Here is a 55112-nt window from a genome sequence, read left to right on the forward strand (position 1 = left end):
CGTGCCGCGAAGGGCTCAGGTCGCCGCTCCGACGACTGGACGCATTGATTTGAGACGGATCGACATTCAGAGTTGGGTTCCTTCCTTCCAACCCGCCGTCATGCTGATGACAATCAGCATCCATTCAGCGCTTCTTTCGAGCCATTGCTCCGAATGGATCCTGACTTTCGTCAGGATGACGAAATAAGGCAGGCGAAACCGGTTCGATTTATGGGTTCCTGGCTCACGGAGTCTTTGATTTAGTTCAGGTCGCCGTTCCGCCGACGGTCAGGCCTTCCATCAGCAGGGTGGGCTGGCCGACGCCGGCCGGCACGCTCTGTCCCCCCTTGCCGCACATGCCGATGCCTTCGTCGAGCGCCCAGTCATTGCCGATGCCGACCACCTTGGTCAGCGCGGTCGGGCCGTCGCCGATCAGGGTCGCGCCCTTGATGGGATCGCCCAGCTTGCCATTCTCGACCTTATAGGCCTCCGTGCAGGAGAAGACGAACTTGCCCGACACGATGTCGACCTGGCCGCCGCCGAAGCTCTTGGCGAAGATGCCCGACTTCATGCGGCTGAGCAATTCTTCGGGATCGTCCTGCCCGCCCTTGATGAAGGTGTTGGTCATGCGCGGCATCGGCGCATGGGCATAGCTTTCGCGGCGGCCATTGCCGGTGGGGGCGACGCCCATCAGCCGGGCGTTGAGTCGATCCTGCATATAGCCCCTGAGGATGCCGTCCTCGATCAGGATATTTTCCTGTGTCGGCGTGCCTTCATCGTCGATCGAGAGCGAGCCGCGACGATCCATGATGCCGCCATCGTCGGCGACGGTAACGCCGGGCGCGGCGACGCGCTGGCCGATGCGGCCGGAAAAGGCGCTGGTGCCCTTGCGGTTGAAATCGCCTTCCAGGCCATGGCCGATCGCTTCATGCACCAGCACGCCCGGCCAGCCGGGGCCGAGCAGCACGGTCATCTCACCGGCGGGCGCGGCGATCGAACGCATGTTGACGCGCGCCTGGGCCAGCGCCTCGTCGATGGCGCGATTCCAGACGCCCTTATCCATCACCTGATCGTAGAGATAGCGGCCGCCTATGCCGAATGTGCCGGTTTCCCGGCGGCCATTTTCCTCCAGGATGATGGAAACGTTAAGCCGCACAAGTGGGCGGATGTCGGTCGCGGTGAAGCCGTCGGCGCGGACGATCTCGACCACCGACCAGCTTCCTGCCAGGCTGACCGACACCTGTGCGACGCGCGCGTCGCGGGCGCGGGCCGCGGCGTCGATCTCGGCGCAGAGCGCCACCTTCTCGGCGAAGGGAACGATTTCCAGAGGATTGGCGTCGGTATAGAGATGGCGGTTGGTGCGCTGCGGAGGCGGGGCGGGCTGCCCTTTGGCCGGATCGAGCAGGGCCAGCGTCTCCGCCGCCTTGGCGATCGCGGCCTCGCGGATGTCGTTGGCGTGGGCGAAGCCGGTCATCTCGCCCGACACGCCGCGCAAACCGAAGCCGGCGTCGGTCGAATAGTCGGCGGTCTTCAACCGGCCGTCGTCGAAGCCGAAGCTCTCGCTCGCCCGATATTGCAGGTAAAGCTCGCCATCGTCGCAATTGGCCAGCGCCTGCGCGGTCAGACGGCGCGCGCCGTCGGGATCAAGCAGGCCGGGACGATAGAGAAGGCCACGGGCGTCAGTGAACAGGGGAGCGAGTTCGGTCATGCCGTCCGATATAGGGGCGGCGCGACCCAAGCCCAATGGAAATTTTAGCGACGCCCGTTATACCATCGTGCTCGGTCTTCGACCGATCACAAGCGGGTTTCGCCCAAGCGCCGCGCGGGCTTGACCAAGGTTTGATGAGTCAGTCTCATCGAACCTTGCTATTAGAGGCTGGCGCCCGAAGCGATGTCGGGTTTCACCACGATGTCGGCATTGTCCGCCGCGCCGCCGATCAGCACGAAACGGCGATCGCAATAGCCGCAGTCGACATAGCCATGCTCGTCAATCTCCAGGAAGACGCGCGGATGGCCAAGGGCGGCGGGAATGTCCCCCGACCCGTCGCAGGAGACGCGGGACTTGGAGACTCGGATGATTTCGGGCGGCTGGATCATGGAAAGCGGCGTTAGCAGCGGCAAGGGTGCGCTGCAATATGTGCCATCGCCTTACATGAGCGGCCAGCGGGGCGGCAGGCAGGGCGCTTTTTCGCCCTTCACTGCCCGGACGGCCGGTTTCCACTCGGTGCAGTCGCTCGCCGCCATCACCGCGAGCGGTGAAAGCATCAACAGCACCGGGGCGAAGCCGCCGCCAAGGAAGACTGCGAATGGCATGTAGTAATAGTGGCGTGTCCATGCTTGCTGCAGCATGAACGTTACGGACGCGCACCGGATGAAATGAGAGATGGTGGGCGATGACGGGCTCGAACCGCCGACATTCTCGGTGTAAACGAGACGCTCTACCAACTGAGCTAATCGCCCCCGTGGGGAAGCGCCTATCTAGGCGAAAAAGCGCGGCGGTCAAGCGGGTGGTTCATGTGCCGAGGAAACGGCGGCTGGCGCCGAACCAGCGCATCAGCGATTCGGCGGTTTCCTGCGCCAGGGCAATGAAGACGCGGCGCCCGTCATGCGGATCGGCCTGCCGTTCGACCAGCCCCTTGTCGGTCAGGGTGCGGATCCAGCGCAGCGCCGTGGTCGGCGGCACGGCGGCCGCGATGCAGAGGCTGGAGACCGAAACGCGCTCCTGCTCCAGCCGGGCGGCGAGCAGGTCGAGCAGCATGTCCCAGGCCGGATCGGCGAACAGGTCGCCGGGGAGAAAGTCGGCGCGGATACGCCGCGCGCGAAGCAGGTCGCGGACTTGCTGCGGCGACACGGCGGGCATCTCCGCCGGCCGGGCCGGGGGGCTGATCGACGCCAGCACGGGCATACCGATATAGTCGCTGGCCCGGTCGGAGATGCGCGGCCCCGGATCGAAGGATGGCGCGGCGCCGAGCCGGCTGCGCCGGGTCAGCGCGTCGATGGTGCGGGCAAGGCGACCGACCTCTTCGCTCAGTTGCTGGAGCCGTGCGCTTTCATGATCCATTTCATGGACGCGCCCGATGACGGGACGATGCTCGCCCGCCGCCACGAGGGCAGCGGCCAGCTCGGTCCGGTCGGGATCACAAAGCAACTGGGTATGAGGGCTGCGGACGCAGGCGAAGGCGAGTTCGACCGTCTCCCAACCGGCGACCAGGATCACCGCCATGCCGGTCTGGATCGCCTGGGTTTCGATCTGGACCAGCAGTCGTTCCAGCGTTGGCGCGGGCGTCGGGCAGAAGAGCAGGAGCGTGTCGCACTGGCTCTGCTGATCGAGCCGGGCGGACGCTTCGGACAGGTCGATGGCGCCGAGCAGCCGAAGGCCGGCCGCGTCCGCCACCGGCGCCAGTTCGTCCCGGTCGATCCAGTCGGCAACGACCAGCAGGCCGGCGCGCTCGTCATGGGGCGCGACCGGATCGGCATGGCCCTGGATAGGCGCGGCGTAGGAAAAATCTTCCATCATGGTCCGAATCCTGTTCTAGCTTCGTTCTGGAGAATAAAGCAAGAACGGACTGGTTCAGCCCGATCCTTCGCCGTTACGGACAGAAGGTGGATGAAGGCACGTAATGGCGGCGATTGGCCATGAGGGTTTCGGTCCGATTTTCCTCCGGCTTGGCGCCAGAACGGGGGCAGGCCGAAGGAATTTTCCTGTTCCTTTAACAAGGGTGAAGTTTCCTCCATATTGGAGTCAATCCTCACACGCCCGTGGCGCGGGCGAAGGCAATATAGAGATCGCGCAGCCGCGTCGCGACCGGGCCGGGCGCGCCGTCGCCCACCGGATGCCCGTTGATCCGCACCACCGACAGGCACAGCGTCGAGGCGCTGGTGATGAAGGCTTCCTTCGCGGTCAATGCTTCTTCGACGGTGAAGGCGCGGCGAACGACCGCCAGACCGCTTTCCTCCGCCAGCGCCGTCAGTGCCGCGCCGGTGCAGCCGGCCAGCACCGCCTGGCTGTAGGGCCGGGTGATGATGCCTTCGTCGGTGACGATGAAGGCGGTGGAGGAGGCGCCTTCGGTGACGAAGCCGTCCTCGACCATCCAGGCTTCCTGCGCGCCGGCCTCCCTGGCGGCCTGTTTGGCCATGGCCTGGGCGAGCAGGCCCACGCTCTTGATGTCGCGCCGCGCCCAGCGCTGGTCGGGCATCGTGGCGACGGCGATGCCCGTCTTCACCGCCGGGGCGTCGAGAAATTGCCTGTCCTGGACGAACATGAACAGGGTCGGTTGCAGGTCGGCAGGCGCGATGAAGTCGCGGGTCGTGTCGGCGCCGCGCGTGATCTGGAGATAGACGAGTCCCTCGGTCAGGGCGTTGCGGGCGACCAGCTGCTTCTGCGCCGCCTCGATCTCCGCCAGCGTCAGCGGCAGAGCGATGCCGATCGCAGCGGTGGAGCGTTCCAGCCGGGCGAGATGGTTGGCGCTGTCGACAAGCTTGCCGTCGATCACGGCGGCGACTTCATAGATGCCGTCGGCGAAGAGGAAGCCGCGATCGAGCGGGGAGATGCGCACTTCGTCCAGCGGCAGATAGAGGCCGTTCATATAGGCGACGGACATGGGCAGGGGCGATCCTTATGGGTTGGGCCTCGGCTGCTTTTGCCGCTTGGGCCGATGGGGTCAAGCGGTGTGCGGGGCGCCGGGGCGCGCAATGTCTGGAACAGGGTATCGGTGACGCGCCGCATCGAAGTTCACATCATCCCAGACATGATTTTGGGTCGATTCGCAGCATAAAGCGTCCGCGAGGCGACAGCGACGCGCCCGCGAAGCGCCCCCTACGCGCCACATGGGTCACAACGGCGCGCCGCCAGCGCGCCTGCTGGGGCACGGACGTTGGGATGCGGCACGAAGCGAGGGGCTGTTTCATCCCCCAGCATAGATCAGAGAAAATCCAACATTGAAAGCATGACCTGCGCCTCACGCCCTGGAGCGAAGGCGGATGAAGTCTGGTAGCGGCCATTCCAGGACATTCCTTCTCCCTTGAGGGAGAAGGATACGGAGCCTTGCCGCAAAGCGGCTAGGCGGAGTTGGATGAGGGGGATTGGCGGTAGGTCGGCGCGATTGCGCAAAGTGGCATCCCCCTCACCCAGCTACGACTAGGCAGCAAGCTGCCAAGTCTTCACATCCCTCTCCCTCAAGGGAGAGGGAAAGAATATCCGCTCCCCACCCCTGCCGGTCAGATGCTGCGCCGGTCCAGCATTGTCGCGGGCGGAGCGAAGCGGTCTAGATAGGCCTGCTCGCGGCTCGGCATGGCGAGGTGATAGCCCTGGAACAGGGAGCAGCCGATCACTCGCAGCACGTCCATCTGCGCTTCGCTCTCAATCCCCTCGACCACCACTTCCATGCCCAGCCCCTGGATCAGGCCGACGACCGCCGAGCAGATGGTGCGGGCTTCGGCCGAGGTCGCGATGTCGCGGACCAGGCTGCGGTCGATCTTCACCCGGTCGACCGGCAGTTCCTTAAGGCGCGCCAGGTTGGAATAGCCGGTGCCGAAATCGTCGATCGCGATCCGCACGCCATCCTCCCGCAGCGCGTGCAGTTGCGTCAGGATGCGCGGTTCCATGTCCATGGCGAGCGATTCGGTGATTTCCAGCTCCAGCATGGCGGGCGGCGTTCCGTGCGTCGCCATGGCGTGGCGCAGGCGCAGGAAGAAGTCCGCCTGGGCCAGTTCGCGCGTGCTGATGTTGATGGCGATGCGCTGGTCGATCCCGGCCCGCGCCCACTGCGCGGCGGTTTCGCACACGCGGCTCATGACCCAGTCGCCCAGCGCGACGATGGCGCCGCTTTCTTCCGCCACGGGCACGAAGGCGCCCGGCATCACCAGGTCGCGTTCGGGATGCGCCCAGCGCACCAGCGCTTCGGCCGCCACGGCGCGGCCGCTGCCGATGTCGATCTGGGGCTGGAATTCCAGCAGAAACTCCTCGCGTTGCAAGGCGATCAACAGTTCGCGCTCCAGTTCCGCGCGGTCGGCCGCCTCCAGCGCCAGCTGCGCGGTGTAGATTTCCGCGCGCCCGCGCCCTTCATGCTTGGCGTGATACATGGCGATGTCGGCGGCGCGCAGCAGCGCTGAAAGCGTGTCGCCATGGTCGGGATAGCAGGCGATGCCGATCGACGCGCCCAGCTCGACATGCTGGCTGCCAAGGTCGAACCGCTCGCTGAGCGCGAACTGGATCGCGCGTGCGATTCGGGACGCGGCGCTGCGGCCGGGCAGGGTGGGGAAGAAAAGGGTGAATTCGTCGCCCGCCAGACGGCCGATCACGGCGTCGCCGGTGCCGTTGCTGACCTGCGCCATCACCACTTCGCGCAGGCGGCCGGCGACGCGCGCCAGCAACTGGTCGCCCGCGGCATGGCCCAGCGTGTCGTTGACGCCCTTGAACCCATCTAGGTCGATGAAGAAGAGGGCGGCCATGCCGGCGTCGGTCCGCTCGGCCAGATGACGTTCGACCTGGCGGCAGAAGCTGGTGCGGTTGGCGAGGCCCGTGACCTGATCGAACAAAGCGAGCGTCTGCACATGGTCCAGATTGGTGCGCACCTGGCTGAACAGGCTTTCCATCGCGACCGACAGTTCGGGCAGCTCGGCGCCGATGGCCTGGGGCACGGGCGATTGCAGGTCGCCATGGGCGGCGGACGCCAGCCTTTCGGTAGCGGTGTCGATCGCGGCGGCGGTGGCGGCCATGGACCGGCTGGCCGCGGCCCAGCTCATCGTCCCGCACAGGATGGCGACGATGAGCGCGCGGCCGATCTGCAGCAGATCGTCCTCTCGACCCGCCGTATAACCCAGCACCAGCGACAGGATGAACACCAGCGCCCCTGCGGCGCAGGCGAAGGCGGTGGCGCGGCTTTTCAACGTCACCCCCTGCATTCGCCTCCCGCCCAATTGCCGCTCCAGAACGGAGCCCGATCCATCGGATATGAAGGAGAGTGGTTAAGAAAATATCAGCGGGCCGCCCGCCAGCCATTATTTTTTGCGGCGCAAAATCAGGTAGATCGCACCGTCGCCGCCGTGGCGCGGATGGGCGATGCGGACGCTGGCGATACGGTCGGCATAGGGGCTTGTCTCCAGCCAGTGCCCGATTTCGCCGCGAATCGCGCCGCGCCGGGACGCACCGGCGCGTTCGGCGCTTTTTGGCGGTTTGCCGGTCACGACCAGCAGGATGCGGGCGTCCTGCGCCAGCGCCTGGGCCAGGGCCTGGTTAAGCCTGTTGTGCGCTGCAGCCAGGCTGTGGCCATGCAGATCGATGCTCATGTCCGGCATCAGATTGCCGTTACGGATTCGTCGTTCCCAGCTGGAATCGAGCATGGCGGCGGGGGCGGGAGCGGGCTTGAGCGGCGGGGGCGGATTAACCCGAGGCGTTAACCCTGTTTTGGCTGGCAGCGTCGGTGCAGGGGTGGTCGACAGGGGGCGGCGCTGGCCGGGACGCAGCGGCCGCACCGATCGCGTCAGCGCATCCCAGAGCGCCTCTTCCTCATGCGTGAGACGGCGCCGGACCATGGCCCGGCCGTCAGGGTCGCGCGAGCCGCGCCGCCGATCCGATCGGCAGCAGGATGAGGGCGCTGCCGCGCGCGGACATGCCTCCCGCGATGCCCCGCGCCCGCGCGCCCGCGCCCCAGAAGCTGTCAAACCGGTTGGCGCCCTTGATCGCGCCGCCCGTATCCTGCGCGATCCAGATGCCATTGGGTTCGGCCCGGTCGAGCGAGAGCAGCACCGGCGCGCCCAGGGGGACGAATTTGGGGTCGGCCGCAACGGTCGCTTCGGGCGTTACCGGCGCGCCCAGCGCGCCCAGCGGGCCGGCGCCGGTCAGTTCGCGAAAGAAGACGAAGCTCTTATTCTCGTTCATGATCGCCGCGCCCTCGGCCGGGTTGGCGCGCAGATACTGCATGATGTCCTGCATCGACCCGGCCTGGATCAGGCCGCGATCCTTCATCAGCTTGCCGATGCCGGTATAGTCGCGGCCATTCTGCCCGTCATAGCCGATGCGCATCACGCCGCCGTCGGGCAGCAGCAGCCGGCCGCTGCCCTGCACCTGGAGGAAGAAAAATTCCACCGGATCGGCCGCCCAGGCCAGTTCCAGCCCGCGCCCGGAAAGCGACCCCGCGACGATCCGGCTGCGATCGTCATAGGGGACGAATTTGGTGCCGCTCACCTTGCCGCGGATCGACTTGCCCTTCAGGCTGTCGCTGAACTGACCGAGATCGACGTCGATCAGGTCGTTCGGGCGGCGGTAGATCGGCACCTCATAGCCCGGCTGGCGGGTGCGCGATCCGCTGATTTCCGGCTCATAATAGCCGGTGACGAAGGTCGTGCCGTCGCCCACCTGCACCGCCTCGAAATAACGGGAGAAAAATTCACTCGCCGATGCCTCGGGCCAGCTCGACGCCGCGGCGCAGCTGCTATTCCAGTCCGATCCCCTGGTCAGGCCGCTCTGGTCGGTGCGGCGCATCAATGTCGGACAGGACAGGCGGAAGGCCTGGAGCGCGGCGCGCGCCCGCTCGCCCGATGGGATCAGGCTGGCGATGTCCGGCCCGCGCGTGACGCCAAGGCCCGCCGCCGTGCTCTGGTCCAGCACCGGTTCGGTCGGCACCTCCACCGGCACGGTGGGACGGGGCGTGGCGGGGGTGGGACGGGTCGCACTCTCGCCCGACGGCGCGGGGCGCGTCGGTGCGGGACCACCAGTGGATGGCGGGATCACGCCGCCCGCGCAGGCGGACAGCAGCAGCGCCGCAAGCAGCGCACCCCCCGATTTGCGACGCATCATGCTTCGTCGGTTTCGCTGAGCTTCCAGTTCGGGTCCGCGCTGCGAATGTCGCGGGTGAAGGTCCAGATATCCTTAGTGCCGATCGCGTCGGTCAGCGACCCGGCAACGACATTGCCGTCCTTGTCGCGGGTGACGGCGGCGATGTCGGCCTCGAAGCGCAGCGCCACCTCGGCAACGCGGTCCTTGACTGACGCTTCGACGATCTGCGCCTTTTCGATGCGGACCAGACGGTTGTCGAGGACATGGCCCTCCGCCTCGCGCGCGGCGATCGCCTCCTCGAAGGAGGCGAGCACATCGGCGTCGCACAGCCAGGCCAGTTCGTTCCGGTCGCCGCGCCAGAAGGCTTCCAGCACCATCTTATAGGCGCTCTTGGCGCCGTCCACGAACTGGGGCACGTCGAAGCTGCGATCGGCGGCGATCAGCGCGCGCATCCCGGTTTCCGCGCCCGGCGTGATCAGCCCTTCGGCCAGCCGGACCGAATCGCCGCCATTCTGCGCGACCGGACCGGGTTGCAGCACCGTCACCTTGGCGCGCTCATCGGCGGGGCGCAGCGCAGGCTCCTGCTCGTGCCCGGTACGCTTGCCCAGCACGGAATAGAGCCGCAGCGCCAGAAAACCGGCGATCATGGCGAGGATGACGATCACATACACGGAAAGCTATACCCTTTGCGCGGGACAATGTTCCTGCCAACATAGGCATGTTTGTCGTCAACTTCAAATAGCGCGCGTGGGGGAGCCGCCATTGCCCTGCCTGTGCGCCCCTGCTAAGCGCGCGGGTCAACAATGCCGGCGGCTTCCTGCCGCGGGCCAACAGCGAAAGCCAAGGTAGAGAACATGGCCGACGAAGCCGACACCATCACCACCACCGTCAACACCGGCAACGGCGCCGACTCCGCTCCGCAGATCGCGCTGATCAGCCAATATGTGAAGGATCTGTCGTTCGAGAATCCGAACGCGCCCGCCGTCTACCAGTGGCAGGACCAGCCGCAGATCGACGTCCAGTTCAACATCGGCGCCGACAAGGTCGGGGACGAAGTGCTGGAAGTGTCGCTGAAGATCGAGGTCAAGGCGGTCGCACCGCAGGGCACTGCCTTCGCCGTCGAACTGGTCTATGCCGCACTGTTCGGTATGCGCAACGTGCCCGACGATCAGGTTCAGCCCTTCATGCTGGCCGAAGCGCCGCGTCTCATCTTCCCCTTCGCCCGCCGCGTGCTGGCCGACGCGATCCGCGACGGCGGCTTCCCGCCGCTGCTGCTCGATCCGATCGACTTCGGCGCGCTCTATCTCCAGCAGGCGCAGCAGATGGAAGTGACCTCGGGCGAGCCGGCCGGCCACGCCTGATTATAGGATGCCCTTGATCTCCGTTCGCCCTGTTCGAGCGAGCCTCTTGTCTCGCTCGAATGTCGAAGGGCCGTCCTTTCTTGAAGAAAAGGACAGGGCTTCGACAGGCTCAGCCCGAACGGAGGAGGGGATCATCATATGAAACTGGTCAAGGCCCTCGGCTCGGTCGGCGGGCTGACGCTCGTCAGCCGGGTGCTGGCGCTGGTGCGCGATTCGCTCGCGGCGCGCTATGTCGGCGCGGGCTTCGCGTCGGACGCCTTCAACGGCGTCGCCTTCCGCCTGCCCAACATGTTCCGCGCCCTCTTTGCCGAGGGCGCCTTTTCCGCCGCCTTCGTGCCCCTCTTCAACAAGAAGGCGGCGGGCGAAGGCGGGCTTCCCGCCGGCTATGATTTCGCCGAGCGCGCGCTCGCGATGCTGCTGCCGGTCCTGATCCTCTTCACGGCCGTCCTGATCGCCGCCGCCTGGCCGATCACCTGGGCGCTGTCGGGCGGTTTCGCGCACCAGAACCCGACGCCGGAGCAATTCGCCTTCGCCGTCACCCTGTCACGCATCACCATCCCCTATCTGGCTCTGATCAGCCTCGCCTCGCTGCTGGGCGGCATCCTCAATTCGCTCGACAAATTCTGGGTCAACGCCGCCGCCCCCATTCTGCTCAACGTCGCTATGATCGCGGGGCTGTGGTTCTTCCACGGCGCCGACGAATATGAGACGGCGCGGGTGCAGGCCATGTCGGTGACGATCGGCGGCGCGCTGCAACTGCTCTGGCTGATCTGGGCATGCAGGCGCGCGGGCGTGTCGATGACGCTGAAACGCCCGCGCCTCGACAAGGATGTGCGCGAACTGCTGCGCCTCATCGTCCCCGCCGCCGCCGGGGCGGGCGCGTCGCAGATCAACCTGCTCATCTCGACCGCCCTGTCGGGCTGGCTGCTGGCGTCGGGGTCCATCACCTATATCTATTATGCCGACCGGCTGAACCAGTTGCCGCTGGGCCTGATCGGCATCGGCCTTGGCACCATCCTGCTCCCCACCATCTCGCGAATGCTCTCGAAAGGGCAGGAGGCGGAAGCCATGGAGACGCAGAATCGCGGCATTGAACTCGCCCTGTTTCTGACCCTGCCCGCCACCGTCGCCTTCCTGACCGTGGCGGAGCCTATCGTGCGCGGCCTGTTCCAATATGGCCGCTTCACGCCGGAGGATGCGATGCGCTGCGGCTGGGCGCTGTCGGCCTTCTCGATCGGCCTGCCAAGCTACGTCCTCGTGAAGGTGCTGACGCCCGGCTATTATGCGCGCGGCGACACGAAGACGCCGGTGCGCTATGCGATGCTCTCGATCGTCATCAACATTATCGGCAATCTGGCGATGATCCCGACCTTGGGCCATATCGGCCCGCCGCTCGCCACCGCGCTGTCCTCGACCGTCAATGTCGCGATGCTCTACACGACTTTGGTCAGGCGCGGCCATTTCGCCGCCGATGCGGGGCTGCGCCGCCGTATCCCGCGCCTCGCCATCGCCGCGCTGATCATGGGCGGCGCGCTCTGGGCGGGCGAGGGGCTGCTCGACCCCTGGCTGACCGGGGCGATGCTCCAGCGCTATGTCGCGCTGGCCCTGCTCGTCGGCGCGGGCGTGGCGCTTTACGGGCTGGCGTCCTTCGTCACGGGCGCCTATCGGCTGTCCGACCTCAAGGCGCTGATGCGCCGACGAGGCGCAACCGCAACCAATCAAGAGAATGGATAGAAGAATGCGTGTCCTCTCCGGCATCCAGCCCACCGGCAATCTGCACCTTGGCAATTATCTGGGCGCGATTCGCAACTGGGTGCGGATGCAGGACGAAATGACCGGCGATGCGCAATGCTTCTTCTTCCTCGCCGACATGCACTCGATCACCGTGCATGAAGGGCGGGAGCAGCGCATCCGCAATGTCCGCGACATGGCCGCCGCGCTGGTCGCCGCCGGGATCGACCCGGACCGTTCGGTCCTGTTCAACCAGGCGCGTGTCCCCGCCCATGCCGAACTCTGCTGGCTGCTGAACGGCACCGCGCGCATCGGCTGGCTCAATCGCATGACCCAGTTCAAGGACAAGGTGGGCAAGGACCGCGAGGGCGCCTCGATCGGCCTGTTCGTCTATCCGGTGCTCCAGGCGGCCGACATCCTGATCTACAACGCCACCCATGTGCCGGTGGGCGAGGACCAGAAGCAGCATCTGGAGCTGGCGCGCGACATCGCGACTAAGTTCAACACCGATTTCGGCGTCGATCTGTTCACCCTGCCCGATCCGATCATCCCCAGGGAATCGGCGCGCATCATGTCGCTGCGCGACGGCACGGCAAAAATGTCCAAGTCCGACCCCAGCGACATGAGCCGCATCAACCTGACCGATGACGACGACGCCATCATGCAGAAGGTGAAGAAGGCCAAGACCGATCCCGAACCGCTGCCCGAAACGGCCGAAGGGCTGGCGGGCCGCCCGGAGGCGAGCAACCTGATCGGCATCTACGCCACCCTGTCGGGCAAGACGCCCGATATGGTCTGCGCCGAATTCGCCGGCAGGGGCTTCGGCGCGTTCAAGCCGGCGCTGGGCGAACTGCTCGTGGCGACGCTCCGCCCGATTCGCGAACGCTTCCTGGAACTGCGCACCGACGATGCCGCGCTCGACGCGATCCTCGACAAGGGCGCGGCCAAGGCGGCGGCGGCGGCCGAACCGACGCTGCGCGCGGCCTATGACGCGATGGGTTTGATGCGCTGACGCGCAGGGGGCTTGATGCGCTGACGGCGACTGATGCAGCAAAGTCACAGGGCTGGCCCGAAAGGGTCGGCCCTTTTCTTTTGGCTACGGAATAGCCATCTCCACAGCGTCGTAGACAGGAGAACATGGTTTGCGCCCGTTCGAAGGGTTCGCGCGTTCAAACGATGTTCAGTTGCGTTTTGCTATGACAGCGCGCAAAGATGATCGCAGGCGCTTCGCCTGATACAGGACGTAAAAACATGGCTCGTTTCAACAAGATCGGTCTGTTCGCGGCGCCGGCACTGGCGCTGTTGGCGTTGTCGGGCTGCGCCACGCCGTTCAAGGCCGATGTCGCCCGTTTCCAGCAATTGCCCGCCCCCGCGGGGCAGAGCTACACCGTCGTCGCCGACGATCCCCGGCTCGCCGGCGGGCTGGAGTTCGCCCATTATGCCGACCTGGTCGGGCAGCGTCTGACCCAGACCGGCTATGTCGCCGCCAGCGACCCGGCGCGCGCCGACCTGATCGTCCGCGTCGCCTATGATGTCGACAATGGCCGGGAAAAGGTGCGCTCGACCGGCTTTGGCGGCGATCCGTTCATGTATGGCGGCGGCTGGGGCTGGCGCGGTCGCTGGGGTCGCCCCTGGGGCTATGGCTTCTATGATCCCTGGCTGTTTGGCGGCGCCGGCTATAATGACGTGTCGAGCTACACCGTCTATACCAGCGACCTCAGCCTCAAAATCGACCGTGCGGCCGACAATCGCCGTCTGTTCGAGGGCAAGGCGCAGGCCCAGTCGCTTTCCAACAAGCTGACCTATCTGGTCCCGAACCTGATCGACGCGATGTTCACCAATTTCCCCGGCCAGAATGGGGAAAGCGTGAAGATCACCCTGCCACCCGAAAAGAAGGGCTGACAGGATAAGCGGAAAAGGGCGGCTCCCAGCCAAGACCCTGTCTGACCCGGCGCTCAGGCAAGCGCCGGGTTTTCTTTTGGATCACGCTGTCCATCATGTGCCCGAAGCGGATGAATGGCCGATTGGGGTGGGAACATGACATTCCCCTCCCGTAAACGGGAGGGGCAGCGAGACTTATTCGCGGAGCGAATTAGTCGCAGCGGGGTGGGCTATAGCACCAAGGTCGCGTAAGCCCACCCCCTAACCCCCTCCCGCAAGCGGGAGGGGGAACTATGTCCGCTCCTGGCCGCTTCCAGACCGGCTGAATTTCCCCATAGTCTGGAAACTTGCACGCTTCTCCGGGCAAGGCTCGCCGAGCGCGCCCGCGAGAATCAAGGCTTCACGCCGGTCTTGTCGTTCCAGGCCTGATGGCAGACGGGCTGGAGCACGCCCTTCTTCCAGCATTTGGGATCGAAGGAGGGCAGGGCGACTACATAGTCATAGCCCGGCGTGCCGTAAAATTGCTCGCCCGCCAGCACCAGCGACTTCTTGATCGACGGAAGGCCCCGGCGGCCCACCTCGTTCAGCGTGCCGCGATCGGCGAAGATGGCCTGCCTGCCGACTTCGGCGGCCGCCTGGCAGAAGCCCTTCTGCGCCTGCACCGTCGAATAGCCCGAATAGATGCGGGTATTATACATGTCCGACGCCGACTGGCCGGCCCGCCCCTTGCCGGCCGTGCGCTGGAAATAGCCGAGAATAGTGGCCTGCGCCGCATCCAGTTCCGCGTCATGATGGGCGATCATGGCGTTATAGTTGCCAACGGTCAGCAGGGTCGGCTCGAACTGGCATTGCAGCGCCGCCACGTTGAGCGCGGCGCGCATGTTCCAGGCAAGGCCCGCCTTGATCTCCGCCGCGGTCGCGCCGGGCAGGCCGAGCGCGGCGGCGGCCGCCTCGTCGGTCAGCGCCGGGGCGCTCATGTCGGGCGGCGACCAGTAGAATTGCGCGGCAGCGGGCTGGGCCGCGATCGGCGCAATGATGGCGATCGCCAGGCTGAACAGCGCGCGGCGCGACGGCAAACGGACCTTCATCGATAAAACCCCTCAGGCAGGATGCGCCTATGGGCGCATCCGATATCATTGCTGGCGGCGACTGTATCGCCGCTGAACCGGCCTGCCTCTGCTAGCGGAGGTTCTTATTGATCGGCAAGAACTTCGTCATCCTGCGCCGGCGCCTTTTCGGCGGGCTGGGCCGGTTTCGCTGCCTCGCTGCTGTTGGACGCCGCGCCGGCGTTCGGCAGGGCGACGGCGGTGCCTTCGCTCTGCACCCCGTCCAGGTCGGTCATGGCGTCGGTGGCGGTGCCGTCCACCACTTCCATATCCTTCATCTGCACGCTGTTGCCGCCCTTGTCACCGCCCCCGCAGGCGGCAAGAGGCAGCAAGGCAGCGATACAGATGGTCCTTGCAGTCAGGCGCATCCGGGTCTCCTTGAAAGTCCAATCCAGTGCCCGGCAGCCCCCCGCCCGGCGAAAGCGCGGACCCTAGCCGCCTGTCCCGCATTGCTCAACCCCCGCGCCGCAGCGCGCCAAGCGGCTGAGAAAGGCAGGGAAATGCGCCCTGAGCGCGCTATCCAGCGCCGCCATCGACGCATTTCCGCCCAACGCCGCGATGCTGGTGACGGGATATTCGCTGATCCCGCACGGCACGATGCCGCCAAAATGGGACAGGTCGGGATCGACGTTGATCGAAAAGCCGTGGAGCGTGACCCAGCGCCGCACCCTTATGCCCAGCGCGCCGATCTTCGCTTCGCGTCCCTGCGGGTCGTCGGTCCAGATGCCGATCCTTCCCTCCACGCGCCGGGCCGCGATGCCGAGATCGCCCAGCGCCGCGATCATCCAGCCTTCCAGATGATGGACGAAGTTGCGGACATCCTTGCCCCGCTCGCGCAGGTCGATGTTGAGATAGCCGATCCGCTGGCCCGGCCCATGATAGGTGTAGCGCCCGCCCCGCCCCGCATCATGCACCGGAAAGCGCGGGTCGAGCAGTTCGGCGGGGTCCGCGCTGGTGCCGGCGGTGTAGAGCGGCGGATGCTCCAGCAGCCATATCCGTTCCTGCGCTTCGCCCGCAAAGATCGCGGCGGCGCGCGCCTCCATGTCGGCCAGCGCCGGCGGATAGTCCACCGGCGCCGCCGCGACGCGCCATTCGACGCCGGCGGGGAAGGGAAGCGGCGTGTTGGAAACGGGATCGGACATGGGGCGCTTCCTTGACTTGGGGCGGGCGAGCGATCAAGTCTCGCGCCGGAATTTCCGAAAAATACAGGCAGGCACATAGATATGACGACGATGTCGATCGGCAAGGCGTGGGAAGAAGCGGTCGCCTTCGTCGCGCGGGAAGCGTCGCTGCTCTTTCCCGTGGCGTTGCTGTTCGTGGCGCTTCCCGGCCTTATCCTTCAGGAAATGACGCCGCCCGAATTGCAGGCCTGGTTCGCCCAGCCCAAGGCGGATGCGATTCCGGCCATGCCGCCGGGCTTCGGCCTGGCGATGCTGATCACGATCATCCTCATCTGGTTCGGATCGCTGGCCCTGTTCGCCCTCGCGCTGCGTCCCGGCATCAGCGTGGGCGAAGCCCTGCGGCTCAGCTTCGCGCGCCTGCCGGTGCTGATCGGCACCGCGCTGGTGGTGCTGGGCGTGATCGCGGGCATATTTACCGTCGCCCTGCTCGTGGGCGTGCTTGTCTCGCTCGCGTCCAAGCAACTGGCCGCCGCGGTCGGCCTGTTGCTCGGCATCATCGCTGTCGGGCTGGTCTTCTATGCCAGCATCCGGCTGGTGCTGCTCAACCCGGTGGTCATCGACAGCCAGGCGGGGGTGACGGACTCGCTGCGCCGCGCCTGGGCCTTGACGCGCGGCCATTTCCTGCGGCTTTTCGCCTTTCTCTTGATCGTGATGATCCTCTCCACCATCGTCGCATCGGTGGCGCAGGTAGTGGTCGGCCTGCTCGGCGGCCTGATCGCCGGAACGGAAGGCGCGCGGGTCGCGGGCAGCATTGCCGGGGCGGCGGTGTCGAGCATCATCCAGGTCTATATGCTGGTGATGCTCGCGCGCCTCTATCGTCAGGCGGTTGCGGTCTGATCCAGCAGGGGCACATGCGGCGCGGCATCGCGCGGCAGCACGCCCGCCAATCGCGGATCGGCGAAAGTCTCGATCTCGCGCCCATAGGGCACAAAGCCTGACCGGATGTAGAATCCCAGCGCCGCCGGGCTGTCGAGCGTGCAGGTATGGACCCAGAAACGCTCCACCCCCTTGCGCCAGGCGAGCGATTTGGCCTGCGCCATCAGCCAGCGGCCCAGCCCCTTGCCATTGAGTTCCGGCACCAGTCCGAAAAAGCCCAGTTCGCAATCGGGCAATGACCGGAAATCCAGTTCCAGCAGCCCGACTTCGGCGCCGCGCGGATCGGTGACGGCATAGACCTCGACCGCCGGGTCATGGAGGATTGCGGCCAGATCCGAATCGGACATGACCAGCCGCGAGAACCAGAGCCACGGCGCGCCCACGCGGCGAAAAAGCGTGCGATAGGCGGTGAGATCGGGCGTCTTCCACCGCACCAGCCGCAACCGCGCGGGCGGGACCGGCGCGGGCCTTGGCCGCTCGCACATTTCCAGATGGGTGACGATCGTCGCCACCATGCCCGGCTCGACCGGCGTCAGCGCCACGATCTCAGCTCCAGCTCGCCATGGGGGGCAGGCTCATCAGGATCGCGTCGATATTACCGCCGGTCTTGAGTCCGAACAACGTCCCGCGATCATGCACCAGGTTGAATTCGGCATAGCGGCCGCGCCATTCCAGCATGGTGCGATATTCTTCTTCCGTCCACGCCTCGCCCATGCGCCGCCGCACGATCGGCGGGAAGGCGGCGAGGAAGGCGTCGCCGACATCGCGGGTGAAGGCGAAATGCGTGTCGAAGGCGGCATCGTCCGGGCATTCGAGATGGTCGTAGAAAATGCCGCCGACGCCGCGATGGACACCGCGATGGGGGATGAAGAAATACTCGTCCGCCCATTTCCTGAAGCGCGGATAATGGTCCGCGTCGTGCGCGTCGCAGGCCGCTTTCATCACCGCATGGAAATGGGTCGTATCCTCTTCGCGCGGCAAGGGCGGGTTCAGGTCCGCGCCGCCGCCAAACCAGCTCTTGGTCGTCACCAGATAGCGGGTGTTCATATGGACGGCCGGGACATGCGGGTTGGCCATATGCGCGACCAGGCTGATGCCGGTGGCGAAAAAGGCGGGATCGTCGGCCGCGCCATGGATGGTCTGGGCGAATCCGGGGGCGAAGGCGCCGCCCACGGTGGAGACGTTGACGCCGACCTTCTCGAACACCTTGCCCTTCATCACGCCGCGCACGCCCCCCCCGCCTTCATTGGCCCCACCTTCATTGGCCCCACCGTCGCCGGGCGCCTGGCCCTCGGCCTCGCGGTCCCAGGCGGTGAAGTCGAAGCGGGCGTCGCTGGCCGCTTCGCGCTCGATCGCCTCGAACGCGGCGCAGATGCGGTCGCGCAGCGATTCGAACCAGCCGCGCGCGGCCTGCTGCCGGGCATCCAGCGCGAAGGGGACGTTAGGAATAGGGTTGGTCATGCGGGGAACTTTCCGGTCTGGCGAAGGGCTTCGGCGACGGCGATGCCCGTGGAAACGGCGATGTTCAAGGACCGGAAACCCGGCGCCATGGGAATGCGCACGCGGATGTCGGCCAGGTCGCGCACCGCGTCGGGCACGCCCGCGCTCTCCGATCCCATCAGCAGCACGTCATTTTCCTGGAATTCCACCTCCGGCAATCGTTGCGAGGCATGGGCGCTCATCAGCAGCAGGCGGCGCCCTTCGGCCCGACGCACCGCGTCGAAGGCGGCGAAATTCACATGGCGCACCACCTCGGCGGCCTCGCCATAGTCCATCGCGGCCCGTTTCAGACGCGCGTCGGAAAAGGCGAATCCGGTCGGCATGATGATGTCGACGGGCACCGAGAAACAGGCGGCAAGGCGCAGGATCGCGCCGACATTTCCGGCAATTTCGGGTTGGTAAAGGGCGATACGCATGGGGCGTTGCCATAGTGCATCCGCAGCATTTGCAATAGGCTAGGCAATATTGCGACTGGCAATGCGGGCGCAGTCCGGTTATCACGCCCTGCGAACACGCCGGGGGGAAGGCGGGATCGGCTATAGCCGATAACCCAAATCCCTTGATAATCAGGGCCTTTAAGGGGCGCCCGGGGTGAGCAGGGAAGTCTTGCAAGGGTAGAGGTGCATGGCGAGCGTAGAGCATTCTGACGGCCAAGGACTATCCGGCGGAGAAGGGGTGCGCCGCCGCGATTTCATCAACATCGCTGCGGTGAGCTTCGCAGGAGTCGGCGCTGTCGCCGTCGTCCTGCCGCTGATCGACCAGATGAACCCCAGCGCCGACGTGCTGGCGCTCGCGTCGACGGAAGTGGACCTCTCGGCGATCCAGCCGGGTCAGGCGATCAAGACCACCTTCCGGTCGCAGCCGCTGTTCGTGCGGCACCTGACCCCCAAGGAAATCGCCGAAGCCGACAAGGTCGATCCGTCCACGCTGCGCGACCCGCAGACGCTGGAGGAACGCACCGTCGACGGCAAGAAACAGTGGCTCATCACCATGGGCGTCTGCACGCATCTGGGCTGCGTGCCGCTCGGCGCGGGCGAGGGTGAGAATAAGGGCGAATTCGGCGGTTATTTCTGCCCCTGCCACGGCTCGTCCTACGACACGGCCGCGCGCATCCGTAAGGGGCCTGCCCCCAAGAATCTGGAAGTGCCGAAGTTCAGCTTCACTTCCGACACCGCCATTCTCGTGGGTTAAGGGGGGTAAAAAACATGAGCTTTCCATGGGCCGAACATTATACCCCCAAGCATCCGCTGATGCAGTGGGTCGACGAGAAGCTGCCGCTGCCGCGCCTCGTCTACAACGCCATCGGCGCGGGCTATCCGGTGCCGCGCAACCTCAACTATTTCTGGAATTTCGGCGTGCTCGCCGGGCTGGCGCTGGTGATCCAGATCGTCACCGGCGTCGTCATGGCGATGCATTATGGCGCCAATGACCTGGTCGCCTTCGGCACCGTCGAGCACACGATGCGCGACGTGAATGCCGGCTGGCTGATGCGCTATGCGCACGCCAACGGCGCCAGCTTCTTCTTCATCGTCGTCTATCTGCACATCTTCCGCGGCCTTTATTTCGGTTCCTACAAGGCGCCCCGCGAAATGGTGTGGCTGCTGGGCCTCGTCATCTTCCTGCTCATGATGGCGACCGCCTTCATGGGCTATGTGCTGCCCTGGGGGCAGATGAGCTATTGGGGGGCGAAGGTCATCACCGGCCTGTTCGGCGCCATCCCGGTGGTGGGCGAGCCGGTCCAGACCTGGCTGCTGGGCGGCTTCGCTCCCGGCAATGCGTCGCTCAACCGCTTCTTCTCGCTGCACTTCCTGCTGCCCTTCGTGATCGCGGCCGTCATCATCCTGCACATCTGGGCGCTGCATATTCCGGGTTCGTCCAACCCGACCGGCGTGGAAGTGAAGGGACCGCAGGACACCGTCCCGTTCCACCCCTATTATACGGCGAAGGACGGCTTCGGCGTTGGCGTGTTCCTGGTCCTGTTCGCGATCATGCTGTTCTTCGCGCCCAATTATCTGGGCCACCCGGACAATTATATCGAAGCGAACCCGCTCTCGACCCCCGCGCATATCGTGCCCGAATGGTATTTCTGGCCCTTTTACGCGATCCTGCGCGCCTTCACCGTCGACTTTTTCTTCATCCCGGCCAAGCTGCTGGGCGTGCTGGCGATGTTCGCGTCGATCCTGCTGCTCTTCTTCCTGCCCTGGCTCGACACGTCGCCGGTCCGCTCGGGCAGCTATCGCCCGACCTTCAAGATGTTCTTCTGGATTCTCGTCATCGACGTGCTGATCCTGGGCTTTTGTGGCGGCGCGCCGGCGGAGGAGCCCTATGTGATGATCTCGCAGGTCGCCGCGGCCTATTATTTCGCGCATTTCCTGATCATCCTGCCGCTGATCGCGCGCTTCGAAAAGCCGCTGCCACTGCCCAATTCGATCACCGATGCGGTGCTGGCCAAATATGCCAAGGCTGACGGCGAACCCGCCGCGGTCCCGGCCGAATAAGGGGGGTAGACAGTCATGGTTCGCATCGGCGCATTTCTCGTCGGCCTCTTCTTCGCCGGCTGGCTGCTGGTTTCCTTCCTCGTGGGCGCCTATGCCTATGTGACGGAGCCGCCGGCCAAGACGGTGGAGCATGAGTTCCACCTGCCCCCCAAGCATGTGTCCTTCTCCTTCGACGGGCCTTTCGGCAAATATGACCAGCAGCAGCTCCAGCGCGGCTTCCAGGTGTTCAAGGAAGTCTGCTCGGCCTGCCACAGCCTGAAGTTCGTCGCTTTCCGCGACCTGGAAGCGCTCGGCTATAACGAAGCCGAAGTGAAGGCGATCGCCAAGCAGTGGGCGATCAAGACCCCGGACGTCGACCCCGCCACCGGCGAGGCATCGACCCGCGACCCGGTCCCGGCCGATCATTTCCCCAAGCCCTTCGCGAACAATGTCGCGGCCGCGGCGGCGAACAACAATGCGATCCCGCCGGACCTGTCGCTGATGACCAAGGCGCGCCACCATGGTCCCGCCTATGTCTATTCGCTGCTGACGGGCTTCCAGCAACAGCCGGCCGAACTGCTTAAGCAGTTCCCGGACGCCAAGACGCCTGAGGGGCTGCATTATAACCCCTATTTCGCCAACCTGAACCTCGCCATGGCGCCGCCGCTGACGGCCGATGGGCAGGTCACTTATGGCGACGGCACCAAGCCGACGGTGGACCAGATGGCGCGGGACGTGTCGGCCTTCCTCGCCTGGACCGCCGAACCCAAGCTGGAAAACCGCCACCGCGCGGGTCTGGCGACGGTCATTTTCCTGCTGATCGCGACGGCGCTCGCCTATATGTCCTATCAGAATATCTGGGCGGACAAGAAAAAGGCCGTCGCCTGACGGTCTGACGACCCGGGACAAAAAGGAGGGGCGCGGTTCCTTGAGGGGACCGCGCCCTTTCTCTATGGAGGCCCCCATGAGCATCGACAGCCTGACCGCCCTGATCCGCACCATCCCCGATTTCCCCAAGCCCGGCATCATGTTTCGCGACGTGACGACCTTGCTGGCGGACGGTCCCGGCTTTGCCGAACTGGTGGAACGGCTCGCCACCGTCGCCCGGCCGCTCGACCCGGACCTGATCGTCGGGATCGAGGCGCGCGGCTTCATTCTGGGCGCGGCGCTCGCCGTGGCGCTGGGCAAAGGCTTCGTGCCCGTGCGCAAGAAGGGCAAGCTGCCCGGCAAGACCGTCGGCATCGACTATGTGCTGGAATATGGCACCGACCGCCTCGAGCTGCATGAAGGGCAGGTGCCGCAGGGCGCGCGCGTCATCCTGATCGACGATCTGATCGCCACCGGCGGCACCGCGCTCGCCGCCGCGCAACTGCTGCGCGAACAGGGGGCGAGCGTGCTGATGGCGCTGTTCGCGGTCGACTTGCCCGATCTGGGCGGCAAGGCCGCGCTGGAGGCCGATGGCATCGCCGCGCAGGCGCTGATCGCGTTCGAGGGCGAATAGGCGCGTCGCTCCCATACAGGCATAGGGCGAGGGCATATGGCGGCACAGGCGAACGGAAATATCTTGCGCGTCCGGCTTGCGGCCCTTTCGCTCGTCCTGTTGGCGTCGGGTTGCGCCACGCCCTTGCCGCTGCGGTCCATGGCCTGCGGGACCGCGCTGCCGCCGGCGATCGACCCGGCGTCGGACGGGCAAACCAACTCCACCACCCTCTCGGTGCTGACCTATAATATCGAGGGACTGGGCTGGCCCGCCCGATCCGGCCGCGCGCCGTCGTTGCGCGCCATCGGCGATCGGCTGGCGGCCCTGCGCGTGGAAGGCAAGGCGCCCGATATCATCCTGTTCCAGGAAATGTTCAGCGGCCCCGCCAAGCAGGCGGTCGCCGCCACCTCCTATCCCGCCATCGTCACCGGCCCGCGCCGCACCACCCGTGCGCGCGGCGTGACGAGGGATTCTCTCCCCGGCCGATCCCATATCAAGCGCGGCGAGGTCGGCCTGCACCTGACCGGCAGCGGCCTGGCCATCGCCTCGCGCTATCCGATCGTCCATGTCGACATGCACGCCTATGGTCGCCGTTCCTGCGCGGGGATCGACTGCCTCGCCAACAAGGGCATCATGCTGGCGCGCATCGCCATCCCCGGCGTGCCGACGCCGGTCGACATATATGACACGCATATGAACAGCCGCGGCGCGTCCCGCGCGCCCGCCCCGCGCAATCTGGCCGCGCATGACCGCCAGTCGCTCGAAGCCTCGGCCTTCATCGACCGCAGCCATGACGATCTCTATCCCGTGATCCTCGGCGGCGACTTCAACATGCGCCATTCCGAACCGCGCTGGGAGAATTTCTCCCGCTACCAGTCGCTCAACCTGGTGCATCGCGTCTGCGCCGATCCGGCGTCGGGCTGCGACGTGCGCATGTCCTGGGATGGCGACGCACCTTGGATGGATACACAGGATCTGCAATTTTTCTGGCCCGGCGACCGCGTATCGGTCCGCCCCATCCGGGTTGAGGCGATGTTCGACGGCGGTCCCAGCGGTCCCGAACTCTCGGACCATGACGGCTTCCTCGTCACTTACCGGCTGTCCTGGTCCTCAACCGCGCATCCGCAGGGCGGCTGCTGATCTCAGAGTCTGTTTGGGAAATGTGCGAAAGAGCGCATTTTCAATGCCGCACCGGCCCACACCCCCACCCGACCACCCAGATATGATACCCTGATGGGCGGTCGGGTGGGTGTGTGGGCCGGTGCGGATGCGCCAAAGGCGCATTTCCAAACGGACTCTCAGGCGGCCGCGCGCGTCAGAGCGTCCGGCAGCAGGTCGATCGCCGCCGCCAGCCGCTCGTCAAGCAGGCCCAGCAATTCCATCCAGCTGTTGATATGGTCCAGTTCGCCCGGCCCGTCCGACACGCCGCGCAATCCCATCAGCGGCACGTCGAATCGCGCGCAGGCCCGCGCCACGGCGAAGGTTTCCATGTCGACCATGTCGGCGTCGATCGCGTCATATTCGTCGCCCCCGACGACATTGGCCCCCGTCGACAGCCGCGCCAGCGGAAGCGCGAGGGGCGTCACCAGCGGCAGGTCCACCGGATGGTCGATCAACGGCGTCACCCCCTTGGTGAAGCCCAGGCGCGAGGCATCCATGTCCCGCCAGGATACGCTGGCGATCTGGAAAATCTCGCCCAGCGGGCAGATGCGCGAACCCGCCGAGCCCAGCGATACCACCAGATCGGGCAGGGCGTTCTGCCGGGCGAGGTCGTGAAGCGCCATGCCGGCGGCGAGCGCGGCCTCCACAGGCCCGACCCCGGTCATCAGCGGCGTGAAGCGCGCGCGTAGATGCGTGCCATATTCGGCCTCCACCGCCATCACGAAAAGGACGCGCCTGTTTCCGATCGGTTCGCACCCTGCCGTCATCGTCGTCTCCCGTGGCATTGCCTGTCCGTAATGTTGGAGCCATGTCCCTGACATTCCGCCACGCTATAGTCGAGCGCCCGTTTATCTTGCGAGTTCGATCATGCGTGCCCCAGCCCTCAATCCCGTCCACGTCGATCCTGCCGATGACGAGGTCATCACCGCCGCCGATATCGAAGCCTGGGTCAGGGTGGAACGCGCCCTGACGGTCAGGCGCATGGCCTGCCGCACCGCGCGCGCCGCCGTCGGACGTATGACGAAAGGATAGGCGGACCCGCCTGACAGCCAAAAAAAGAGAAAGCCCGCCGCCTCGAAAGAAGCGACGGGCTTTGTCATGGTGGGCGTGGCAAGGATTGAACTTGCGACCCCTGCGATGTCAACACAGTGCTCTACCACTGAGCTACACGCCCGCCGTGGAGGGGGCCAATAGCGGGGGGCGGCGCGGCGTGCAAGCGGGAAATTGCATGGTCCCAACATTCTTCTGGACAGGGGTGGGGTCGCCCATATGCTGCGATGCAAACAGGGGGACGCCAAGATCATGCTGCCATCGCCATCCTCGCCGTTGCAGACGACGCCCCGGCTGCCCTTCTACCGTCAGCTTTATGTCCAGGTGTTGGTGGCGATCGCACTGGGCGTGCTGATCGGCCATGTCTGGCCCGATGCGGGCAAGCAGCTCAAGCCGCTCGGCGAAGCCTTCATCAAGCTGGTGAAGATGGTCATCGCCCCGGTCATCTTCCTGACCATCGTCACCGGCATAGCGGGGATGAAGGAACTGGGCGCGATCGGCCGGGTCGCGGCCAAGGCGTTCGGCTATTTCCTGACCTTCTCGACCCTGGCCCTGATCGTCGGGCTGATCGTCGCCAATGTGGTGCAGCCGGGCGCCGGCCTCAACATCGATCCCGCGACGCTCGATGCGGGCAAGGTCGCCGACTATGCGCATCAGGCGCATGAACGCACGCTCACCGGCTTCCTGATGAGCATCATCCCCTCGACCATGGTGTCGGCGGTGGCGGACGGCAATATCCTTCAGGTGCTGTTCGTGGCGATCCTGTTCGGCATCGCGCTCACCATGATCGGGGACAGGGCGCAGCCGCTGATGACCGTGCTCGAATCGGCCAGCCATGCCGTGTTCAAGCTGGTCGCCCTGCTGATGAAGGCGGCGCCGCTTGGCGCCTTCGGGGCGATGGCCTTCACCATCGGCGAATATGGGGTCGGCGCGCTCGCCAATCTCGCTGGGCTGGTCGCGACCTTCTACCTGACCTCGCTGCTGTTCGTGCTGGTGGTGCTGGGCGGGGTTGGATGGCTGGTGGGCTTCAACATCCTCCACCTCATCCGCTATCTGAAGGCGGAACTGCTGCTCGTGCTCGGCACTTCCTCGTCGGAAGCGGCGCTGCCCAGCCTGATCGAGAAGATGGAGCGCGCCGGTTGCCGCAAGTCGGTGGTCGGGCTGGTCGTGCCGACCGGCTACAGCTTCAACCTCGACGGCACCAACATCTACATGACGCTGGCGGCGCTGTTCATCGCCCAGGCGTGCAACGTCCATATCAGCCTGGAACAGCAGATATTGCTGCTGCTGGTCGCGATGATCTCGTCCAAGGGCGCGGCGGGCGTCACCGGCGCGGGCTTCATCACCCTGGCGGCGACGCTGTCGATCGTGCCGACGGTGCCGGTCGCGGGCATGACGCTGATCCTGGGGGTCGACCGCTTCATGAGCGAATGCCGCAGCCTCACCAACTTCATCGGCAATGCCGTGGCGACGGTGGCGGTGTCGGTGTGGGAGAAGGGGCTGGACCGTGAGCGCTTTAGCGCCGCGATGGCGGGCATCCCCCTCGACCCCACGCCCGATATGGAGGAAGTGGTGCCCGATTAGGGCCGGATTTCGGGCGACGCGCTCTCGCTGTCGAACATGCGCTCGACCTCCAGCACCAGATCGCGCAGGTGGAAGGGCTTGGACAGCACCTTGGCCTGCGGCACGGCCTTTCCGGCCCTCAGCGTGACGGCGGCGAATCCGGTGATGAACATGATCCGCATGTCAGGCGCGACCTGCGCGGCATGTTGGGCCAGTTCGATCCCGTCCATCTCCGGCATCACGATGTCGGTCAGCAGCAGGTCGAACCGGTCCGAATTGATATGCGGCAACGCCTCCAGCCCGGTGGCGACCGGCACTACCTCATAACCCGATTTTTCGAGCGCGCGGGCGAGATAGGTCCGCATACTGTCGTCATCTTCAGCCAATAATATGCGAATCATCGCCCCGTTTTCGTCCTGTTGCATGGTCGCGCAAGTCCTGCCCTATGGCTGGCGCGAGGCCCTTTTATATGCGACAAGGTGTAAATATTATCTACCCGACTAACCAAATTTGGCGCGCCGGCGAAAGGAAGTGAATTGGACGACCGCGCGGCCCGATCGCTTGTTTCGACATCTGCTCCCTTCGACCTGCACGGACCGGCGACGCCCGATCGTCCCGTCATCCTTTCGGTGCCCCATGCCGGACGCGACTATCCGCCGGCGTTGCTGGCGCAGGCGCGGGTCCGGCCGGAGATGCTGCGGCGGCTGGAGGATCGCTGGGCCGATCTGCTCGTCCAGCCGCTGATCGCGCGGGGCTTCACCCTGCTGATCGCGCGCGCGCCGCGGGCGATGATCGACCTCAACCGGCATGAACGGGAAGTGGACCCGACGATGGTGCGCGATCTCCCGCACGGCGTCGCGCTCCAAGGCAGCGCCAAGTTGCGCGGCGGCCTCGGCCTGTTGCCGCGCCGCCTGCCGGGGGCGCAGGATCTGTGGCGCGGCCCCTTGCCCTGGGCTGAGGTGCAGCGGCGGATCGACCAGGTGCATCGCCCCTATCATGCGATGCTGGCGCAACTGATGCAGGCGGCGCAGCGGGCGCATGGCCATGCCATTTTGATCGACCTGCACAGTATGCCGCCCTTGCCGCCATCGATGCCGGGCCGCCGCGCGCCGGGCATGGTGCTGGGCGACCGCTTCGGCCGCAGCGCGTCGAGCCGACTGATGGCGCTCGTCGCCGACATTGCCGAGGCGCATGACGTGGCGACGGCGCAGAACCATCCCTATGCCGGCGATCATCTGCTGGACCGGCATGGGCGGCCGGGCCGGGGCCTGCACGCGATTCAGCTGGAAATCGACCGGAGCCTCTATCTCGACGCGACGCTCGACCGGCCGGGGCCGGGGGTGGAGCGGATGCGCGCGCTGGTGACGGACATTGCCGAGGCGCTGGCGCGCGAATTGCCGCGCGCGGATTATGCCCTTGCGGCGGAATAGAGCATCGCGCGCAAAAGCCTGTCCTGAGCCTGCCGAAGGATGGGCTTTTGCGCAACAAGCGATGCGACAACAAAGAATCAAGACCTAACGCTTGCCCCCGATTACGAGCCGCGCGCCCGCGACGCTCAGATGATGGCTGTCGAAATAGAGCGGCTTGCCGTCCCGCTCGATCGCGCAATGGGACGCGTCGCACAGCGTCGCGATCGAATCGATATAGGTGACGCCCCGCGCCTGCCACGCCGCGAACAGCGCGCGCAGGTGGCGCGTGCGCCCCTCGATCGCCGCGCGTTCGACCCCGGTCGCGCCCGCCAGCTTCCCCACGCGGGCGAGGTGCGCCAGTCGCCGCGGCACGTCGAAGGGCTGGGGCGGCGCCGGCCCGATGATCGTCACGGCCCGGCCTTCCGCCCGCAGCGCCGCAACGGTGCGGTCGAGCCGGGCGACAAAGGCGGGATCGTCGAAATCGCCATTGCCCCAGAAGGCGGCGAGATAGACGCGGCGGATATGCGGATCGGCGCGGATCGCGGCGAAGGCGGCGCGGTTGGCGGCGGCGCAGCGAGCGTCCTTCGCCTCATAGCCCAGCACCGGCGGACAACTCGACGCGGTGCGCTGGATCAGCGACCGGCCCTCCGCGCGCGCCTCTTCCCCCAGCGCATAGGCCAGTTCCACCCCATGGCTGTCGCCCCAGAGCAGCGCGTCGGGGGCCGTCCTCGCGCCCAGCGCGCAGGGCTGCACGCCGCGCACGAAGCTGTCATGGCACCGCCCGCGCTCCGGGCTGACATCGTCGCGTCCGGCGATCTGCGCCAGCACCGCGGGGGCGAAACGCGAAGGCCATGGCCCGGCGGCGAGCAAGGCCAGCGACAGGCCGCACAGGAGAGCCATGGCGGCCGCCGCAAAGCCGAAGATCGCACGCGCCGATACGCGGCGGGGATCGCGGAAGGGCCGCTCGACGAAGCGCCACGACAGATAGGCGGCGAGCAAGGCGCCGCCGATCACCGCGATCCGCGTCCAGCCCTCCACCGGCATGTCGGTCGCATATTCGGTGAAGACGATCAGCGGCCAGTGCCAGAGATAGAGCGAATAGGAGAGAAGGCCCACGCCCACCAGCGGCGGCAGGGCGAGCAGCCGTCCCATGCTGGTGCCAGGCGCGCCATGGAGCAGTGCGGCCGCGCCCGCCACCGGCAGCAGCGCCGCCATGCCGGGAAAGAGCGTAGTGCGGTCATAAAGGACGACCGCAACCGCGATCGCGACAAAGCCCGCCCAGGCGATCGCCTCGCGCAGCCAGCGCGCCCGCACCGCCGGCACGGCCCCCAGCGCCAGCAGCGCGCCGGCGAACAATTCCCAGGCGCGGGCGGGCAGCAGGTAGAAGGCGAAACCCGTCGCATCGCGCTGCATCGCGATGCACAGCGCCAGCGACCCCGCCGCCACCATCGCCACCACCGCGGTCCGCCAGCGCGGCGCGAAACGGGCCAGCAGCATCAGCAGGATCGGAAAGCCGATATAATATTGCTCCTCCACCGCCAGCGACCAGGTGTGGAGCAGCGGCTTCACGTCCGCCCCGCCGGCGAAATAGCCGGTGTCGGCGAAGAACCAGAGGTTGGAGGCGAAAAAGGTCGCGGCCAGCGCCGATCGGGGCACGCCCTCCAGGTCGCCCGGCAGGTAGAGCCAGGCCGCAGCGCCCAGCACCGCGACCATCATCAGCGTCAGCGCGGGCAGGATGCGGCGAAAGCGTCGCTCGTAAAAGCGGGCGAGCGAAAAATGTCGCTCATCCACCTCGCGCGCGATGATGCCGGTGATCAGATAGCCGGAGATGACGAAGAAGATGTCGACGCCGACATAGCCGCCCGAAAAGCCTGGCACATGGGCATGGAACAGCAGCACCGGCAGGATGGCGAAGGCGCGCAGCCCGTCAATGTCGCGGCGATAGCGAATCGCGGCCTGTGTCTGTTCCTGTCTATGGGCCTGGGTCGATGACGGCGCGTGCATCAGGCGGCCTTAGGTCCAAAGCCCTGACAATCTCTTTACCCGACTCGCATCGCTTCCCCGTCGCCACTCGCAATCGCGGACCGATCGATATTTCCGTAACGTCATCGGCGATCGTTCCACATGCGATTGCATTTCGTGCAACTGCTTCTTTTTCCTTCGCATTTGCGAAGCTTCCGGTCGGTTGGCAGAGGGGGTGTGCCTTTCAGGCATCCTCTCCTAAAAACTTTCAGGCTGGCCTTCGGGCCGGCCTTTTTTTTGTCTCACTGCCGCGCTACAAGATTTTAGCTGATGCCGCGCCCATAATAGTTTCTTGGGAGAGGATGCCGCCGGCAAAACCGGCAGGGCGCGACATGGTTGGGGGATGAGCGCGCCTTCGCGATCTCCCCCATTTTTTTCCGCTCCCTTTTCATCCATCCGCAAAACCGAAGGGCGCGCGCGTCCGGCGATAATCGTCGGGCAGCATCTCGCGCCCGATCGGCGGGGCGGATCGCGCCATGCACTGGGTGCGATGGCACAGACGGCATGTGACGCCGATCGGCGTCGGCTCCACCGGCGCGGCGTCCTGCGTATAGATTAATCGATGGGCATGTTCGGCCGCGCAGGCCAGCGCGATCGCGCGTTCCACCCTGGGCGCCCCCCATCCGCCGCCGCCCGCCGTCACCGTCCGCGCGATCGAGAAGAAAAGCTGGCCGTCGGGCAGTTCCAGCCATTGCGTCACCACCTGGCGCGGCGTTTCGAACACGCGATGCACCGACCAGAGCGGGCAGGAGCCGCCATGGCGCGCGAAGGGAAAGCCCGCGCCGTCCAGCCGCTTGCTGACATTGCCGGCCGGGTCGACCCGCAGGAAGAAGAAGGGCACGCGCTCCTGCCCCGGCTTCTGGAGCGTGGTCAGCCGATGCGCGGTCTGCTCGAAACTCGTCCCGAACTGCCGCGCCAGCGCCTCCACATCATAGCGCTTCGCCTCCACCGCTTTCGCAAAGCCGGTATAGGGCATCAATATCGCCGCCGCGCCATAGCTGGCCAGCGCCCGCCGCGCCAATCGCTGGCCGCTCGTCCCGCTGAACTGCCCGTCCTTCAGCAACGCGTCGAAGCTCTTGCGCATCTCCAGATAGGCGATCTGGAGCGCCAGCTGGAACTGCGAACTGGCCCCGTCCAGCGCATCGTCCAGCAGCACCGCGTCGCGATGCCGGTCCAGCCGCCGCATCGACCCGGCCATCACGTCCGACGGCAGCCGCCGCACCCGCAGATTGTGCCGCGCCTTGAGCCAGGCGGTCAGTCCGCCCTCGGCCTCTGCCTCGGCCGCCAATTTCTCCGCCGCATCGTCCAGCAGCGGAAAGCTGTTGCGTCGCGCAGCGAGGAAGCGGCGCGATTCCGCGACCGGATCGGCGACCTCTTCTTGCGGTTCCAGCCCCGCCCCCCGATCCGCCAGCGCCAGATGTTCCTCGCGATAGCTGGTGTAGAGCCGCAGCAGCGCCTCGGTAATGCCCGGATAATTGACCGCCACGTCGCCGGTGGCGAGCTGGGGCAGGTCGATGTCGGCGAACATCGGGTCTTTCAGCACCGCCTGCAACCGTGCCGTCTGTTCCGCGCCGCCGTCGCCCGCCACCTCGGCCATGTCCAGCTTGTAGGTGCGCGCCAGCCGCAGCAGCATGTCGGCGGTCAGCGGCCGCTGGTTGCGTTCCAGCAGCGCCACATAGCTGGGCGAAATCTCCAGGTCCGCCGCCATGTCCGCCTGCGTCAGCCCCAGGTCGCGCCGCAGCCGCCGCAGGCGCGGCCCCATATAAACCGGGCGATCCTTGGCCATGACAATGATTCTCCTGTGCAGCCTTTACAACTTTACAGCAGATTTTTGTAAAGATCGACAACTAGACTTTGGCAGGGGTGCGCAACAGGTTCGAGACTGTCTACTTCGCTGTCCATTCCCGCTCACCCAAGGATGGACAGATGACCTATCAAAGTGAAATCGCGAAGGCCGGCGACCTTGTCGGCGGACAGTCCCACTGGGACGGCATCGCCCCCGAATCCGTCGCCCGGATGCGGGTGCAGAACCGCTTCCACACCGGGCTCGACATCGCCCGCTACACCGCGAAGATCATGCGCGCCGACATGGCCGCCTATGATGCCGACCCGGCCAACTACACCCAGTCGCTGGGCTGCTGGCACGGCTTCATCGGCCAGCAGAAGATGATCAGCATCAAGAAGCATTTCGGCACCACCAAAAGCCGCTATCTCTATCTGTCCGGCTGGATGGTCGCCGCGCTGCGCAGCGAATTCGGTCCGCTGCCCGACCAGTCGATGCATGAAAAGACCAGCGTCCCCGCGCTGATCGAGGAACTTTACACCTTCCTGCGCCAGGCCGACGCCCGCGAGCTGGGCGGTCTGTTCCGCGATCTCGACAAGGCCCGCGCGGAAGGCGACGAGGTCAAGGCCGCAAAGCTCCAGCAGCAGATCGACAGCTACGAAACCCATGTGGTTCCGATCGTCGCCGACATCGATGCGGGCTTCGGCAATGCCGAGGCGACCTATCTGCTCGCCAAGAAGTTCATCGAGGCCGGCGCCTGCTGCATCCAGATCGAGAACCAGGTCTCGGACGAAAAGCAGTGCGGCCATCAGGACGGCAAGGTCACGGTCCCGCATGAGGACTTCCTCGCGAAGATCCGCGCGGTCCGCTACGCCTTCCTCGAACTGGGCGTCGACGACGGCGTGATCGTCGCGCGCACCGACTCGCTGGGCGCGGGCCTGACCAAGCAGATCGCCTATACCCGTGAAGCGGGCGATATCGGCGACCTGTATAACGGCTTCCTCGATTGCGATCCGGTCGATCCGGCCGCGATCGGCCATGGCGACGTCCTCATCAGCCGCGACGGCCAGTTGCTGAAGCCCAAGCGCCTGCCGTCGAACCTCTACCAGTTCCGCGCCGGCACCGGCGAGGATCGCTGCGTCCTCGACTGCATCACCGCGCTCCAGAATGGCGCTGACTTGCTGTGGATCGAAACGGAAAAGCCGCATATCGGCCAGATTGGCGGGATGGTGAACCGCATCCGCGAAGTCATCCCCAATGCCAAGCTAGTCTACAATAATTCGCCCAGCTTCAACTGGACGCTGAACTTCCGCCAGCAGGTTTTCGACGCCTGGGAGAAGGAAGGCCGCGACCTTTCCGCCTATGACCGGGCGAAGCTGATGAGCGCGGACTATGACGCCACCGACCTCGGCATCGAGGCGGACGAACGCATCCGCACCTTCCAGAAGGATGCGGCGGCGCAGGCGGGCATCTTCCACCACCTCATCACCCTGCCGACCTATCACACGGCGGCGCTCAGCACCGACAATCTCGCGAAGGAATATTTCGGCGAGGCGGGGATGCTGGGTTATGTCAAGGGCGTGCAGCGTCAGGAAATCCGCCAGGGCATCGCCTGCGTCAAGCACCAGAACATGGCCGGTTCCGACATTGGCGACGACCATAAGGAATATTTCGCCGGCGAAGCCGCGCTCAAGGCCGGCGGCGCGCACAACACGATGAACCAGTTCGCGGCCTGACGGCCGCCGGGGAACCAGTTCGCGGCATAAACTGAAACGTCATTCCCGCCTGCGCGGGGATGACGATGAAATGGCTATTCCTTGCGGCGTGCAGGCCGCAGGTCATCCATCCTCCCTGTGATATCCCGATGATCACCGGGGGGATGGGTTCCCCTTCCGTCACGATGATGGAAAGTGCAAGTTTCGCGGCCGGGGCCGTGAAAACAGCCAGTTCGCGGGGATATCGACACGCCCCTCGCGATTTGGGTGGAAGGAACTGGACGGCCCGGCGGAGCACGCCGGGCCGTTTTTTGTCGACGCGCCAACATCCGTTCGTTTCGAGCTTGTCGAGAAACGCACGCTAAATGCTATCGGCTTCTCGACTTCGCTCGAAGCGAACGGGCGTGGTTTTACGCGATCCCCGCTCGCTGCCGCACCGTCTGCTTCAATATGTCGAGCGGCATCGCGCCCAGAGTCAGCACCTCGTGGAACTGCTTGAGGTCGAATTTGTCGCCCTGCTTCCGCTTCACTTCCTCGCGCAGGTCGTTCCACACCGTATGGCCGATCTTGTAGCTGCACGCCTGGCCCGGCCAGACGGTGTATCGGTCGATCTCGCCCTGGCTGCGGCCGCGGGCGATGCCGGTGGTGGCGATCAGATAATCGGTCGCCTTCTCCCGGCTCCAGCGCTTGGCGTGCATACCGCTATCGACCACCAGCCGGGTGGCGCGGAACAGCAGCGACTGGAGATAGCCGACCTGCCCCAGCGGATCGCCTTCATACATGCCCATCTCGTCGGCCAACTGCTCCGAATAGAGCGCCCAACCTTCCGAATAGCCGCTGTAGAAGCCGCGCCGGCGGATCATCGGGATCGAATCCGATTCCAGCGCCACCGACACCTGTAGATGATGGCCCGGCACCGCTTCATGATGGGTCAGCGTGGCAAGGCCGAATTTCGGCCGGTCGAACGTATCGCGCAGATTGATGAAATAGATGGCCGGCCGCGACCCGTCGAGCGAGGCGTTCTGATAATAGCCGCCCGGCGCGCCCGCCTGGATCGTCACCGGCACGCGGCGCACCTCCACCGGCGCTTTGGGCACGGTGTTGAACGCTTCGCCCAGCCGCTTCTGCATCGCGACGATTTGGCGGTTGAGCTGCGCCAGCAGCGCCTCGCGCCCCGGATCGGTGTTGGGGAAAAGCTGGTCGGGACGCTTGTTCAACGCCACCAGCCGGTCGCCGACCGTCCCCTGGCTCATCCCCTCGCCCTTCAGGATGGTGTCGATCCGGCTGGAGATATTCGCGACCTGATCAAGGCCCAGTTGGTGGATTTCCTCCCCCGTCAGCTTCGTGGTGGTCGCGGCCTCGGCGGCAGCGGCGTAGAAGGCCTCGCCGTCGGGCAGGCGCCAGCAGCCTGCATCATGCACGGCCCTGGCCCGCAATTGCTGCACCAGCGCCCGCTGGCGATCGACAGCGGGGAAGATCTTCTCCGCGACGATCTTCTCGGCTTGCGCGGCGCGCTCGGGCGGCAGGCCGGCGGCGGCCAGCTTCTTCGCGAAGGAGGCGACCAGCACGGTCTGCGCCGCCGGCTGGTCGCGCAGCGCCGCCTGCATCTTCATGGTCGTGTCGAGAATATAGTCGGGCGCGAACACGCCCTTGGCGGCGTCCGTCTTCTGCCGGTCCAGCTCGCCGTCCATCGCCGCGGGGAAGGCTTCCAGGCGCGCCAGATAGGCGTCGGCATCCGTCGCATCCTTCACCCGATGCTGCGAATCCAGAAAATCGGGCACCTCGCGATAGCTGCCCGTGAGCTGCGAAAGAATATAGGGCGCATAGCGGCCCGCCGTCTCGCCGTAGCCGAAGCGCTCGCCGCCAACGGCGCGGTCGAGCTGATAGGCGACGACATCATAATCGAGCTGGCTCGCCGCGCTCAGCCCGGCGCGATCAACGCTCTCCAGTTGCTTCGCCTGCGCCTTGGTCCGCGCCAGTTCGCGCGCAGCCCCGGCGGCGCTGGTATCGGTCAGCTTGCCGCGCAGCGCCGCCCGCGCGCCGGTGTCGAGGCCGAGCCGCGTGGCGCTTTCGGGCGACTCCTCCAGCCGCTCGTAGAAGAAGCCGTCCAGCATCGCCCGCAGGCGCGCATCGGCGTCACCCGTCTGGGCAAGGGCGCGGGGCGTAGCAGCTGCGATGGCGGTGGCGCCGCTGGTGGCGAGAAACTGGCGTCGGTTCACGGGAAAGGAACTCCATGACGGGGAAAGGGCGGCAGCGGATGCCGCCTGCGATGCGCCCTTGTGCCGCGCGATCAAGGGCTTGGCTAGACCCGTCAGCGTCCGTTCGGTTCGAGCTTGTCGAGAACCCTCGCGCGACCTTCTCGACTATGCTCGAAACGAACGGGCGTCCATAAGCCCAACTTGTCAGCTGCATGGATCGTTGCGGCTATATCGCCGTTACCCCATCGGCTATTTCGCGCGCAGCTTGCACAGGAAGGAAAGCCGATGTCCTACACGCTCATCACCGCCAACCGCAATTACAGCAGCTGGTCGCTGCGCCCGTGGGTGCTGATGAAGGCGCTGCACATCCCGTTTGAGGACCGGATCGAACCCTTCGCTGCCGCCACCAACTATGCCGCCTTCCGCAGCTTTTCGCCCACCGGACAGGTGCCCGCGCTGGTGGACGGGGCCGATGGCGAAGGGCGCACCGTCTGGGATTCGCTCGGCATCACTCTCTATCTCGCCGATCGTCATCCCGGCGTCTGGCCGGCGGACGAGGCCGCGCGCGCCTTCGCCCAATGCGCCGCGGCCGAAATGCACAGCGGCTTCACCACCTTGCGCAGCGACTGCACCATGAATGTCGGCGTCCGCGTCGAACCGCATATGCACTCACCAGCGCTCAACAAGGATATCGCCCGCCTGCGCGAATTGTGGGAGCAGGGGCTGGACCGCTTCGGCGGCCCCTTCCTTGCAGGCAGGGTCTTCACCGCGCTCGACGCCTTCTACGCCCCGGTCGCCTTCCGCGTCCGCACCTATGGTCTCGATGTCGGGCCGATCGCGCAGGCCTGGGTCGACCATATGCTGGCCCAACCCGCCATGCAGCAATGGGAAGAGGAGGCGCTGGCCGAAACCTGGCGCGAGGAAAGCCATGAGGCGGAGATTGGCGCGGCCGGGCGCATCGTCGCGGACTATCGGGCGCAATAGTCGCGACTGTGTAACATTCTTGCCCGGTTGATAGGAAAAACTGCCGATTTCGGTCCTTCACCCCCTTTCCCCATGGCCCTGACGGGTTTAGGGGGAGGAGGATATGGTCAAGCCTCGCACTCTCTATGAAAAAATCTGGGACGCGCACATTGTCGAGCGCCGCCCCGACGGCACCTGTCTCATCTATATCGACCGGCACCTCGTCCATGAAGTGACGAGCCCGCAGGCGTTCGAGGGGCTTCGCCTGGCCGGCCGCAAGGTGCGCCGGCCCGATCTGACCCTTGCGGTGCCCGATCACAACCTGCCCACCACTCCGCGCCGCGATGCGCAGGGCAACCGCATCCCGATCGCCGATCCCGAAAGCGCGCAGCAGCTTGCCGCGCTGGAGCGCAATGCGCCCGAATTCGGCGTCCGCCTGATCGGCGATGCCGATGCGGAACAGGGCATCGTCCATGTCGTCGGCCCGGAACAGGGCTTCACCCTGCCGGGCACCACGCTCGTCTGCGGCGACAGCCATACCAGCTCGCATGGCGCGCTGGGGGCGTTGGCCTTCGGCATCGGCACGTCGGAGGTCGAGCATGTGCTCGCCACCCAGACCCTGCTGCTGAAACAGTCGAAGACCATGGCGGTCGTCGTCGATGGCCAGCTGGCGCCCGGCGTCACGCCCAAGGATGTGGCGCTGGCCATCTGCGGCACGATCGGCACGGCGGGCGGCACCGGCTATGTCATGGAATATCGCGGCTCCGTCTTCCGCGACATGTCGATCGAGGGGCGCCTGACCGTCGCCAATATGTCGATCGAGGCGGGCGCGCGCTCCGGTCTGTTCGCCCCTGACGAAAAGACCTTCGCCTATCTGCGCGACCGTCCGATGGCGCCCAAGGGAACGGATTTCGACGCCGCCGTCGCCTGGTGGAAGACGCTCGTCACCGATGAGGGCGCCGTCTTCGACAAGACCGTCGTCATCGACGCCGCCGACATCGTGCCCAACGTCACCTGGGGCACCAGCCCGGAAGATGTCGTGCCCGTGACCGGCGTGGTCCCTGATCCGCAGAGCTTCGCCGACCCGTCCAAGCAGGCCGCCGCCCAGAAGTCGCTCGACTATATGGGCCTCACTGCCGGCCAGCGGATGGAGGATGTCGCGATCGAGCATATCTTCATCGGCAGCTGCACCAACAGCCGGATCGAGGATCTGCGCGCCGCCGCTGCTCTGTTGAAGGGCCGCCATATCGCATCGGGCATCAAGCACGCCATGGTCGTCCCCGGTTCCGGCCTGGTCAAGCGCCAGGCGGAAGAGGAAGGGCTGGACCGCATCTTCCTCGACGCCGGATTCGAATGGCGCGAGCCGGGCTGTTCGGCCTGCCTCGGCATGAACCCGGACAAGGTGCCGGCGGGCGAGCGTTGCGCTTCGACCAGCAACCGCAATTTCATGGGCCGTCAGGGGCCGGGATCGCGCACCCATCTGGTGTCGCCCGCCATGGCGGCGGCGGCGGCCATTACCGGCCGTCTGACCGACGTTCGCGCAATGTTGAACGAAAAAGAGGGGATGGCGCTGTGAAGAAGATTTTCTGGCTGCTGACGCTGGGTGCGCTGGCTAGCGCGGCGATGGCCGCGACGCTGGGCCGCGCCGAAGACACGCCGGCGGCCGAGACGAAGAAGGTTCATTGATGGAAAAACTGAACGTGGTCGACGGCCGGGCCTATCCGTTCGGCATGAAGAATGTCGACACGGACATCGTCATCCCGGCGCATTGGCTCAAGACGATCTCGCGCTCCGGCCTCGGCAAGGGCGCGTTCGAGGTGCTGCGCAAGGAACCGGGCAACGTCTTCGACGATCCCGACTATGCGGGCAGCCCGATCCTGATCGCGGGCGACAATTTCGGCTGCGGCTCCAGCCGCGAACATGCCGCCTGGGCGCTCGGCGACCTGGGCATCAAGGTGGTGATCGCGCCCAGCTTCTCCGACATATTTTCGGGCAATGCCTTCAAGAACGGCATATTGACCGTCGTGTTGCCGCAGGCGGCGGTCGACCGGCTGCTGGAGGTTGCCAAAGGTATCAACGGAACGCCCGATCCGATCCATGTCGATCTGGAGGCGCAGACCGTCACCACCCAGTTCCAGGACCGCTTCACTTTCGAGATCGACCCGTTCCGCAAGCATTGCCTGCTCGGTGGTCTCGATGAAATCGGCCTGACGCTGGATCAGGGCGACGCGATCGACGGCTATGAAGCCAAAGTGGCACAGGAACGTCCCTGGATCGTGCCCGCGCCTGCGCTCGGCGTTGCGTAATTTCGCGCTTCTGCCTATCAATTAGTCAAATACAGCTTGCAACAGGGCCAAGACACATGACCACCTTCGACGATCGCGAAAAGGCGTTCGAAAATATGTTCGCCCACGATCAGGAGATGCAGTTCCGCATCCAGGCGCGCCGCAACCGGCTGCTGGGTGAATGGGCTGCGGCGAAGATGGGCCTGACCCCCGAAGAAACCGACGCCTATGCCAAGGCCGTCGTGCAAGCCGATTTCGAGGAAGCGGGTGACGAGGATGTCATTCGCAAGCTGCTGGGCGACATGACCTCGGCCGGAATCGACATCGATGAAGCGGGCGTGCGCCTTGCGCTCGACGAGCAGGCGGTGATCGCGCGCCGCATGTTCATCGAAGCCCAATAGTCCACTCGAACCAGTAAGGCAGGCTATCCCATGCCCATGGCGGCGGACGATATTGCGGACATGATCAGGGCCGCCATTCCCGATGCGCAGGTCGAGATTACCGACCTTGCCGGGGACGGCGACCATTATGCCGCCCGCGTGGTGTCGGAAAGTTTCCGCGGCATGACCCGCGTCGCCCAGCAGCGTGCCGTCTATGCCGCGCTTGGCGGGCGCATGGGGGGCGTGCTCCACGCCTTGCAACTCACCACCGCCGTTCCCAACTAACGGCCATCAGGATGTTCGCGCGCCCATATGGCGACGCCAGAGAGAATTGGACCAGCAAAATGACCGACGCCGTGCAGCAGCGGATCGCCGAGATCGTCAACGGCAATGACGTTGTGCTCTTCATGAAGGGCACGCCGCTTTTCCCCCAATGCGGCTTTTCCAGCCGCGCGATTGCGATCCTGGAGCATCTGGGCGTCGCCTATGACACGGTCGACGTGTTGCAGGACCAGGGGGTTCGCCAGGGCATCAAGGCCTTTTCCGACTGGCCGACCATCCCCCAGTTATATGTGAAGGGCGAATTTGTCGGCGGCAGCGACATCATGATGGAAATGTATGAAGCCGGCGAACTGCAACAGTTGATGACCGACCAGGGCGTTGCCGCCGCCAGCTGATCGGGCTTGCGAATGACGCAGCAAGGGGCGGTCCGGGATGCCGGGCCGTCCCTTTTCGCATCGCGGATGATATCGGCTTGATCGTCATCCGTTGCTGTCCGGGACGGACAGATCAACGGAATGTCATCCGCGTCCCGCCTCTTCCAATGTAGGATTTTCTCTGATCTATCCTGCCGGATGGAAGCCCATGCCTGCGCCTTCACCGCTGCACCGGACCCGCGCGGCGCCGATATCTGTCGCTGTCGCGGGTGTGTCGCGCACCTGTCGCGCAGCAGGCATATGGGTGTCGCGTCGGAGGCGCGTTCCAGTCGCTTCGCGAGCGCTTTACAGGCGCGAATGGCCGAAAATCGGCCACGACACCGTGAACTTCGGCGAAAGGATCAAAGGGGCGCCTCCCGTCGTGGTCCCTGTTGACTACATTCGTAATCGATGCGATTACGTCTGTAGTTGTTAAACATGCGAGTCGGATTCAGGACGTGAGCGAGAAGATCAGCGAAGCGGAACTGGTGGTGATGGAAGCGCTGTGGGAAATCGCGCCGCAGACCGCCAACGACGTCGCCGACCGCGTCGCCGCCGATCGTGACTGGAGCCTTCAAACCGTCAAGACCCTGTTGTCGCGGTTGATGGCGAAGGATGTGATCGCCGCGGATCAGGATGGCCGCCGCTTTCTCTATCGGCCGCTGGTCGCGCGCGACGATTATGTCGCCGGCGAATCCGGGCGGCTGGTGAACCGGCTGTTCGGCGGGCGGGTATCGCCGCTGGTCGCCCAGCTGGCGCAACAGGATCAGTTGACGGCGGAAGATATCGCCGAGCTTGAGGAAATCCTGAAAGGATTGAAATCATGAGCGTCTGGCTGGTTGAAACGCTGATCGCCACCACTTTGTTGATGGCGCTGGTCATGATGCTGCGACGGCCGATCGCGCATTGGCTGGGGGCGGGGGCGGCCTATATGCTCTGGGTTCTGCCGCTCGTGCGGATGCTGCTGCCTGCGCTGCCCGACACTGTCGCCGATCCCTCGCCGCTGCATGTTGCGGTCGATCAGGCGGGGTTGCCGGCAATGCTCAACGATGAACCGGCCATCGCCCTGACCAATGCCGCGCCGGACATGCCCTGGCTGGAAATCGCCATCGCGGTCTGGCTGACGGGGTTGATCGCCTTCCTGGCTGTGCAGGCGGTCGGCTATGTCCGTTTCCGCCGCCACATGCTGGCCGGATCGACGCAGGTGGGCGAGGAAGGCCGCATCCGCATCGTCACCAGCCCGCAGGCGTCCGGCCCGCTCGCCTTCGGCATCTTCCGGCCCTTCATCGTGCTGCCGGTCGATTTCGCCCTGCGCTACGATCCGCAGGAGCAGGACATGGCGATCGCGCATGAGCGGGCGCATCATATGCGCGGCGACCTGACCGCCAACATGATCGCGCTGCTGCTGCTGGCGATCCACTGGTGCAATCCCGTCGCCTGGATCGCCTACCGCGCCTATCGCGCCGACCAGGAAACCGCCTGCGACGCACGCGTGCTCTCGCTCTACGGCAGTGACCAGGCCCATGCCTATGGTCGCGCCATCCTGAAGGCCGCTGGCGGCCGGCAGTTCGCCGGCGCCTGCCATCTCACCCGTCTCGCCACGCTCAAAGGGAGGCTGAAAATGTTGTCGTCTCATGAAACATCGCTGCGACGCATCAGCTGGGGCATGGCGGCCGTCGCCCTTGTCACCGCCACCGGCCTTGCCCTCACCGCATCGGGCAGCCGCGCCGCGCAGCAGATGGCGGCGATCACCGAGAAGGTGGAAAGCGCCGACCTTGCCCGTCTGACGGACCTTGTGGCCCGGCCGGTCCAGGCCGGCATTCCGGCCGTGCCCGCCGCGCCTGCCGTCCCGGCTGCGCCCGCGGCCCCGGTTGAGCCTGCTGCGCCGGCCGCGCTTGGTCATGGCGATCCGCTGTCCCATGCCGCGCCGCCACCTCCGGTCCCGCCCGCCGCCGACATGGTCGCGCCGATTCCGCCGGTTCCTCCCGTGCCGCCCGTGACCGTGCGCAGCGAAAGGGGCCGGATCACCGTCAGCCATGCCGATGGCCGCGTCGAAACCCATCGCATTCCCACCGAAGCGGAGATTGCCCGCATGGTGCCGATCGTCGATGTCCGCGAAGGGTGCGACGGCGACCAGATGACCAGCCATCGCGATTGGACCGACGCCAATGGCCGCCGTCACATCCGCGTCCGTATCTGCGAACGCGCCATCGAAGCGCAGGCCCGGCAGGCCGCCCGCATGGGCAAGGCCGCCGCGCGCGCCGGACTGATGTCCGCCCGCGCCCAGATCGCCGCCGCACGGATGCCCGCCGAGGACCGGGCTGACGCCTTGCGCGACATTGATGATGAGATCGCGCAACTTGACGGCGAAAGGGACTGAGGCTCAGCCTTGGCCCAGTCGCCGGGCGACCGCGACAAATTCCTCGACGCTGACGGTTTCCGCGCGGCGCTGCGGGTCGATCCCCTGGGCCTCCAGCGCCGTCAGCGCACCGGGCAACCCCTTGAGGCTCTGGCGCAGCATCTTGCGCCGCTGGCCGAAGGCGGCGGCGGTCAGCCGCTCCAGATGTTTGAGCTGCACGCCTTCGGGCGAGGGCTTCGGGGTCAGGTGGACCACCGCCGACATCACCTTAGGCGGCGGGGTGAAGGCGCTGCGATGCACTTTCATCGCGATCCTCGCCTCGCTGCGCCACTGCGACAGCACCGCCAGCCGGCCATAATGATCGGTGTCGGGCTTGGCGACGATGCGCTCTGCGACTTCCATCTGGAACATCAGGGTCAGGCTCCGCCACCAGGGCAGGGGCGACCAGTCCGCCGACAGCCAGCCGACCAGCAGCGGCGTGCCGACATTATAGGGCAGGTTCGCGATGATATGTGCGCCTTCCCCCACTTCCGTGCGCGCATCGACCTGCATCGCGTCGCCGGAAATGACGCGAAGCCGGCCCGGGAAGGCCTCCTGCAGTTCGGCCAGAGCCGGCAGGCAGCGATCGTCGCGCTCGACGACGACTAGTTGCGCCCCCGCGCGCAGGATCGCGCGGGTCAGACCGCCGGGGCCGGGACCGACCTCGAAGGCGCGCGCCGCCTTGAGCGGGCCGGGGATCGCGGCGATCCGGCCTAGCAACTGCTCGTCGAACAGGAAATTCTGGCCGAGCGCCTTGCTCGCGGCGAGCCCGTGCCGCGCGATGACATCACGCAGCGGCGGCAGCGCTGGGCGAGGTTCAACCATGGGCGATGCGCGCGCGGGCGGCTTCGGCCGCCATCCTCAGCGCTGCTATCGTCGCGCCGGGATTGGCGCTGTCGGTGCCGGCGATGCCGAAGGCGGTGCCATGGTCGGGCGAGGTGCGCACGATCGGCAGGCCCAGCGTGATGTTGACGCCGTCGTCGAAATTCAGCGTTTTGATCGGGATCAGCGCCTGGTCGTGATACATGCAGAGCGCGGCGTCATAGCCTTCGCGCGCCCGCGCATGAAACATGCCATCAGCGGCCAGCGGCCCGACAATATCCAGCCCATCCTCGCGCAGAGAGTCGATCGCGGGGCGGATCACCTCGATTTCTTCGCGGCCCAGCGCTCCATTTTCTCCCGCATGGGGATTGAGGCCAGCGACCGCAAGACGCGGGCGGCCGATGCCGAAATTGCGCTGCAATCCCTTGGCGGTGATCAGCGCACGGGCGCGGATCAGATCGATGGTCAGCACCGAAGGCACGTCGGCCAGCGGAATATGGATAGTGATCGGCACGACCTTGAGGGACGGGCCGGCCAGCATCATCACCGCATTATGCGGCGCCACGCCGCAGCGTTCGGCGACGAATTCGGTCTGGCCGGGATGGGTGAAACCGACGCCGTAAAGCTGTTCCTTGCCCACCGGCGCGGTGACGATCCCCGCCGCCGATCCGGTGCGCGCAAGGCCGACCGCGACCTCCAGCGACTGGAAGGCCGTCCGGGCGCCGTCGGTGCTGGGCCTGCCAGGCACGATCTCGCCGGCCTCTGCAACCTGAAGACAGGGCAGGGCGGAGCCGAACGCGTCCCCCGCTTCCTCGGGCGCGCTGATCGGCGCGATCGGGCCGAGCCACACCGCGCGCAGCGACGCCGCGTCGCCGACCGCGAAGAAGGGCGGCAGGCCTCGCGCCTCGCGCATCACCCAGCTCTTGGCGACGATCTCCGGGCCGATCCCCGCCGGATCGCCGAGCGAGACGGCGAAAGGCGGGAGGCTCGAGGGGTCAGTTATATTCGATGACGGCATCGCGGCGGAGGTCGCGCAAATAGATGCGCGCGCGCTTGTTGACCCGTTCTTCTTCCAGCTGCGCCATGATCTGGTCGGCATTGGGCGCATTGGCAGACGCCGGATCGTCCCGTCCGCAGACCACCAGCACGCGCACGCCGTCGGTGATGGAGCCGAAGGGCGGGGTGGCCTCGCCGACCTGGAGGTTGGTCAGGATTTCCTGAAGCTGCGGCGGCAGGTCGCGCACCTTCACATTATCGTTATCAACCACGTCCGCGCCGATTTTCGCCCCGACTTCATTAGCCTGGCCGCAACCCTTGATCTCCTTGACCGCGGCGGCGAAGCTGGCGGCCTTGGCGCTGGCCTGCTCCTTGGTCGTGCCCTGCGGGAAGAGGACGGACAGCTGCTTGAGGCTCAGCAGCGCGTCGCGCGGATCAGCGGTCAATACCTTGCGCTTGTCCATGACGTAGATGAGCGACACGCCGCCCACCGTCTCGATCGGGCCGGCGATCTGGCCGACCTGCATTTCCGATGCTGCCTGCGCCAGTTCGGGCGGCAGCTGGGCCGGGCGAATCCAGCCCAGGTCGCCGCCGACCGCCGCGGTCGACGCTTCGGAAAATTGCCGGGCATAGGCTTGGAAGCTGCCGCCCTGCTGGATCTGCTGGATGATGTTGCGGGCGTTCGCCATGATCTGGTCGCGATTTTCCGGGGTCGCGGACAGATAGATTTCGCCGATGCGGAACTCGTCGCTGCCCTTGGCGGCGTTGAGGCGATCGACCACCGACTTCACTTCCTCCTCCGACACGTTGACAAAGGGCTGGATGTTGCGGCGAAGCAGGCGGCTCCAGGCGAGTTCGCCCTCGATCTGGCGCTTGATGCTGGCGGACGAGCTGCCCTTTTCGCGCAGATAGCCGTCGAACTGGGCGGGCGACTGGCGGAAATTGGCCGCGACCCGCTCATAGCTCTGATTGACCTCCGCCGGATCGATCTTGATGTCGTTGGCGGCCGCTTCCTGGATCTGCAGCGTTTCATCGATCAGGTTGCGCAGCACCTGGACGCGCAGGCGCTCCTTTTCCTCGTCCGCCACCTTGCCGCCGTTCGCGGTGATGATCAGGGCCAGCCGCTGGTCGACATCGGTGCCGGTGATGATGCGGCCGTTGACGATCGCCGTCGCCTTGCGGACATTGGGATCGCTCTTGCCGAAGACGGTGACGTCCTTGGGCAGGTTGAGCTGCTGGGAAGCGACATTGTCCGTGTCGTCGACGGTCTGCGCGGCAGCGGGCTGGATGCCGACGCCAAGCAGCGCGGAGGACAGGAGCAGGGCGCGCAAACCGGAACGAACGCCGTGGATCATGCGGTTGGACGTAGAAACGACAGGCAGCATCGTCGGCAACAATCTCCAATACGGTCCGGCGCGTGATGCACCGATCCGCCTTAACCAGCCCTGACGGGAACGCGGGAAGCGTGATCCTTATATGCCAATATTGCGGAAAGCTAGCCGTAGCTGGAAACCATTGCCCTTTCGGGCGTCGCCATTGGTCTGATAATCGCGCCGCCAGGTGAAGCCGAGCGTCAGGCAATCATCCTCATAGGCGATCCCCAGTCGATGGCGAACCGGCTGATAGCCATCGGATATGCTGCCCGGATCTTCCCTCGCGTCGGTCAGGTCGATCACGGTCGATCCGAACACCGACCAGAAGCGGGCGAACTGGACGCGGCCGCCCAGACGCAGTTCCTCGCGATCCTGCAAATCCTCCAGCGCGGACATGGCGTCGCGGTTCAGACGCAGATAGCCGACCATGGCATAGGTCTTCTTGCTGCCGACGGTCGCGTCGATCTCGTTCCGGCGGACGGCCAGATTATCCTTGTCCAGACGGAAACGGTGGGTGAAGGCGATGAAATCCTTGTAGCGGATCGTAGTGCGCCCCACGATGTCGGAGGTTCGGTCGGACAGACCCGTGCCGTCGGGCAGAATGCTGGTGCGATCGTCGAGGCGATAGCTTTGGCCCACATTGCTCTGGAGCGAGAAGTTGGGCAGATCCAGGCTATATTCGATGCCATAGGTGACGCGCGAGCTATCCTCGAACCGGTCATAGCCAGCGAAACGGTTGAGCGCGAAGAGGTTGCTGTCCTCCAGGTCGACGGCGCGCGCGTCCTCATTGGGCAACGACAGGTTGGCGAGATGCGGCGCCGCCACGATCTGCACGCGCGGGGCGATACGCTGGACGCCGCCGAACGCTTCACCGACGAAGGGCCAGCGCATGTCGACCGCCGCGGCGGCGATGCCGCGCGCCTGCCATCCCGGATCGCCGGCATAGCTGACGACGCTGGTCAGCAGATTGTCGCTGCTGTGATAGACGTCGCCGCGCAGATAGCCGGTGAAGGTGACTTCCTGGCCCAGGCCGGTCAGCGTGCGGAGATTCCATTCGGCGGCGGCGAAGGCGCGTTGCGTATCCTGCCCACTGGTGCGGGTGATCGCCAGCGTGTTCGCCTGTAATTGCAGCACGCCGCCGAGCCACGGGTCCTTCATCCGCAGGCGATAGTCGATCACCGGCAGGGCGATCGGCGTCTGCCCTTGCGAATCGCCCTGGCGCAGCGTCTGCACTGCCCAACCGCGAATCGACAAATAGCTGTTATCGCCGATCCGCTGCGCGCCGATGGTCGACCGCAGCCTATCCTCGCGGCTGATGTCGTAGCGGCGCAGGAAGGTGCGGTCGGTGGCGACGCGAATCGATCCGTCGACGCTCCATTCGGGCGACAGTTGCAGCGCGCCGCTGGCATCGAGGTGGCCGCGAATATCCTTTTGCGAATTGGCGGCGACGGCATCGGAATCGCCGATTCCCACGCGCCGGCCATAGGTGACATAGCCGGTGATCTGGTACGCGCCGCGATCCCAGAGGTGCCGGTAATTGGTTTCCAGCATCGGCAGCGTCTCGGTATAGACGTGCGGCGTGACGGTGACATCGCGGTTGGGCGCCAACTTGAAATAATAGGGCAGGGCGACCTCGAAACCATTGTTGCGGTCGTAGCGCAGGTTCGGCACCAGCAAGCCGCTGCCGCCATTGTCGCCGACCGGGTGGCTGAGGCCGGGCAACGGGATCAGCGGCAGGCCGAACAGTTCGACATTGGCGTTCTTGTAGGTGACGCGCTCGCGCGTCGGGTCGTAGATGACGCGGACAGCGTTGATCTGCCAGGTCGGCTCCTTAGGGCAGCCGTCGCTGTCCTCGACCGAACAGCCGGTATAGGCGGCGTGATGGAGCGTGTAGACGCCGTTGACGCGCTCGCCCTTGGTCGACGCGAGTCGGCCGCCGGACTGGAGCACCAGCAGCATATTGTCGACCGCGCCGTCCTTCAGCGTGTCGGTGACGTCGAACCGATCACCATAGGCGATATTGCCTTCGGGATCGGTGACGGAGACATTGCCCTGCGCCTCCACTTTCCCTGTATTGCGGTTCCACACGACCCTGTCGGCGCGCAGTCGATTGCCGTCGCGCAGCAGCTGGACATTGCCGTTCGCGGTGACGATCTCGCTGTTGCTGTCATATTGCAGCGCGTCGGCGGCGAAGCCGATCTGATCCTCATTGTCCGGCACCGGCGCATCTGGCGCGCTGACCGGCGTCTGCGGCTCGTTAAGCTGCTGCGCCTGCGCGACAGAACTGGCGGCGAGTGCGACGCCACCCAGCAAGGCAGCACGTAAGGAAATGGAGAACAGGATGTTTTGCAAGCGGTAAGGCCTCATCGACGGGCGCATCAGCCATCCGCCTATCGCACAGAAGGCGGCTCGGCAATCGTTCCTGGTTCATCTTGCGGAGCAAAATCGGTCGAACGGCTTTGCCAGACGGGGAAAGCACACTATCTGGCAATCAAGAGCGCGGTTTTCGCCGCCCATGGCCACAAGAGGATAAAGAGCCAGATGGATATCCAGTTCAGCCCAACCCGGCCCGATGCCGACACGCTGGTCTTCGCCCTGCCCAAAGGCGGCGTCGACGGACTGCCGCTTGCCGCGGCGTCGACCCTGGCGGCGGGCGCGGCCGCATCGCGCTTCACCGGAGAGGCCGGCACGAGCTTCGAAAGTTTCGCCGAGGAAGCGGGCAAGACGGTGCGCGTGCTGCTGGTCGGTGTCGGCGGCGCGAGCGAGCAGGATTATGAAAAGGCCGGCGCGGCGCTGACCGCCAAGCTCAATGTCAGCGGTGCGGCCCACGCCGCCGTCGAATTTGTCGGCGGCGCGAGCGGCGATCAGGCGGCGCATCTGGCGCTGGGCGCGCAGCTTCGCGGTTGGCGGATCGACAGCTATCGCACACGCCAGGCCGAAAAGGCCAAGCCGACGCTCAAGACCATTACCCTGGTGGCGACGGGTGCGGACGCCGCCTGGGAGAAGCTGTCTGCCATTGCGGCGGGCGTTGCCTTCACTCGCGAACTGGTGTCGGAACCGGCGAACATCCTTTATCCCGAAAGCTTCGTCGAACGCTGCCGCCATCTGGAGCAGCTCGGCGTCAAGATCACGGTTCTCGACAAGGCGGCGATGGCGGAGCTGGGCATGGGTTCGCTGCTTGGCGTGGCGCAGGGTTCGGTGCGTGAAGCGAGGCTGCTGGCCATGGAATGGGACGGCACCGACGGTGCGGTCGAAAAGCCGGTCGTGTTCGTCGGCAAGGGCGTGACCTTCGACACTGGCGGCATTTCGCTCAAGCCGGGTGCCGGCATGGAAGACATGAAGTGGGACATGGGTGGCGCGGGTGCGGTCGCCGGCGCGATGAAGGCGCTGGCCGGGCGCAAGGCCAAGGCGCGCGTCGTCGGCATCTGCGGCCTGGTCGAAAATATGCCCGACGGCAATGCGCAGCGCCCCGGCGACATCGTCACGTCGATGTCGGGCCAGACGATCGAGGTGTTGAACACCGACGCCGAAGGCCGTCTGGTGCTGTGCGACGCGCTGACCTGGGCGCAGCGCACCTATTCGCCCGAAGTGGTGGTGGATCTCGCAACGCTCACCGGCGCGATGATCGTCTCGCTCGGCAATGAATATGCCGGCATCTTCTCGAACGACGACGGCCTTGCGGCCGATCTGATCGCGGCGGGCCAGTCGGTGGGCGACCCGCTGTGGCGCTTTCCGCTGTCGGCGGCCTATGACAAGCTGATCGACAGCCCGATCGCCGATATGAAGAATATCGGCCCGCGCTTTGCCGGATCGATCACCGCCGCGCAGTTTCTCAAGCGTTTCATCGAAGATGGCGTGAAGTGGGCGCATCTCGACATCGCCGGCATGGTCTGGGCCGACAAGCCCGGCGGCACCTGGGACAAGGGCGCGACCGGCTATGGCGTGCGTCTGATCGACCGCCTGGTGGCGGACAAGTTCGAAAACTGATCCGTGCCTCATCCGTTCGGGCTGAGCCTGTCGAAGCCCCGTTCTTTTTCTTTGAAGATCGGGCGGCCCTTCGACAAGCTCAGGGCGAACGGGATCAGGATTTGGAATCATGCAGGTCGATTTCTATCAGCTCAGCCGCGATCCCGTGGATCTGGTGCTGCCTGCCATCGCCGGCCGCATTCTGGGCCTGGGCGCGCGGCTGTTGGTGGTCGCGCAGGAGCCTGACCGGCTAGAGCGCATTTCCACCGGCCTCTGGGCCGGGCCGCCCGAAAGCTTCCTGGCGCATGGACGGGCGGGGGAGGGTGGCGAGGCGCATCAGCCGATCCTGCTCAGCCGAAGCTGCGACGCCGCGAATGATGCACGTCACATCGCGCTGGCGGATGGCATCTGGCGCGAGGAGGCATTGAGCTTCGAGCGGGTCTTCTACTTTTTCGATGCCGGCACGATCAACGGCGCGCGGGCAAGCTGGCGCGCATTGAGCAAGGCGGACGGCGTCGAGCCGCGCTTTTGGAGGCAGGAAGGGCGCAAATGGGTGCAGGGGCCATAGCCGGTCAGGTGCGGTTAAGGCTCTTGCGGCCCGGCCCGGCCCCGTTTAAAGGGCGCGCGACTTTATTCCCACAATTCGGAGTTACGAGGGCCATGGCCGTCACGCGCACCTTTTCGATCATCAAGCCCGATGCGACCCGTCGCAACCTGACCGGCGCCGTCACGGCGAAGCTCGAAGACGCTGGCTTGCGCGTCGTCGCTTCCAAGCGCATCCGCATGAGCCGCGAGCAGGCCGAGGGCTTCTATGCCGTTCATAAGGAACGCCCCTTCTTCGCCGACCTCGTCGCTTTCATGATCTCCGGCCCGGTCGTCGTCCAGGTGCTGGAAGGTGAAGACGCCGTGAAGCGCAACCGCGACATCATGGGCGCCACCAATCCGGCCAATGCCGACGCCGGCACCATCCGCAAGGAATTTGCCGAATCGATCGAGGCCAATTCGGTCCATGGTTCGGACAGCGAGGAAAATGCCGCGATCGAAATCGCCTATTTCTTCAAGCCGGAAGAAATCGTCGGCTGAACGGATCATCCCTGGGGATGACAGAGAAGGGGCTGCCGCAAGGCGGCCCCTTTCGTTTTGCGCCGTCGGTCAGCGCGCCGCAGGCAGCCCGGCCCAGCGGGCATCGAGCGCAGCCTGCGCACCATCCGCCTTGACATGGCGCACCAGCGACAGGCCGCGCAGGGTCAGCCGATGGCCCGACAGCCATTTGCCGGCAATGCCATAGCCGATGTCGTAGAGCGCGATATCCTCATACGGTTCGCCGTTCACGACGAAACGGGTGGTGATCGCCACCGGCAGTCGCTCATCGCCGACACTGTCGTCGGGCAGCTTCGCCTTTTCCCGACGCCGCTTGAGCGCGCTTTCGAACCAGCCTCCTTCGATCCGCGGCTCGCCCGTTGTTTCCACGGGATCGATGCCCAGCGCCTTGGGGAAGGCGATGGTCTGGCTCTGCACCACCTGCCCGGGATCGGTGGGTTTGAGCCTCAGTCGATCGTCGCCGTCCTTCTCCGCGTTCAGCACCAGCCGGGCCGCGCGCGTCGATGCCTTGCTGCTTTCTGCGGCCTTGTCCGCGCGTTCGTCCTGCTTGTCCGACCAGTTGAGATAGAGGGTGAGGCCGGAAATCAACGCCGCCACCACCGCCAGAAGCTCGCCCAGCGTGATCCAGCGGCGGCGGATGGCGGCGGCTTCCCGCGCGCGTGCCTCCTTGGCTTTTTCCGGCGTGGGTTCGGGCATGTCGGTCATGTTCGTCACGCCGTCTGCGGCGGCACCTCGAAACGGTCGATCACCCAATCCTCCGCTTGCGCGCCGCCGATCCATTCCTGCATCCAGGGATGGGCGATGATCGCGCGCATATAGGCTTCGGCAAAGCGGGCAACGGGCAGCTGATAGGTGATGAAGCGGGTGACGACCGGCGCGAACATCAGGTCCGCCGCACCGAATGCCCCGAACAGGAACTCGCCGTCGCCGCCATAGCGCGCACGGGCCTGCGCCCAGAGCTGCATGATCCGGGCGATATCCTGCGCCACCGCTTCGGAGGGCGGGACGGGCGCATAGATCTGCCGGATGTTCATGCTGTGCTCGCGGCGCAGCGCGGCGAAGCTGCTGTGCATTTCGGCCGCCATGGAGCGGGCCATGGCGCGGGCGGCGGGATCGGCCGGCCAGAATGTGTCGCCACCGGTCTTTTCATTCAAATATTCGACGATGGCCAGGCTGTCCCACACGACGATATCGTCGCCGTCCCACAGGATCGGCACCTTGCCGGAGGAGGGGGCGAACTCGTCACCCTCGCGCCTTTTTTCCCATTCCTCGTCATAGAGGGGCACGACCACCTCCTCGAACGGGATGCCGGACAGCTTGCACGCCAACCAGCCGCGCAGCGACCAGCTCGAATAGGCCTTGTTGCCAATGAACAGCTTCATCATGCCGTCTGTTTTAGACGGCGCCGGGGCGATAAGTCGATGGAAAAGGCCGCGCCGACAATATTTGGAGGCCCGAGCCGGAATCGAACCGGCGTGCAAGGATTTGCAGTCCTCTGCGTAACCACTCCGCCATCGGGCCTCGGCGTGGGTGGCCGCAAATGTGCGGCTTTGGCGGCAAAGTCAAGCGGACTGTGGCGCAAAGGGCGCAAGAATCTTGGCGGCCGTCGTGGAAAGCCGCTTGGCGCGGGCGGTCTGCTGATTTAGAGGTCCGATGATCTTCTTACTGTATTGCATTGCCAATACAGTTGTGCCAAGCGAGGAACTATCGTGACCGAGCAGAATTTTTCTTCGATGCGGAACGCCATGGTCGACAGCCAGTTGCGCACCAGCGACGTGGACGACCAGCGCGTGATCGCGGTGATGGCGAAGGTGCCGCGGGAGGACTATGTTCCCGCCGACCGCCGCGCCATGACCTATGTCGACCGTCCGATCCCGCTGGACAATGGCCGCGCGCTCAATCCGCCGCTGGTGACGGGGCGCCTGCTCAAGGAAGCGCAGATCGCTGCGGGCGACAAGGTGCTGCTGATCGGCGCCGCCACCGGCTATGCCGCCGCATTGCTGGCCGAACTGGGCGCGCAAGTGACCGCGGTCGAGGAAGAAGGCGGGGCGGACATCGCCGTTCCGGGCACGACCGTCGTTCGTGGTGCCCTCAATGCCGGTGCCGCCGCCAGCGCGCCTTATGATGTGCTTTTCATCGACGGCGCCGTGGAGGAAGTTCCCGCCGCGCTCGTTCAGCAGCTTGCCGATGGCGCGCGCGTCGTGACCGGTATTGCCGATCGCGGCGTCACGCGCCTGTGCAGCGGCCGTGTGGTCGGCGGCGCACTGGGCCTGAACAGCCTGATCGACATGGAAATGGTGGTGCTGCCCGGTTTCGGCGCGCCCAAGACTTTTGTGTTCTGAAATTGATGAGCGGGGGGAGATGACAGCGCAGCGCATACAGAAACGGCATCGTGCCGCAGCCGCCCTGCTGTTGCTGACCTCTGCTCTGGCTGGCGCCGTCGTCGCCCCTGCCCAGGCTGAAACGCTGCAGGGGGCGCTGGCCAAGGCCTATGCCTCGAACCCGACCCTGACGGGCGCGCGCGCCGGACAGCGGGCGACCGACGAAGACGTGCCGATCCAGAAGGCGGCCGGGCGTCCCGGCGTGGACGTGACCGGCAGCTATAGCGAAAGCATCCTCAAGCCGACGATCAGCTTCACCTCGCCGCAGCGGACAGTGAATGCGCAGGCACAGTTGAACGTGCCGGTCTATAGCGGCGGCGCGGTGCGCAACGGCGTCAAGGCGGCCAAGATTCGGGTCGAGGCAGGCCAGGCGGGATTGCGCGGGACCGAAGCCAGCATCTTTTCGCAGACCGTCGCCGCCTATATGGACGTGATCCGCGACATGGCGATCGTGTCGCTCAACCAGGCCAATGTGAAGGTGCTGGAGGTTAATCTCCAGGCGACCAACGACCGGTTCGAAGTCGGGGATGTGACCCGAACCGATGTCGCCCAGTCCGAATCGCGGCTGGCGCTTGCGCGGTCGGATCTTCAGACGGCGCAGGCCAACCTGATCACCAGCCGGGAAAATTATATCGCGCTGGTGGGGGACGCGCCCGACAATCTGGAGCCGCCGCCGCAATTGCCCGGCCTGCCCGCGGACCCGGATGCCGCCGTGCAGGTCGCGTTGAAGGACAATCCCGACATATTGTCGGCGCAGAAGCAGCGGGAAGCGCGCCGCTATGACGTGAAGGCTGCGCGGGGCAGCGTGATGCCCACGCTGTCCGCCTTCACCCAGGCCGGCTATACCAACTATCTGGACACGCTGGACAATGGCCAGCCCGGTGGTGGTTCGCAGATCAACAAGCAGGCGGCGGCTGGGCTTCAGCTGACCATTCCGATCTATCAGGGCGGCCGTCCTGCGGCGCAGGTCCGCCAGAATCAGGCGCTCGAATCGCAGGCGATCGAGCAGGAGATCGAGACCGAGCGCGGCGTGATCGCCCAGGCGCGCGCCGCCTATGCCAGTTGGCAGGCTTCGCTCCAGACGATCGAATCGAGTCGCAAGGCGGTGGACGCGGCCGACCTGTCGCTGGAAGGCGTCCGCGCGGAAAATTCGGTCGGCAGCCGCACCATCCTCGACATCCTCAATGCCGAGCAGGAATCGCTGAACGCCAAGGTTCAGCTGGTGACGGCGCAGCGCAATGCCTATGTCGCGGGCTTCAGCCTGCTGGCCGCCATGGGCCATGCCGAAGCGGACGATCTGGGGCTGGCCAGCGGCACGCTCTATGATCCGATGGTCAATTATGATCGGGTGAAGGGCAAATGGTTCGACTGGGACTTCGATACGGCGCCCCGGCCGGTGGCGACGCGCACCGTTGACACGCCCGCGCAAAATGCCAATGTCGGCCCTGCTTCTTCACGGCAGCCTTAACCGCTTGTTAACCCGGTCGGGTAATTCTAAAGCCTGAAGGGTGCGCAATGGATTTTGGACGGGGACTATCCATGGGTGACATGACCAAGGAACCCTCGATGGAAGAGATACTCTCGTCCATCAAGCGGATCATCGCTGAGGAAGGGGAGGAGGCCGTGCAGGCCGCGCCCCGCCGCGCCCGTGCCGAGGCCGCCAAGCCCGTCGCGATCGAGCCGGCTGTCGAAGAGATATTGGAACTGACCGACAAGGTCGCGGAGGAGGACTCGATGCCCGCTCCCAAAGTTGCCGCCAAGACATCCGCCGCCGCTGCGACCGGCGACGATTCGATCCTCTCGGTCGAAAGCGAAGTCGCCGCGCGTCATTCGCTGTCCGCTCTCTCCTCGATGCTGATCGCGCCGCAGGATGGGCAGGACAATACGCTCGACGGGCTGGTCCGATCGATGCTCAAACCCATGCTCAAGGACTGGCTCGACGCGCGCCTGCCCGCATTGGTCGAAGAGATGGTCGCCAAGGAAATCGCCCGCATCACCGGCCGTTAAGGCTGGTCTTGCGATGCCTTTCGCGGAAGTCTAGACCCCTCGCATCCTGACGACGCGCCGCGGATCGCCGCGCGTCGTGATCCGATCCGAGGGTGATTTCATGAAGACATATCTGCTTGCCGGGCTTGGGTTGATGGCCCTGGCGACCACGCCTGCCTTGGCGCGCCCCTTCACGCCTGCCGACATGGTGGCGCTCGACCGTATTTCCGCGCCCGCGGTGTCGCCGGATGGCAAATGGCTCGCCTATCAGTTGCGCAGCACCGACCTGGCCGGGAACAAGGGGCGGATGGACCTTTACCTGCTCGACATCGGTAAGGCGGGGCAAACGCCCCGGCTGATCGCATCGAAGCCCGACAAGAATGAAGCCTCGCCGGTCTTCTCGCCCGACGGCTCCGCCCTCTATTTCCAGTCCAACGCCAGCGGCGACGACCAGCTGTGGCGCGTGGCGCTGGCGGGCGGCGATCCGGTGCAGATCAGCAAGGCGCCGGGCGGTATT

55 protein-coding genes and 3 tRNA genes (1 of these 58 cut by a window edge) are annotated in these 55112 nt (G+C 65.7%); 30 read left to right on the forward strand and 28 right to left on the reverse strand.

Annotation, left to right across the window (positions count from 1 at the left end; genetic code table 11):
• Nucleotides 1-244 precede the first annotated feature (244 nt).
• Together tldD and AC58EF_RS01975 are read right to left on the reverse strand one after the other, a co-directional pair.
• Complete coding sequence (gene tldD / locus AC58EF_RS01970; protein WP_497274047.1) at nt 245-1687, reverse strand: metalloprotease TldD; 1443 nt, start codon at nt 1685-1687, stop codon at nt 245-247.
• Nucleotides 1688-1848: 161 nt separating this feature from the next.
• A complete protein-coding gene (locus AC58EF_RS01975; RefSeq protein ID WP_497274049.1) occupies nt 1849-2076 on the reverse strand; it encodes a zinc-finger domain-containing protein in 228 nt (75 codons plus the stop codon).
• Between AC58EF_RS01975 and AC58EF_RS01980 the strand changes: the two genes are divergently transcribed.
• Nucleotides 2075-2296: a hypothetical protein gene (locus AC58EF_RS01980; protein WP_497274050.1), complete on the forward strand. Its 222-nt coding sequence runs from the start codon at nt 2075-2077 to the stop codon at nt 2294-2296. The genes AC58EF_RS01975 and AC58EF_RS01980 overlap by 2 nt on opposite strands.
• A gap of 67 nt (nt 2297-2363) precedes the next feature.
• Here the strand turns inward: AC58EF_RS01980 and AC58EF_RS01985 are convergent.
• The 7 genes from AC58EF_RS01985 to AC58EF_RS02015 form a co-directional block, all read right to left on the reverse strand.
• A tRNA-Val gene (locus tag AC58EF_RS01985) sits at nt 2364-2439 on the reverse strand.
• Nucleotides 2440-2491: 52 nt separating this feature from the next.
• The gene (locus AC58EF_RS01990) at nt 2492-3496 is read right to left on the reverse strand and encodes a MarR family transcriptional regulator (protein WP_497274052.1); all 1005 of its coding nucleotides are present in this window, start codon (nt 3494-3496) and stop codon (nt 2492-2494) included.
• 232 nt (nt 3497-3728) lie between these two features.
• Entirely contained in the window at nt 3729-4580 is an 852-nt protein-coding gene (locus AC58EF_RS01995) for a D-amino-acid transaminase (protein ID WP_497274054.1), read from the reverse strand.
• Between the two features lie 616 nt (nt 4581-5196).
• Nucleotides 5197-6882 carry a putative bifunctional diguanylate cyclase/phosphodiesterase gene (locus tag AC58EF_RS02000; RefSeq protein WP_497274055.1) on the reverse strand — a complete coding sequence of 562 codons (1686 nt, stop codon included), beginning with the start codon at nt 6880-6882 and terminating at the stop codon, nt 5197-5199.
• Between the two features lie 96 nt (nt 6883-6978).
• Nucleotides 6979-7512: a Smr/MutS family protein gene (locus AC58EF_RS02005; protein ID WP_497274056.1), complete on the reverse strand. Its 534-nt coding sequence runs from the start codon at nt 7510-7512 to the stop codon at nt 6979-6981.
• A 10-nt stretch (nt 7513-7522) separates the two neighbouring features.
• On the reverse strand, nt 7523-8776 hold the full coding sequence (gene mltA, locus AC58EF_RS02010) for a murein transglycosylase A (RefSeq protein ID WP_497274057.1): 1254 nt from the start codon (nt 8774-8776) through the stop codon (nt 7523-7525).
• Nucleotides 8773-9426, reverse strand: a complete 654-nt coding sequence (locus tag AC58EF_RS02015; protein WP_497274058.1) for a Tim44/TimA family putative adaptor protein — start codon at nt 9424-9426, stop codon at nt 8773-8775. The genes mltA and AC58EF_RS02015 overlap by 4 nt, the downstream gene beginning before the upstream one ends.
• Before the next feature lie 183 nt (nt 9427-9609).
• Between AC58EF_RS02015 and secB the strand changes: the two genes are divergently transcribed.
• The 4 genes from secB (at nt 9610) to AC58EF_RS02035 (ending at nt 13749) form a co-directional block, all read left to right on the forward strand.
• Nucleotides 9610-10116 (forward strand): protein-export chaperone SecB, encoded by a 507-nt coding sequence (gene secB, locus AC58EF_RS02020; RefSeq protein ID WP_497274059.1) that lies wholly within the window; start codon nt 9610-9612, stop codon nt 10114-10116.
• 138 nt (nt 10117-10254) lie between these two features.
• Nucleotides 10255-11850: a murein biosynthesis integral membrane protein MurJ gene (murJ, locus tag AC58EF_RS02025; RefSeq protein WP_497274061.1), complete on the forward strand. Its 1596-nt coding sequence runs from the start codon at nt 10255-10257 to the stop codon at nt 11848-11850.
• A gap of 4 nt (nt 11851-11854) precedes the next feature.
• Nucleotides 11855-12859 carry a tryptophan--tRNA ligase gene (gene trpS, locus AC58EF_RS02030; RefSeq protein WP_497274062.1) on the forward strand — a complete coding sequence of 335 codons (1005 nt, stop codon included), beginning with the start codon at nt 11855-11857 and terminating at the stop codon, nt 12857-12859.
• A gap of 239 nt (nt 12860-13098) precedes the next feature.
• Nucleotides 13099-13749, forward strand: a complete 651-nt coding sequence (locus tag AC58EF_RS02035) for a DUF4136 domain-containing protein (protein WP_497274064.1) — start codon at nt 13099-13101, stop codon at nt 13747-13749.
• A gap of 371 nt (nt 13750-14120) precedes the next feature.
• On the opposite strand, the gene AC58EF_RS02040 is transcribed toward AC58EF_RS02035, so the two are convergent.
• The 3 genes from AC58EF_RS02040 to lipB form a co-directional block, all read right to left on the reverse strand.
• Nucleotides 14121-14816, reverse strand: coding sequence for a hypothetical protein (locus AC58EF_RS02040; RefSeq protein ID WP_497274065.1), 696 nt, complete (start codon nt 14814-14816; stop codon nt 14121-14123).
• Nucleotides 14817-14920: 104 nt separating this feature from the next.
• Nucleotides 14921-15202, reverse strand: coding sequence for a hypothetical protein (locus tag AC58EF_RS02045; RefSeq protein ID WP_497274066.1), 282 nt, complete (start codon nt 15200-15202; stop codon nt 14921-14923).
• 63 nt (nt 15203-15265) lie between these two features.
• Nucleotides 15266-15976, reverse strand: a complete 711-nt coding sequence (gene lipB / locus AC58EF_RS02050; RefSeq protein WP_497274068.1) for a lipoyl(octanoyl) transferase LipB — start codon at nt 15974-15976, stop codon at nt 15266-15268.
• 81 nt (nt 15977-16057) lie between these two features.
• On the opposite strand from lipB, the gene AC58EF_RS02055 reads away from it, so the two are divergent.
• Nucleotides 16058-16852, forward strand: coding sequence for a DUF7847 domain-containing protein (locus tag AC58EF_RS02055; protein WP_497274069.1), 795 nt, complete (start codon nt 16058-16060; stop codon nt 16850-16852).
• Here the strand turns inward: AC58EF_RS02055 and AC58EF_RS02060 are convergent.
• Genes AC58EF_RS02060 through AC58EF_RS02070 form a run of 3 tightly spaced genes read right to left on the reverse strand, consistent with a single transcriptional unit; the run spans nt 16834 to nt 18807 of the window.
• Nucleotides 16834-17433 carry a GNAT family N-acetyltransferase gene (locus tag AC58EF_RS02060; protein ID WP_497274071.1) on the reverse strand — a complete coding sequence of 200 codons (600 nt, stop codon included), beginning with the start codon at nt 17431-17433 and terminating at the stop codon, nt 16834-16836. The genes AC58EF_RS02055 and AC58EF_RS02060 overlap by 19 nt on opposite strands.
• Nucleotides 17434-17437: 4 nt before the next feature.
• Nucleotides 17438-18352 (reverse strand): oxygen-dependent coproporphyrinogen oxidase, encoded by a 915-nt coding sequence (gene hemF / locus AC58EF_RS02065; RefSeq protein ID WP_497274073.1) that lies wholly within the window; start codon nt 18350-18352, stop codon nt 17438-17440.
• A complete protein-coding gene (locus tag AC58EF_RS02070; RefSeq protein ID WP_497274075.1) occupies nt 18349-18807 on the reverse strand; it encodes a tRNA (cytidine(34)-2'-O)-methyltransferase in 459 nt (152 codons plus the stop codon). Before AC58EF_RS02070 ends, hemF begins: the two co-directional genes overlap by 4 nt.
• A 208-nt stretch (nt 18808-19015) precedes the next feature.
• Between AC58EF_RS02070 and petA the strand changes: the two genes are divergently transcribed.
• The 5 genes from petA (at nt 19016) to AC58EF_RS02095 (ending at nt 23488) form a co-directional block, all read left to right on the forward strand.
• Nucleotides 19016-19582, forward strand: coding sequence for a ubiquinol-cytochrome c reductase iron-sulfur subunit (gene petA / locus AC58EF_RS02075; protein WP_497274076.1), 567 nt, complete (start codon nt 19016-19018; stop codon nt 19580-19582).
• A 14-nt stretch (nt 19583-19596) separates the two neighbouring features.
• Nucleotides 19597-20889 (forward strand): cytochrome b, encoded by a 1293-nt coding sequence (locus tag AC58EF_RS02080; RefSeq protein ID WP_497274078.1) that lies wholly within the window; start codon nt 19597-19599, stop codon nt 20887-20889.
• A 15-nt stretch (nt 20890-20904) separates the two neighbouring features.
• Nucleotides 20905-21756, forward strand: coding sequence for a cytochrome c1 (locus AC58EF_RS02085; protein WP_497274079.1), 852 nt, complete (start codon nt 20905-20907; stop codon nt 21754-21756).
• A 76-nt stretch (nt 21757-21832) separates the two neighbouring features.
• Nucleotides 21833-22369, forward strand: a complete 537-nt coding sequence (locus AC58EF_RS02090) for an adenine phosphoribosyltransferase (protein WP_497274080.1) — start codon at nt 21833-21835, stop codon at nt 22367-22369.
• 36 nt (nt 22370-22405) lie between these two features.
• Entirely contained in the window at nt 22406-23488 is a 1083-nt protein-coding gene (locus tag AC58EF_RS02095) for an endonuclease/exonuclease/phosphatase family protein (RefSeq protein WP_497274082.1), read from the forward strand.
• A gap of 158 nt (nt 23489-23646) precedes the next feature.
• Here the strand turns inward: AC58EF_RS02095 and AC58EF_RS02100 are convergent, their stop codons facing one another.
• Nucleotides 23647-24276, reverse strand: coding sequence for a 5'-methylthioadenosine/S-adenosylhomocysteine nucleosidase (locus AC58EF_RS02100; protein ID WP_497274084.1), 630 nt, complete (start codon nt 24274-24276; stop codon nt 23647-23649).
• A gap of 100 nt (nt 24277-24376) precedes the next feature.
• Here AC58EF_RS02100 and AC58EF_RS02105 point away from each other — a divergent pair, with 100 nt between their 5' ends.
• Entirely contained in the window at nt 24377-24541 is a 165-nt protein-coding gene (locus AC58EF_RS02105) for a hypothetical protein (RefSeq protein ID WP_497274086.1), read from the forward strand.
• Nucleotides 24542-24608: 67 nt separating this feature from the next.
• Here AC58EF_RS02105 and AC58EF_RS02110 read toward each other — a convergent pair.
• Nucleotides 24609-24683, reverse strand: a tRNA-Val gene (locus AC58EF_RS02110).
• Nucleotides 24684-24811: 128 nt separating this feature from the next.
• Between AC58EF_RS02110 and AC58EF_RS02115 the strand changes: the two genes are divergently transcribed.
• The gene (locus AC58EF_RS02115; protein ID WP_497274183.1) at nt 24812-26143 is read left to right on the forward strand and encodes a dicarboxylate/amino acid:cation symporter; all 1332 of its coding nucleotides are present in this window, start codon (nt 24812-24814) and stop codon (nt 26141-26143) included.
• Here AC58EF_RS02115 and cpdR read toward each other — a convergent pair.
• Entirely contained in the window at nt 26140-26523 is a 384-nt protein-coding gene (gene cpdR / locus AC58EF_RS02120; RefSeq protein WP_497274184.1) for a cell cycle two-component system response regulator CpdR, read from the reverse strand. The genes AC58EF_RS02115 and cpdR overlap by 4 nt on opposite strands.
• Nucleotides 26524-26658: 135 nt before the next feature.
• Here cpdR and AC58EF_RS02125 point away from each other — a divergent pair, with 135 nt between their 5' ends.
• Complete coding sequence (locus AC58EF_RS02125) at nt 26659-27552, forward strand: N-formylglutamate amidohydrolase (RefSeq protein WP_497274088.1); 894 nt, start codon at nt 26659-26661, stop codon at nt 27550-27552.
• Nucleotides 27553-27636: 84 nt separating this feature from the next.
• On the opposite strand, the gene AC58EF_RS02130 is transcribed toward AC58EF_RS02125, so the two are convergent.
• Together AC58EF_RS02130 and AC58EF_RS02135 are read right to left on the reverse strand one after the other, a co-directional pair.
• Nucleotides 27637-29535 carry an acyltransferase family protein gene (locus tag AC58EF_RS02130; protein WP_497274090.1) on the reverse strand — a complete coding sequence of 633 codons (1899 nt, stop codon included), beginning with the start codon at nt 29533-29535 and terminating at the stop codon, nt 27637-27639.
• 406 nt (nt 29536-29941) lie between these two features.
• Complete coding sequence (locus tag AC58EF_RS02135; protein WP_497274091.1) at nt 29942-31339, reverse strand: helix-turn-helix domain-containing protein; 1398 nt, start codon at nt 31337-31339, stop codon at nt 29942-29944.
• A gap of 140 nt (nt 31340-31479) precedes the next feature.
• Here AC58EF_RS02135 and AC58EF_RS02140 point away from each other — a divergent pair, with 140 nt between their 5' ends.
• On the forward strand, nt 31480-33072 hold the full coding sequence (locus tag AC58EF_RS02140; RefSeq protein ID WP_497274093.1) for an isocitrate lyase: 1593 nt from the start codon (nt 31480-31482) through the stop codon (nt 33070-33072).
• A gap of 389 nt (nt 33073-33461) precedes the next feature.
• Here AC58EF_RS02140 and AC58EF_RS02145 read toward each other — a convergent pair whose 3' ends face one another.
• Nucleotides 33462-35270, reverse strand: a complete 1809-nt coding sequence (locus AC58EF_RS02145; RefSeq protein WP_497274094.1) for a DUF885 domain-containing protein — start codon at nt 35268-35270, stop codon at nt 33462-33464.
• A 264-nt stretch (nt 35271-35534) separates the two neighbouring features.
• On the opposite strand from AC58EF_RS02145, the gene AC58EF_RS02150 reads away from it, so the two are divergent.
• The 8 genes from AC58EF_RS02150 (at nt 35535) to AC58EF_RS02185 (ending at nt 41952) form a co-directional block, all read left to right on the forward strand.
• Nucleotides 35535-36233 (forward strand): glutathione S-transferase family protein, encoded by a 699-nt coding sequence (locus AC58EF_RS02150; protein ID WP_497274096.1) that lies wholly within the window; start codon nt 35535-35537, stop codon nt 36231-36233.
• 103 nt (nt 36234-36336) lie between these two features.
• Nucleotides 36337-37788 carry a 3-isopropylmalate dehydratase large subunit gene (leuC, locus tag AC58EF_RS02155; RefSeq protein WP_497274098.1) on the forward strand — a complete coding sequence of 484 codons (1452 nt, stop codon included), beginning with the start codon at nt 36337-36339 and terminating at the stop codon, nt 37786-37788.
• 109 nt (nt 37789-37897) lie between these two features.
• On the forward strand, nt 37898-38518 hold the full coding sequence (gene leuD, locus AC58EF_RS02160; protein ID WP_497274100.1) for a 3-isopropylmalate dehydratase small subunit: 621 nt from the start codon (nt 37898-37900) through the stop codon (nt 38516-38518).
• A 56-nt stretch (nt 38519-38574) separates the two neighbouring features.
• Nucleotides 38575-38898 (forward strand): DUF1476 domain-containing protein, encoded by a 324-nt coding sequence (locus AC58EF_RS02165; RefSeq protein ID WP_497274101.1) that lies wholly within the window; start codon nt 38575-38577, stop codon nt 38896-38898.
• 30 nt (nt 38899-38928) lie between these two features.
• Nucleotides 38929-39162 (forward strand): BolA family protein, encoded by a 234-nt coding sequence (locus tag AC58EF_RS02170; RefSeq protein ID WP_497274103.1) that lies wholly within the window; start codon nt 38929-38931, stop codon nt 39160-39162.
• A 59-nt stretch (nt 39163-39221) separates the two neighbouring features.
• Entirely contained in the window at nt 39222-39554 is a 333-nt protein-coding gene (gene grxD, locus AC58EF_RS02175; protein ID WP_497274104.1) for a Grx4 family monothiol glutaredoxin, read from the forward strand.
• Between the two features lie 476 nt (nt 39555-40030).
• Nucleotides 40031-40399 carry a BlaI/MecI/CopY family transcriptional regulator gene (locus AC58EF_RS02180; protein ID WP_497274106.1) on the forward strand — a complete coding sequence of 123 codons (369 nt, stop codon included), beginning with the start codon at nt 40031-40033 and terminating at the stop codon, nt 40397-40399.
• Nucleotides 40396-41952 (forward strand): M56 family metallopeptidase, encoded by a 1557-nt coding sequence (locus AC58EF_RS02185; RefSeq protein ID WP_497274108.1) that lies wholly within the window; start codon nt 40396-40398, stop codon nt 41950-41952. Before AC58EF_RS02180 ends, AC58EF_RS02185 begins: the two co-directional genes overlap by 4 nt.
• A gap of 3 nt (nt 41953-41955) precedes the next feature.
• Here AC58EF_RS02185 and rsmA read toward each other — a convergent pair whose 3' ends face one another.
• The 4 genes from rsmA to AC58EF_RS02205 all read right to left on the reverse strand — a co-directional run bounded on the left by rsmA (nt 41956) and on the right by AC58EF_RS02205 (nt 47528).
• On the reverse strand, nt 41956-42795 hold the full coding sequence (rsmA, locus tag AC58EF_RS02190; RefSeq protein ID WP_497274110.1) for a 16S rRNA (adenine(1518)-N(6)/adenine(1519)-N(6))-dimethyltransferase RsmA: 840 nt from the start codon (nt 42793-42795) through the stop codon (nt 41956-41958).
• A complete protein-coding gene (gene pdxA / locus AC58EF_RS02195; protein ID WP_497274111.1) occupies nt 42788-43810 on the reverse strand; it encodes a 4-hydroxythreonine-4-phosphate dehydrogenase PdxA in 1023 nt (340 codons plus the stop codon). Before pdxA ends, rsmA begins: the two co-directional genes overlap by 8 nt.
• Nucleotides 43788-45173 carry a peptidylprolyl isomerase gene (locus AC58EF_RS02200; RefSeq protein ID WP_497274113.1) on the reverse strand — a complete coding sequence of 462 codons (1386 nt, stop codon included), beginning with the start codon at nt 45171-45173 and terminating at the stop codon, nt 43788-43790. The genes pdxA and AC58EF_RS02200 overlap by 23 nt, the downstream gene beginning before the upstream one ends.
• An 87-nt stretch (nt 45174-45260) precedes the next feature.
• Nucleotides 45261-47528 carry an LPS-assembly protein LptD gene (locus tag AC58EF_RS02205; protein WP_497274114.1) on the reverse strand — a complete coding sequence of 756 codons (2268 nt, stop codon included), beginning with the start codon at nt 47526-47528 and terminating at the stop codon, nt 45261-45263.
• Nucleotides 47529-47702: 174 nt separating this feature from the next.
• Between AC58EF_RS02205 and AC58EF_RS02210 the strand changes: the two genes are divergently transcribed.
• The 3 genes from AC58EF_RS02210 to ndk all read left to right on the forward strand — a co-directional run bounded on the left by AC58EF_RS02210 (nt 47703) and on the right by ndk (nt 50210).
• Complete coding sequence (locus AC58EF_RS02210; RefSeq protein WP_497274115.1) at nt 47703-49148, forward strand: leucyl aminopeptidase; 1446 nt, start codon at nt 47703-47705, stop codon at nt 49146-49148.
• Between the two features lie 109 nt (nt 49149-49257).
• Nucleotides 49258-49695, forward strand: a complete 438-nt coding sequence (locus tag AC58EF_RS02215) for a DNA polymerase III subunit chi (protein WP_497274116.1) — start codon at nt 49258-49260, stop codon at nt 49693-49695.
• Nucleotides 49696-49787: 92 nt separating this feature from the next.
• Nucleotides 49788-50210 carry a nucleoside-diphosphate kinase gene (gene ndk, locus AC58EF_RS02220; RefSeq protein WP_497274117.1) on the forward strand — a complete coding sequence of 141 codons (423 nt, stop codon included), beginning with the start codon at nt 49788-49790 and terminating at the stop codon, nt 50208-50210.
• A 69-nt stretch (nt 50211-50279) separates the two neighbouring features.
• On the opposite strand, the gene AC58EF_RS02225 is transcribed toward ndk, so the two are convergent.
• The 3 genes from AC58EF_RS02225 to AC58EF_RS02235 all read right to left on the reverse strand — a co-directional run bounded on the left by AC58EF_RS02225 (nt 50280) and on the right by AC58EF_RS02235 (nt 51749).
• Nucleotides 50280-50933, reverse strand: coding sequence for a hypothetical protein (locus AC58EF_RS02225; RefSeq protein ID WP_497274118.1), 654 nt, complete (start codon nt 50931-50933; stop codon nt 50280-50282).
• Between the two features lie 5 nt (nt 50934-50938).
• On the reverse strand, nt 50939-51613 hold the full coding sequence (locus AC58EF_RS02230) for a glutathione S-transferase family protein (protein ID WP_497274119.1): 675 nt from the start codon (nt 51611-51613) through the stop codon (nt 50939-50941).
• A gap of 62 nt (nt 51614-51675) precedes the next feature.
• A tRNA-Cys gene (locus tag AC58EF_RS02235) sits at nt 51676-51749 on the reverse strand.
• A gap of 188 nt (nt 51750-51937) precedes the next feature.
• Here AC58EF_RS02235 and AC58EF_RS02240 point away from each other — a divergent pair.
• From AC58EF_RS02240 to AC58EF_RS02255, 4 genes are all read left to right on the forward strand, one after another.
• Nucleotides 51938-52570, forward strand: coding sequence for a protein-L-isoaspartate O-methyltransferase family protein (locus tag AC58EF_RS02240; protein ID WP_497274120.1), 633 nt, complete (start codon nt 51938-51940; stop codon nt 52568-52570).
• A 19-nt stretch (nt 52571-52589) separates the two neighbouring features.
• Nucleotides 52590-54077: a TolC family outer membrane protein gene (locus AC58EF_RS02245; protein ID WP_497274121.1), complete on the forward strand. Its 1488-nt coding sequence runs from the start codon at nt 52590-52592 to the stop codon at nt 54075-54077.
• A gap of 71 nt (nt 54078-54148) precedes the next feature.
• A complete protein-coding gene (locus AC58EF_RS02250; protein ID WP_497274122.1) occupies nt 54149-54616 on the forward strand; it encodes a DUF2497 domain-containing protein in 468 nt (155 codons plus the stop codon).
• 100 nt (nt 54617-54716) lie between these two features.
• Nucleotides 54717-55112, forward strand: partial view of a S9 family peptidase gene (locus tag AC58EF_RS02255; RefSeq protein WP_497274123.1) — the 5' end (the start) only. 1647 nt of this gene lie beyond the right edge of the window; 396 of the gene's 2043 nt are visible here — the first part of the coding sequence; it begins with the start codon at nt 54717-54719; the stop codon falls past the right edge of the window.

It is taken from the genome of Sphingobium sp. WR1 (assembly GCF_059693745.1).

Excerpts from the sequence above, each read along its gene's own strand:
- tldD (WP_497274047.1), bottom strand. The coding sequence starts at position 1,687 with ATGACCGAACTCGCTCCCCTGTTCACTGACGCCCGTGGCCTTCTCTAT.
- AC58EF_RS01980 (WP_497274050.1), top strand. The coding sequence starts at position 2,075 with ATGGAAAGCGGCGTTAGCAGCGGCAAGGGTGCGCTGCAATATGTGCCA.
- AC58EF_RS01975 (WP_497274049.1), bottom strand. The coding sequence starts at position 2,076 with ATGATCCAGCCGCCCGAAATCATCCGAGTCTCCAAGTCCCGCGTCTCC.
- AC58EF_RS01990 (WP_497274052.1), bottom strand. The coding sequence starts at position 3,496 with ATGATGGAAGATTTTTCCTACGCCGCGCCTATCCAGGGCCATGCCGAT.
- AC58EF_RS01995 (WP_497274054.1), bottom strand. The coding sequence starts at position 4,580 with ATGTCCGTCGCCTATATGAACGGCCTCTATCTGCCGCTGGACGAAGTG.
- AC58EF_RS02000 (WP_497274055.1), bottom strand. The coding sequence starts at position 6,882 with ATGCAGGGGGTGACGTTGAAAAGCCGCGCCACCGCCTTCGCCTGCGCC.
- AC58EF_RS02005 (WP_497274056.1), bottom strand. The coding sequence starts at position 7,512 with ATGGTCCGGCGCCGTCTCACGCATGAGGAAGAGGCGCTCTGGGATGCG.
- mltA (WP_497274057.1), bottom strand. The coding sequence starts at position 8,776 with ATGATGCGTCGCAAATCGGGGGGTGCGCTGCTTGCGGCGCTGCTGCTG.
- secB (WP_497274059.1), top strand. The coding sequence starts at position 9,610 with ATGGCCGACGAAGCCGACACCATCACCACCACCGTCAACACCGGCAAC.
- murJ (WP_497274061.1), top strand. The coding sequence starts at position 10,255 with ATGAAACTGGTCAAGGCCCTCGGCTCGGTCGGCGGGCTGACGCTCGTC.
- trpS (WP_497274062.1), top strand. The coding sequence starts at position 11,855 with ATGCGTGTCCTCTCCGGCATCCAGCCCACCGGCAATCTGCACCTTGGC.
- AC58EF_RS02035 (WP_497274064.1), top strand. The coding sequence starts at position 13,099 with ATGGCTCGTTTCAACAAGATCGGTCTGTTCGCGGCGCCGGCACTGGCG.
- AC58EF_RS02040 (WP_497274065.1), bottom strand. The coding sequence starts at position 14,816 with ATGAAGGTCCGTTTGCCGTCGCGCCGCGCGCTGTTCAGCCTGGCGATC.
- AC58EF_RS02045 (WP_497274066.1), bottom strand. The coding sequence starts at position 15,202 with ATGCGCCTGACTGCAAGGACCATCTGTATCGCTGCCTTGCTGCCTCTT.
- lipB (WP_497274068.1), bottom strand. The coding sequence starts at position 15,976 with ATGTCCGATCCCGTTTCCAACACGCCGCTTCCCTTCCCCGCCGGCGTC.
- AC58EF_RS02055 (WP_497274069.1), top strand. The coding sequence starts at position 16,058 with ATGACGACGATGTCGATCGGCAAGGCGTGGGAAGAAGCGGTCGCCTTC.
- hemF (WP_497274073.1), bottom strand. The coding sequence starts at position 18,352 with ATGACCAACCCTATTCCTAACGTCCCCTTCGCGCTGGATGCCCGGCAG.
- AC58EF_RS02070 (WP_497274075.1), bottom strand. The coding sequence starts at position 18,807 with ATGCGTATCGCCCTTTACCAACCCGAAATTGCCGGAAATGTCGGCGCG.
- petA (WP_497274076.1), top strand. The coding sequence starts at position 19,016 with ATGGCGAGCGTAGAGCATTCTGACGGCCAAGGACTATCCGGCGGAGAA.
- AC58EF_RS02080 (WP_497274078.1), top strand. The coding sequence starts at position 19,597 with ATGAGCTTTCCATGGGCCGAACATTATACCCCCAAGCATCCGCTGATG.
- AC58EF_RS02085 (WP_497274079.1), top strand. The coding sequence starts at position 20,905 with ATGGTTCGCATCGGCGCATTTCTCGTCGGCCTCTTCTTCGCCGGCTGG.
- AC58EF_RS02090 (WP_497274080.1), top strand. The coding sequence starts at position 21,833 with ATGAGCATCGACAGCCTGACCGCCCTGATCCGCACCATCCCCGATTTC.
- AC58EF_RS02095 (WP_497274082.1), top strand. The coding sequence starts at position 22,406 with ATGGCGGCACAGGCGAACGGAAATATCTTGCGCGTCCGGCTTGCGGCC.
- AC58EF_RS02100 (WP_497274084.1), bottom strand. The coding sequence starts at position 24,276 with ATGACGGCAGGGTGCGAACCGATCGGAAACAGGCGCGTCCTTTTCGTG.
- AC58EF_RS02105 (WP_497274086.1), top strand. The coding sequence starts at position 24,377 with ATGCGTGCCCCAGCCCTCAATCCCGTCCACGTCGATCCTGCCGATGAC.
- AC58EF_RS02115 (WP_497274183.1), top strand. The coding sequence starts at position 24,812 with ATGCTGCCATCGCCATCCTCGCCGTTGCAGACGACGCCCCGGCTGCCC.
- cpdR (WP_497274184.1), bottom strand. The coding sequence starts at position 26,523 with ATGATTCGCATATTATTGGCTGAAGATGACGACAGTATGCGGACCTAT.
- AC58EF_RS02130 (WP_497274090.1), bottom strand. The coding sequence starts at position 29,535 with ATGCACGCGCCGTCATCGACCCAGGCCCATAGACAGGAACAGACACAG.
- AC58EF_RS02135 (WP_497274091.1), bottom strand. The coding sequence starts at position 31,339 with ATGGCCAAGGATCGCCCGGTTTATATGGGGCCGCGCCTGCGGCGGCTG.
- AC58EF_RS02140 (WP_497274093.1), top strand. The coding sequence starts at position 31,480 with ATGACCTATCAAAGTGAAATCGCGAAGGCCGGCGACCTTGTCGGCGGA.
- AC58EF_RS02150 (WP_497274096.1), top strand. The coding sequence starts at position 35,535 with ATGTCCTACACGCTCATCACCGCCAACCGCAATTACAGCAGCTGGTCG.
- leuC (WP_497274098.1), top strand. The coding sequence starts at position 36,337 with ATGGTCAAGCCTCGCACTCTCTATGAAAAAATCTGGGACGCGCACATT.
- leuD (WP_497274100.1), top strand. The coding sequence starts at position 37,898 with ATGGAAAAACTGAACGTGGTCGACGGCCGGGCCTATCCGTTCGGCATG.
- AC58EF_RS02165 (WP_497274101.1), top strand. The coding sequence starts at position 38,575 with ATGACCACCTTCGACGATCGCGAAAAGGCGTTCGAAAATATGTTCGCC.
- AC58EF_RS02170 (WP_497274103.1), top strand. The coding sequence starts at position 38,929 with ATGCCCATGGCGGCGGACGATATTGCGGACATGATCAGGGCCGCCATT.
- grxD (WP_497274104.1), top strand. The coding sequence starts at position 39,222 with ATGACCGACGCCGTGCAGCAGCGGATCGCCGAGATCGTCAACGGCAAT.
- AC58EF_RS02185 (WP_497274108.1), top strand. The coding sequence starts at position 40,396 with ATGAGCGTCTGGCTGGTTGAAACGCTGATCGCCACCACTTTGTTGATG.
- rsmA (WP_497274110.1), bottom strand. The coding sequence starts at position 42,795 with ATGGTTGAACCTCGCCCAGCGCTGCCGCCGCTGCGTGATGTCATCGCG.
- pdxA (WP_497274111.1), bottom strand. The coding sequence starts at position 43,810 with ATGCCGTCATCGAATATAACTGACCCCTCGAGCCTCCCGCCTTTCGCC.
- AC58EF_RS02200 (WP_497274113.1), bottom strand. The coding sequence starts at position 45,173 with ATGCTGCCTGTCGTTTCTACGTCCAACCGCATGATCCACGGCGTTCGT.
- AC58EF_RS02205 (WP_497274114.1), bottom strand. The coding sequence starts at position 47,528 with ATGAGGCCTTACCGCTTGCAAAACATCCTGTTCTCCATTTCCTTACGT.
- AC58EF_RS02210 (WP_497274115.1), top strand. The coding sequence starts at position 47,703 with ATGGATATCCAGTTCAGCCCAACCCGGCCCGATGCCGACACGCTGGTC.
- AC58EF_RS02215 (WP_497274116.1), top strand. The coding sequence starts at position 49,258 with ATGCAGGTCGATTTCTATCAGCTCAGCCGCGATCCCGTGGATCTGGTG.
- ndk (WP_497274117.1), top strand. The coding sequence starts at position 49,788 with ATGGCCGTCACGCGCACCTTTTCGATCATCAAGCCCGATGCGACCCGT.
- AC58EF_RS02225 (WP_497274118.1), bottom strand. The coding sequence starts at position 50,933 with ATGACCGACATGCCCGAACCCACGCCGGAAAAAGCCAAGGAGGCACGC.
- AC58EF_RS02230 (WP_497274119.1), bottom strand. The coding sequence starts at position 51,613 with ATGATGAAGCTGTTCATTGGCAACAAGGCCTATTCGAGCTGGTCGCTG.
- AC58EF_RS02245 (WP_497274121.1), top strand. The coding sequence starts at position 52,590 with ATGACAGCGCAGCGCATACAGAAACGGCATCGTGCCGCAGCCGCCCTG.
- AC58EF_RS02250 (WP_497274122.1), top strand. The coding sequence starts at position 54,149 with ATGGGTGACATGACCAAGGAACCCTCGATGGAAGAGATACTCTCGTCC.